General features: G+C 65.6%; 56 protein-coding genes and 1 pseudogene (1 of these 57 cut by a window edge). 46 read left to right on the forward strand and 11 right to left on the reverse strand.

The genetic code is table 11. From position 1 onward, the window contains the following. Positions 1-21: 21 nt before the first annotated feature. Entirely contained in the window at positions 22-2,601 is a 2,580-nt protein-coding gene (locus tag BM449_RS01765) for a ligase-associated DNA damage response DEXH box helicase (protein ID WP_071799823.1), read from the forward strand. A gap of 179 nt (positions 2,602-2,780) precedes the next feature. Here BM449_RS01765 and BM449_RS01770 read toward each other — a convergent pair whose 3' ends face one another. Next, positions 2,781-3,029, reverse strand: a complete 249-nt coding sequence (locus BM449_RS01770; protein ID WP_071799824.1) for a hypothetical protein — start codon at positions 3,027-3,029, stop codon at positions 2,781-2,783. Positions 3,030-3,120: 91 nt separating this feature from the next. Further along, positions 3,121-5,265 (reverse strand): 4Fe-4S binding protein, encoded by a 2,145-nt coding sequence (locus BM449_RS01775; protein WP_071799825.1) that lies wholly within the window; start codon positions 5,263-5,265, stop codon positions 3,121-3,123. 95 nt (positions 5,266-5,360) lie between these two features. Here BM449_RS01775 and BM449_RS01780 point away from each other — a divergent pair, with 95 nt between their 5' ends. Continuing rightward, a complete protein-coding gene (locus BM449_RS01780) occupies positions 5,361-5,945 on the forward strand; it encodes a glutathione S-transferase family protein (protein WP_071799826.1) in 585 nt (194 codons plus the stop codon). 7 nt (positions 5,946-5,952) lie between these two features. Next, complete coding sequence (pdeM, locus tag BM449_RS01785) at positions 5,953-6,603, forward strand: ligase-associated DNA damage response endonuclease PdeM (protein ID WP_071799827.1); 651 nt, start codon at positions 5,953-5,955, stop codon at positions 6,601-6,603. Here pdeM and BM449_RS01790 read toward each other — a convergent pair. Continuing rightward, positions 6,600-7,034, reverse strand: coding sequence for a CBS domain-containing protein (locus BM449_RS01790; protein WP_071801851.1), 435 nt, complete (start codon positions 7,032-7,034; stop codon positions 6,600-6,602). The genes pdeM and BM449_RS01790 overlap by 4 nt on opposite strands. A gap of 194 nt (positions 7,035-7,228) precedes the next feature. On the opposite strand from BM449_RS01790, the gene BM449_RS01795 reads away from it, so the two are divergent. Next, the gene (locus tag BM449_RS01795) at positions 7,229-7,786 is read left to right on the forward strand and encodes a CDP-alcohol phosphatidyltransferase family protein (protein WP_071799828.1); all 558 of its coding nucleotides are present in this window, start codon (positions 7,229-7,231) and stop codon (positions 7,784-7,786) included. On the opposite strand, the gene BM449_RS01800 is transcribed toward BM449_RS01795, so the two are convergent. Beyond that, entirely contained in the window at positions 7,758-8,675 is a 918-nt protein-coding gene (locus BM449_RS01800; RefSeq protein ID WP_071801852.1) for an NAD-dependent epimerase/dehydratase family protein, read from the reverse strand. The genes BM449_RS01795 and BM449_RS01800 overlap by 29 nt on opposite strands. Positions 8,676-8,758: 83 nt before the next feature. Here BM449_RS01800 and hisA point away from each other — a divergent pair, with 83 nt between their 5' ends. The 6 genes from hisA (at position 8,759) to BM449_RS01830 (ending at position 14,679) form a co-directional block, all read left to right on the forward strand. After that, complete coding sequence (hisA, locus tag BM449_RS01805; protein WP_071799829.1) at positions 8,759-9,520, forward strand: 1-(5-phosphoribosyl)-5-[(5-phosphoribosylamino)methylideneamino]imidazole-4-carboxamide isomerase; 762 nt, start codon at positions 8,759-8,761, stop codon at positions 9,518-9,520. Positions 9,521-9,753: 233 nt separating this feature from the next. Then, positions 9,754-10,116 (forward strand): transcriptional repressor, encoded by a 363-nt coding sequence (locus BM449_RS01810; protein WP_083544595.1) that lies wholly within the window; start codon positions 9,754-9,756, stop codon positions 10,114-10,116. Further along, complete coding sequence (locus BM449_RS01815; protein ID WP_233830948.1) at positions 10,113-11,909, forward strand: DUF3685 domain-containing protein; 1,797 nt, start codon at positions 10,113-10,115, stop codon at positions 11,907-11,909. Before BM449_RS01810 ends, BM449_RS01815 begins: the two co-directional genes overlap by 4 nt. A 155-nt stretch (positions 11,910-12,064) precedes the next feature. After that, positions 12,065-12,607: a thylakoid membrane photosystem I accumulation factor gene (locus tag BM449_RS01820; RefSeq protein ID WP_071801854.1), complete on the forward strand. Its 543-nt coding sequence runs from the start codon at positions 12,065-12,067 to the stop codon at positions 12,605-12,607. Next, complete coding sequence (gene fumC, locus BM449_RS01825) at positions 12,607-14,037, forward strand: class II fumarate hydratase (RefSeq protein WP_071799831.1); 1,431 nt, start codon at positions 12,607-12,609, stop codon at positions 14,035-14,037. The genes BM449_RS01820 and fumC overlap by 1 nt, the downstream gene beginning before the upstream one ends. Before the next feature lie 135 nt (positions 14,038-14,172). Further along, positions 14,173-14,679, forward strand: coding sequence for a hypothetical protein (locus BM449_RS01830; RefSeq protein WP_083544334.1), 507 nt, complete (start codon positions 14,173-14,175; stop codon positions 14,677-14,679). 30 nt (positions 14,680-14,709) lie between these two features. On the opposite strand, the gene BM449_RS14885 is transcribed toward BM449_RS01830, so the two are convergent. Next, positions 14,710-15,027 (reverse strand): hypothetical protein, encoded by a 318-nt coding sequence (locus tag BM449_RS14885; RefSeq protein ID WP_162922829.1) that lies wholly within the window; start codon positions 15,025-15,027, stop codon positions 14,710-14,712. Here BM449_RS14885 and BM449_RS01835 point away from each other — a divergent pair. The 7 genes from BM449_RS01835 (at position 15,014) to proB (ending at position 20,793) form a co-directional block, all read left to right on the forward strand. Next, on the forward strand, positions 15,014-15,646 hold the full coding sequence (locus tag BM449_RS01835; protein WP_071799832.1) for a hypothetical protein: 633 nt from the start codon (positions 15,014-15,016) through the stop codon (positions 15,644-15,646). The two genes, BM449_RS14885 and BM449_RS01835, sit on opposite strands and share 14 nt — an antisense overlap. 120 nt (positions 15,647-15,766) lie before the next feature. Beyond that, a complete protein-coding gene (locus tag BM449_RS01840; RefSeq protein ID WP_233830952.1) occupies positions 15,767-16,936 on the forward strand; it encodes a F420-0:Gamma-glutamyl ligase in 1,170 nt (389 codons plus the stop codon). A 126-nt stretch (positions 16,937-17,062) separates the two neighbouring features. After that, the gene (locus BM449_RS01845) at positions 17,063-18,109 is read left to right on the forward strand and encodes a hypothetical protein (protein WP_233830955.1); all 1,047 of its coding nucleotides are present in this window, start codon (positions 17,063-17,065) and stop codon (positions 18,107-18,109) included. Positions 18,110-18,138: 29 nt separating this feature from the next. Next, positions 18,139-18,618, forward strand: a complete 480-nt coding sequence (gene ruvX / locus BM449_RS01850; RefSeq protein WP_071799833.1) for a Holliday junction resolvase RuvX — start codon at positions 18,139-18,141, stop codon at positions 18,616-18,618. Beyond that, positions 18,615-19,172, forward strand: coding sequence for a DUF3727 domain-containing protein (locus BM449_RS01855; RefSeq protein WP_071799834.1), 558 nt, complete (start codon positions 18,615-18,617; stop codon positions 19,170-19,172). The genes ruvX and BM449_RS01855 overlap by 4 nt, the downstream gene beginning before the upstream one ends. Further along, positions 19,169-19,684 (forward strand): YqeG family HAD IIIA-type phosphatase, encoded by a 516-nt coding sequence (locus tag BM449_RS01860; protein WP_071799835.1) that lies wholly within the window; start codon positions 19,169-19,171, stop codon positions 19,682-19,684. The genes BM449_RS01855 and BM449_RS01860 overlap by 4 nt, the downstream gene beginning before the upstream one ends. Next, complete coding sequence (proB, locus tag BM449_RS01865; protein WP_071799836.1) at positions 19,681-20,793, forward strand: glutamate 5-kinase; 1,113 nt, start codon at positions 19,681-19,683, stop codon at positions 20,791-20,793. The genes BM449_RS01860 and proB overlap by 4 nt, the downstream gene beginning before the upstream one ends. Positions 20,794-20,818: 25 nt before the next feature. On the opposite strand, the gene BM449_RS01870 is transcribed toward proB, so the two are convergent. Then, positions 20,819-22,954 carry a mechanosensitive ion channel family protein gene (locus tag BM449_RS01870; protein ID WP_162922830.1) on the reverse strand — a complete coding sequence of 712 codons (2,136 nt, stop codon included), beginning with the start codon at positions 22,952-22,954 and terminating at the stop codon, positions 20,819-20,821. 385 nt (positions 22,955-23,339) lie between these two features. Here BM449_RS01870 and BM449_RS01875 point away from each other — a divergent pair, with 385 nt between their 5' ends. From BM449_RS01875 to fba, 10 genes are all read left to right on the forward strand, one after another. After that, entirely contained in the window at positions 23,340-24,125 is a 786-nt protein-coding gene (locus tag BM449_RS01875) for a chitin deacetylase family protein (RefSeq protein ID WP_071799838.1), read from the forward strand. Then, entirely contained in the window at positions 24,085-25,140 is a 1,056-nt protein-coding gene (gene lpxD, locus BM449_RS01880) for a UDP-3-O-(3-hydroxymyristoyl)glucosamine N-acyltransferase (RefSeq protein ID WP_071799839.1), read from the forward strand. Before BM449_RS01875 ends, lpxD begins: the two co-directional genes overlap by 41 nt. A gap of 65 nt (positions 25,141-25,205) precedes the next feature. Continuing rightward, entirely contained in the window at positions 25,206-26,279 is a 1,074-nt protein-coding gene (gene leuB, locus BM449_RS01885) for a 3-isopropylmalate dehydrogenase (RefSeq protein WP_071799840.1), read from the forward strand. Positions 26,280-26,323: 44 nt separating this feature from the next. After that, complete coding sequence (locus tag BM449_RS01890; protein WP_071799841.1) at positions 26,324-27,226, forward strand: phosphoribulokinase; 903 nt, start codon at positions 26,324-26,326, stop codon at positions 27,224-27,226. A 33-nt stretch (positions 27,227-27,259) separates the two neighbouring features. After that, complete coding sequence (locus BM449_RS01895) at positions 27,260-27,595, forward strand: hypothetical protein (protein WP_233830958.1); 336 nt, start codon at positions 27,260-27,262, stop codon at positions 27,593-27,595. A gap of 23 nt (positions 27,596-27,618) precedes the next feature. Beyond that, positions 27,619-28,455 (forward strand): prepilin peptidase, encoded by an 837-nt coding sequence (locus BM449_RS01900; RefSeq protein WP_311134184.1) that lies wholly within the window; start codon positions 27,619-27,621, stop codon positions 28,453-28,455. Positions 28,456-28,487: 32 nt separating this feature from the next. Beyond that, the gene (gene accD / locus BM449_RS01905) at positions 28,488-29,369 is read left to right on the forward strand and encodes an acetyl-CoA carboxylase, carboxyltransferase subunit beta (RefSeq protein ID WP_071799843.1); all 882 of its coding nucleotides are present in this window, start codon (positions 28,488-28,490) and stop codon (positions 29,367-29,369) included. A gap of 80 nt (positions 29,370-29,449) precedes the next feature. Continuing rightward, positions 29,450-29,827, forward strand: coding sequence for a hypothetical protein (locus BM449_RS01910; protein WP_233830962.1), 378 nt, complete (start codon positions 29,450-29,452; stop codon positions 29,825-29,827). Next, positions 29,824-30,927: a Gfo/Idh/MocA family oxidoreductase gene (locus BM449_RS01915; RefSeq protein ID WP_071799844.1), complete on the forward strand. Its 1,104-nt coding sequence runs from the start codon at positions 29,824-29,826 to the stop codon at positions 30,925-30,927. The genes BM449_RS01910 and BM449_RS01915 overlap by 4 nt, the downstream gene beginning before the upstream one ends. Positions 30,928-31,022: 95 nt before the next feature. Then, complete coding sequence (fba, locus tag BM449_RS01920) at positions 31,023-32,096, forward strand: class II fructose-bisphosphate aldolase (protein ID WP_071799845.1); 1,074 nt, start codon at positions 31,023-31,025, stop codon at positions 32,094-32,096. Between the two features lie 215 nt (positions 32,097-32,311). Here fba and BM449_RS01925 read toward each other — a convergent pair whose 3' ends face one another. Continuing rightward, positions 32,312-35,236, reverse strand: a complete 2,925-nt coding sequence (locus BM449_RS01925) for a UPF0182 family protein (protein WP_071799846.1) — start codon at positions 35,234-35,236, stop codon at positions 32,312-32,314. Between the two features lie 153 nt (positions 35,237-35,389). On the opposite strand from BM449_RS01925, the gene thrC reads away from it, so the two are divergent. The 3 genes from thrC (at position 35,390) to BM449_RS01940 (ending at position 38,163) form a co-directional block, all read left to right on the forward strand. Continuing rightward, positions 35,390-36,676: a threonine synthase gene (thrC, locus tag BM449_RS01930; RefSeq protein ID WP_071799847.1), complete on the forward strand. Its 1,287-nt coding sequence runs from the start codon at positions 35,390-35,392 to the stop codon at positions 36,674-36,676. Positions 36,677-36,784: 108 nt separating this feature from the next. Next, entirely contained in the window at positions 36,785-37,060 is a 276-nt protein-coding gene (locus BM449_RS01935) for a MoaD/ThiS family protein (protein ID WP_071799848.1), read from the forward strand. Positions 37,061-37,170: 110 nt separating this feature from the next. Further along, a complete protein-coding gene (locus tag BM449_RS01940) occupies positions 37,171-38,163 on the forward strand; it encodes a cupin (RefSeq protein ID WP_233830965.1) in 993 nt (330 codons plus the stop codon). On the opposite strand, the gene ftsH is transcribed toward BM449_RS01940, so the two are convergent. After that, complete coding sequence (ftsH, locus tag BM449_RS01945; RefSeq protein ID WP_083544338.1) at positions 38,154-40,109, reverse strand: ATP-dependent zinc metalloprotease FtsH; 1,956 nt, start codon at positions 40,107-40,109, stop codon at positions 38,154-38,156. The two genes, BM449_RS01940 and ftsH, sit on opposite strands and share 10 nt — an antisense overlap. Positions 40,110-40,181: 72 nt before the next feature. On the opposite strand from ftsH, the gene rpmF reads away from it, so the two are divergent. After that, entirely contained in the window at positions 40,182-40,361 is a 180-nt protein-coding gene (gene rpmF / locus BM449_RS01950) for a 50S ribosomal protein L32 (protein WP_071799849.1), read from the forward strand. 41 nt (positions 40,362-40,402) lie between these two features. On the opposite strand, the gene BM449_RS01955 is transcribed toward rpmF, so the two are convergent. After that, complete coding sequence (locus tag BM449_RS01955; protein WP_071799850.1) at positions 40,403-40,747, reverse strand: DUF565 domain-containing protein; 345 nt, start codon at positions 40,745-40,747, stop codon at positions 40,403-40,405. 76 nt (positions 40,748-40,823) lie between these two features. Here BM449_RS01955 and recJ point away from each other — a divergent pair, with 76 nt between their 5' ends. Then, positions 40,824-42,761: a single-stranded-DNA-specific exonuclease RecJ gene (gene recJ, locus BM449_RS01960; RefSeq protein ID WP_083544339.1), complete on the forward strand. Its 1,938-nt coding sequence runs from the start codon at positions 40,824-40,826 to the stop codon at positions 42,759-42,761. A gap of 3 nt (positions 42,762-42,764) precedes the next feature. On the opposite strand, the gene BM449_RS01965 is transcribed toward recJ, so the two are convergent. Continuing rightward, a complete protein-coding gene (locus BM449_RS01965) occupies positions 42,765-42,872 on the reverse strand; it encodes a photosystem II reaction center protein Ycf12 (RefSeq protein WP_071799851.1) in 108 nt (35 codons plus the stop codon). A 117-nt stretch (positions 42,873-42,989) separates the two neighbouring features. Between BM449_RS01965 and BM449_RS01970 the strand changes: the two genes are divergently transcribed. The 14 genes and pseudogenes from BM449_RS01970 to BM449_RS15285 all read left to right on the forward strand — a co-directional run bounded on the left by BM449_RS01970 (position 42,990) and on the right by BM449_RS15285 (position 55,131). Then, complete coding sequence (locus BM449_RS01970; protein WP_071801863.1) at positions 42,990-43,346, forward strand: YkgJ family cysteine cluster protein; 357 nt, start codon at positions 42,990-42,992, stop codon at positions 43,344-43,346. Further along, positions 43,343-43,690: a TMEM165/GDT1 family protein gene (locus BM449_RS01975; RefSeq protein WP_071799852.1), complete on the forward strand. Its 348-nt coding sequence runs from the start codon at positions 43,343-43,345 to the stop codon at positions 43,688-43,690. The genes BM449_RS01970 and BM449_RS01975 overlap by 4 nt, the downstream gene beginning before the upstream one ends. Before the next feature lie 18 nt (positions 43,691-43,708). Then, on the forward strand, positions 43,709-43,993 hold the full coding sequence (locus tag BM449_RS01980; protein ID WP_071799853.1) for a TMEM165/GDT1 family protein: 285 nt from the start codon (positions 43,709-43,711) through the stop codon (positions 43,991-43,993). Positions 43,994-44,082: 89 nt separating this feature from the next. Continuing rightward, positions 44,083-46,386, forward strand: a complete 2,304-nt coding sequence (locus tag BM449_RS01985; protein ID WP_071799854.1) for an RNB domain-containing ribonuclease — start codon at positions 44,083-44,085, stop codon at positions 46,384-46,386. 3 nt (positions 46,387-46,389) lie between these two features. Then, complete coding sequence (locus BM449_RS01990; RefSeq protein ID WP_071799855.1) at positions 46,390-47,025, forward strand: flavin prenyltransferase UbiX; 636 nt, start codon at positions 46,390-46,392, stop codon at positions 47,023-47,025. Positions 47,026-47,098: 73 nt separating this feature from the next. Continuing rightward, on the forward strand, positions 47,099-47,608 hold the full coding sequence (locus BM449_RS01995) for a hypothetical protein (RefSeq protein ID WP_071801864.1): 510 nt from the start codon (positions 47,099-47,101) through the stop codon (positions 47,606-47,608). Positions 47,609-47,654: 46 nt separating this feature from the next. Further along, on the forward strand, positions 47,655-48,095 hold the full coding sequence (locus tag BM449_RS02000; protein WP_071799857.1) for a DUF2996 domain-containing protein: 441 nt from the start codon (positions 47,655-47,657) through the stop codon (positions 48,093-48,095). A 92-nt stretch (positions 48,096-48,187) separates the two neighbouring features. Then, positions 48,188-49,270, forward strand: coding sequence for a magnesium-protoporphyrin IX monomethyl ester (oxidative) cyclase (acsF, locus tag BM449_RS02005; RefSeq protein ID WP_071799859.1), 1,083 nt, complete (start codon positions 48,188-48,190; stop codon positions 49,268-49,270). A gap of 71 nt (positions 49,271-49,341) precedes the next feature. Beyond that, entirely contained in the window at positions 49,342-50,778 is a 1,437-nt protein-coding gene (locus BM449_RS02010; RefSeq protein WP_186437648.1) for a TldD/PmbA family protein, read from the forward strand. Next, complete coding sequence (locus tag BM449_RS02015; RefSeq protein ID WP_233830968.1) at positions 50,775-52,178, forward strand: TldD/PmbA family protein; 1,404 nt, start codon at positions 50,775-50,777, stop codon at positions 52,176-52,178. The genes BM449_RS02010 and BM449_RS02015 overlap by 4 nt, the downstream gene beginning before the upstream one ends. 51 nt (positions 52,179-52,229) lie before the next feature. Beyond that, complete coding sequence (gene fmt, locus BM449_RS02020; RefSeq protein WP_071799863.1) at positions 52,230-53,258, forward strand: methionyl-tRNA formyltransferase; 1,029 nt, start codon at positions 52,230-52,232, stop codon at positions 53,256-53,258. 62 nt (positions 53,259-53,320) lie between these two features. Continuing rightward, entirely contained in the window at positions 53,321-53,590 is a 270-nt protein-coding gene (locus BM449_RS02025; protein ID WP_071799865.1) for a DUF2164 domain-containing protein, read from the forward strand. Positions 53,591-53,614: 24 nt separating this feature from the next. Then, positions 53,615-53,839, forward strand: coding sequence for a hypothetical protein (locus BM449_RS14890; RefSeq protein ID WP_145537052.1), 225 nt, complete (start codon positions 53,615-53,617; stop codon positions 53,837-53,839). 153 nt (positions 53,840-53,992) lie between these two features. Further along, positions 53,993-55,131 (forward strand): annotated as a pseudogene (locus tag BM449_RS15285) (ISAs1 family transposase). Positions 55,132-55,139: 8 nt separating this feature from the next. Here the strand turns inward: BM449_RS15285 and BM449_RS02040 are convergent. After that, positions 55,140-55,231, reverse strand: partial view of a DUF262 domain-containing protein gene (locus BM449_RS02040; RefSeq protein ID WP_343232327.1) — the 3' portion only. 556 nt of this gene lie beyond the right edge of the window; only the last 92 of its 648 coding nucleotides appear in the window; its start codon lies beyond the right edge, outside the window — the gene reads right to left on this strand; its stop codon occupies positions 55,140-55,142.

Raw genomic sequence — 55,231 nt, forward strand, 5'->3', positions numbered from 1 at the left:
AATCTGGCCGCTCAACAATCTGTGCCCAGAGCCTCACTCACCCCGATCGAAGCCTGGTTCGAGCAGCAGGGCTGGCGGCCCCAGCCGTTCCAGCGGCGTTGCTGGCGGGAGTTTCTGGGCGGCCGCAGCGGGCTGATCCAGGTGCCCACCGGCGCCGGCAAAACCTATGCCGCCGTGATGGGGCCGATCGCAGCGATGCTCGCCGAGGCGAAGCGCAACGGCGGAGCAACGCCCACGGGCCTGCGCCTGCTCTATCTCACCCCGCTGCGGGCCCTCAGCCGTGACCTGGCCCTGGCGATCCGCCTGCCTATCGAGGCTATGGGCTGGCCGTTGCGTGTGGGCATCCGCAACGGCGACACCCCCAGCGCCGAGCGGGCACGCCAACTCAAGAATCCGCCGCAGATCCTGATCACCACCCCCGAATCGCTCTCGGTGCTGCTGGCCGGCAAGGCCGCCAGCGCGCTGTTCGGCGCCCTTGACGCCGTGGTGCTCGATGAATGGCACGAGCTGATGGGCAGCAAGCGCGGCAGCCAGAGCGAGCTTTGCTTGAGCTGGTTGCGCCAGCGCCGACCCGAGCTGCGCACCTGGGCGATCAGCGCCACGATCGGCAACCTGCAGGATGCTGCCCGCGCAGCGGTGGGTGCCGCAGGCCAAGAACCAGGCACCGAGCCCCTGATCATCACCGCCAAGCTTCGGCGTGCCACCGAGATCCGCAGCTTGCTGCCCGAGACCATCGACGGCTTTCCCTGGGCCGGCCACCTCGGCCTGCGCATGTACGAGGAGCTGGTGGCAGCCCTGGATCCGGCCGTCTCCACGCTGCTGTTCACCAACACCCGCAACCAGGCCGAGCGCTGGCATCAGTGCCTCCGCTACGCCTGCCCGGAGATGGAGGACGGCCTGGCCCTGCACCACAGCTCCATCGACCGCGGGGAGCGCGAAGCGATCGAAGCGGGCGTCAAGAACGGGATGATCCGCTGGGTGGTCTGTACCAGTTCCCTGGATCTGGGGGTGGACTTCCAGCCGGTGGAGCGGGTGGTGCAGATCGGCTCCGCCAAGAACCTGGCGCGGCTGCTGCAGCGGGCCGGCCGCTCCGCCCACAGCCCCGGGGGCACCTCCCAGGTGCTGTTCATGCCCACCAACGCCCTGGAGCTGCTGGAGCTGAGCGCCCTGCGGCGGGGGCTGGACGCAGGGCTGGTGGAAACGCGGCGTCCGCCTGTGGCCCCGCTCGATGTGTTGCTGCAGCACCTCACCAGCCTGGCCTGTGGTCCGGGGTTCGAGCCCGAGCAGGAGCTGAGGGCGGTGCGCAGCGCCTGGAGCTTCCGCCACCTCGATGACGCCAGCTGGCAGTGGTGCCTGCGTTTCCTCGAGCAGGGCGGCGACTGCCTCGGGGCCTATCCCCGCTACCGCAAGCTCGAGCGCGAGCCGATCGATCCACCTGCTGCCGTTATTCCCAGCGTCATTCCCACCGCCGCGGCCAGCACCCCAGGCGAGCCCCCCTTCCGCTACAAGGTCGGCGACAACGCCATCGCCCGCCTGCACCGGCTCAACATCGGCACGATCACGGCCGATCGTTCGGTCACGGTGAAAGTGGTGCGCGGCGCCAGCCTCGGCCATGTGGAGGAGTCGTTCGTGGCCCGGCTCAAGCCGGGGAATGTCTTTTTCTTCGCCGGCCGCCAGCTGGAGTTCGTGCGCCTGCGTGAGATGACCGCGCTGGTGAAGGCCAGCAGCAAAAAAAGCCAGACGGTGCCGGCCTGGGCAGGCGGGCAGCTGGCGCTCTCCGATCTGCTCGCCAGCCACCTGCGCAGCGAGGTGCACCGTTGCGCCGCGGCCATGGAACAGGAGGATCCGGCCAACTCAGGCCTCGACAGCGCCGAGTTACGGGCCCTCGAACCGCTGCTGCGCCGCCAGGCCGACCTCTCCCGCCTTCCCCGCCAGGATCAGTTCCTGGTCGAAACCTGCCGCAGCCGCGATGGCAGCCACCTGTTCGCCTTTCCCTTCGAAGGGCGCTTCGTGCACGAAGGGCTGGGCTTTCTCTGGGCTGGCCGCTTGACGCGCCATCAGGCCGGAACAATCACCGTGTCGGTGAACGACTACGGCTTCGAGCTGCTGGCACCCCGCGGCTACCCCTTCGCGGAGTTGGTGGAGTGCCACAGCGAGGAGCTGCTCGATGGCGCCAGCCTGCAGGCGGATCTGGAAGCCTCGATCAATCTCTCCGAACTCTGTCGCCGTCGCTTCCGCGTCATCGCCCAGGTGGCGGGCCTGGTGGTGAACGGCTTTCCTGGCCAAAGCAAGAGCGGCGGCCAACTGCAGATCAGCGCCGCCCTGCTCTTTGACGTGTTCGAGCGTCACGAACCGGGCAACCGTTTGCTGGAGCAGGCCAGGCGCGAGGTGATCGAGGAGCAGCTGGAACTGGGTCGCCTGCACCTGGCCCTGGAACGGTTACGGGCCAGCAGCTTGCTGCTGGAGGAAACAGCCCGGCCCGGCCCGCTCGCCTTTCCGCTGCTGGTGGAGCGGCTGAACAACAACCGGATGAGCAGCGAATCGGTGCTGGAGCGACTCGAGCGCCTGGTGGCCGAAGCCCGCCGGGCTGAAGAACGCTGACCGCGATTAAGCCTTACAGAAAGCGGGTCACGTCCTGCTCAACCATGACCAACGACTGATCCGTCTCAGGCTTTCTCCAGGCGCTTGACGATCACGGTCATGAGCACCAACGAGCCAACCAGAACGGCAAGCAGAAAGGCATTGATGATCATGGCTTCAGGTCAATCAGAACGCCATTATCACTGAGGTGATCGTCCCTGCTCGGGAAGGGGTGGTTGGACATGCAGGCAGCGGTCACGCAGCAGGCGGGCGACCGGGAGGTTGAAGCAGGGAGGATCGCTGTCGATCTGGAGCAACCACTCCGCCATCTCCATGCGCAGGGCGTAGGCATCTTCGAAGCGCTCGGCGCGTTCAAGGCCGAGCAGGCGCTGCTCGATCCACTGACGGGTTTCGCTGGGTAACTGGCGTTGGATTCGGCGTCGGCTCATCGGAAACACTCCGGCTGACGCCTGAATCCTGATCGATCAGCGGGCCCTTTGGGTAGCAAGACGAACACATTGGGGCCAACACCTCCAGCGTTCAGATCGGCGCCGCCACCAACCAGCGACCGCCAGCCCCCAGGGCCAGGGCCAACAACCAGGCCAGCCACACCAGCCGGGGGCTGGGCAGCAGCAGGCGCCGCAGCAGCAGCAAGCTGCCGGCTGCGCCGATCAGCAGCACCAGGCTCTGGCAGAAGGCGATCACGTGGGGATCGGCGCTCCAGCTGGGCCAGGGGCCTGGCCACACCCCAGCCAGGCTCACCGGCAACACCATCCCCGCCTCCGCCATGCCGAGCGGAAGATGGCGGGCCAGCAACAGGGCCCAGAGCAGGGGCAACAAGCCATAGAGCCCCAGCCGCAGCCGGCTGGCGTAAAGCGAAGAAGCCGGCAGCGAGGAGGCCAGCAGCCGCAGCGCCAGGAACAACAACGACGGCAGGGCCAGGGCCAGGCAGCCAAAGGCCAGCCGCGGCAACAACGGTCCGAGCTGCAGGCTAGCTGGAGCCAGCGCCCAGCCCCCCAACAGCCGCTCCCAGAACTTCAGGCAGACGCCCCCCGCCAGCACCAGGATCAGCCCGGCTTCCCCCGCCGGTGGCACCATCTCGCGCTGCAGATCGGCGGCGGGAGGCCTCAGGCTCAGTTGCACGGAGCGATGCGGGCAGGCCTGGGCGCAGGTGAGGCAGAGCACGCAGTTGCGGTTGTCCTCGAGGTGAGCCGGGTGGGTGCCAAGCGGGCAGCCCGCCGTGGCCAGGCCCTCCCCATCGGCGGGGCCACCTTTGAAGCAGGCATAGGTGCTGCAGCTGCCGCTGCAGGTGCCCTGCTCGGCGCGCAACTCCAGGATCGAGAGCTTGGCGAACAGGCCGTTCATCCCCCCCACCGGGCAGAGATAGCGGCACCAGAAGCGCTTCTCGAAGCGCAGCGAGCCGATCACAGCTCCCGCCGTGATCAGCAACAGCAGGCAACTGCTCAGCCAGGCGGTGTGCTCCAGATCGGCCAGTTCCTCCCAGAGCAGGATCGCCGCAAAACCAGCCGCGAGGGCCGGTGCGGCCCAGGCATCGGTGTTGCCCCGGGGCCAGGCGGCCGGCTGCCAGCCAAACAGCCGCGCCAGCCGCTGAACGATCTCGCCCCAGACCATGAACGGGCAGAACGAGCACCACAGCCGGCCCACCAGGGGATAACTGAGCAGGATCAAGGGCCACCACCAGGCCCAGAACAGATTGAGGCCACCATTGCTGGCCCGGTCCTGGGGACCCAGCCACAGCCAGAGGTTCACCAGCACGAACACCCAGCTCACCAAGCCGAACAGCAGGCCGTTCCAGAGCCGGGGCGAGCGCATCCACTGGCGCAGTGGCGGCCGCCAGCGCCAGAGATCGAAGCGCAGCCGTTGGGGCCGCGGCGTCAGCCAGAACACCTCTTCCGGCAGGGCCACGGGCTCAAGCGACGCCAGGGCCGAAGCCGGCATCTGGCGCAGGGCCCGGTCCACCAGCCCTTCGAGCTCGCGCACGTTGCCGGGGAAATCATGGATCTGCAGGCGGCGGATCACCTCCTCTCCCACCACCGGCGACACCGCCCAGCCCAGCTTTCGGCTGTACAGCCGCAGCAAATAACGCAGCCACTCGCCCAGGTCCTGGCGTCGCACCCGCAGCGGCGGCACCCGGATCAGGGTGCAGCAGCGATCGAAGCCGGGCAGGGCCGTTTCGGTGGTGAAAAACAGGCGGCCAGCGAAGTTGCGGGGCGTCGAGCCTGGTCCTGGGGCCTGCCAGTCGCCGCTGCGGGCCAGCGTCAACAGGGCCGGCAGCAGGGCGGGATCGACCCGATCGAGCTGGTTGATCAGCAGGCTGCCGTCACCGATGTCATCGAGCAGGGCACCGGCGCCATCGCTGCTGGCACTGCCGAACAGCTCCGCCCCATTACTGCGCAGCAGGGCTCCATCGAGCTGCACCATCAGCTGGCGGCGGGTGGCGGAGCCGAAGTGGATCAGGGCGGCCGCATCGTCCTTCTCCAGGCCGGGCTCACCGGCCATCAGCACCGGTCGCCGCTCAGGGTCGCCAGCCGCCTGGCGGACCCGATCCCTCAGCTTGACGGCGTAGCGGCTGCTGCCGACGATTCCCCGCCGCGCCCGGCCCACCAGGTAGGGAGCCAGGCGGCTGTACCGCTCGGAAACGGGCAGCTGGCCGGCTTCAGGCATGGACAACATCTCCCCCGAACAGCAGGCACCGCCATAGCGACCGAGCTTGCTCCAGCGATCACCCGATTCTGGAGCCTGTTGCCGATGATGGGGCCATGACCCTCACCCTTTATGGCGGAGCCCGCAGCCGGGCCTCGATGCCCCGCTGGTATCTGGCCGAGAAACAGATCCCCTACACCTGGATTCAGCTCGACATGGCCGCCGGCGAACACCGCCAGGAACCCTTCCTCTCGCTCAACCCCTTCGCCAAGGTGCCCCTGCTGGTCGACGAGGGCGCCAGCTCGGCAGATAGCGGCAGCCTGCGCCTGTTCGAAAGCGGCGCCATCCTGCTGTACCTGGCCGACCGCTACGGCCATGAGTTCAGCAGCCCGGCCCAGCGGGCCGAAGCGGAGCAATGGGTGCTGTTTGCCAATGCCACCCTGGCCACCGCCCTGTTCGTCGAAGCCGCGCGCGAGAAGGAGTTCCCACGGCTGATGGCGGCCCTCAACACCCGGCTGGAGGGCGGAGCCCCCTTGTTAGGTGAGGCCTGGGGGGTGGCGGACTGCGCTGTACAGGCCCATCTGGCCTACCTGCCGATCTTCTTCCCCCAGCTCGATCTAGGCGCCTACCCACACGTGCAGGCCAGCATCGAGGCCACCCAGGGGCGTGTCGCCTACCAGGCGGCGATGGCCACGGGCTAATTCGCTGATGGCCAGCCACCATCCCTTCGACTGGCGGGGCCACCGCCTGGAGCTGCTCGGCGCCAAGGCCGTCTGGGATCCGGCCCAGCGGCTGCTGCTGCTTGCCGATCTGCATCTCGGCAAGGCCGAAACCTTCCAGGCCCACGGCATCCCCCTGCCCAGCGACGGCGATCGGGGCACCCTCAATGCCCTTCTGGATCTGGCCCACCACTGGCGCCCCCGGGAGGTGGTGGTCCTCGGCGACCTGATCCACAGCCGCCTCGGCCTCACCGCCGAGCTGCGCCAGAAGCTGGCGGCCCTGCCGGCCTTGCTGGGCTGCCCGCTCAGCCTGATCGGCGGCAACCATGAACGGGGCAGCTGGTTGGCGGGCCTGAGCCAGCAAGCCAGCCTCCAACGCGGTCCGCTCTGGTTGAGCCACATCCCGGAGCAGGCACCGGCAGGGGCCGACGAGCGGCTCAATCTCTGCGGCCATCTCCACCCGGTGGCGCTGGTGGGCTCCGGCAACGACCGGCTGCGGCTGCCCTGCTTCAGCTTCGATGCCAGCGCGCCACGGCTGCTGCTGCCCTCCTTCGGCCAGCTCACCGGCGGCCATCCCTGCGACCCTCGCCTGCCCTGCTGGCTGGTGGCCGACGGTTCCGTTGTGGCCTGGCCGGCTTAAAGCGTGCGGGCCATCGAACGCACCACATCACCGCGGGTGAGCACCCCGGCGAGCTTGCCGGCTTCGAGCACAAACAGGCGCTGGGTGCTGCGGTCGTGCAGCAGCCGGGCCGCCTCGGCGAGGGAGAGCGTGGCCTCGCAGCTGTGGGGATGGTCCCGCATCAGTTCTCCCACCGTGCTGCCCAGCACCTGGTGCACCTGCCTGTCCCAGTCGAGGGGGTTGCGCAGATAGATCACCGCATCGAGCAGCATCACGTAGGGGCCGGCATCGAAGCCGCCCTCCTTCACCATCAGCTCCTGCTCGCTGAGCTCACCGATCAGAACGCCACTGTCATCCACCACCGGCAGACCACTGATGTGGTGATCGCTGAGCAGTTGCACCGCCTCCTGCAGGGGCGTGCTCGCTTTGACGCTCAACACCGGGGAGGTCATCGCCTCTGCCACCTGAATGCTGGACGGGGTGTCGGAAGTCATCGGGGCGGCGCGGCTGCAAGGGTTCTAGGCCAGCGGGAAATCCTGCGGTGCTCGGATACGTCCAGACTGGACGCCCCAACAGCTGATCGGGCGTGTCGCTCCCATCAGATCCAGCAGAACCAGCAGCAAGTCCAGCAGATCCAGCAGCCGGCATGACGGCAGGTGCCCGCCGCTGCCGCGCCCTCGCCGACGGGCTCACCGTGGCCCGTGCCCTGATCGGCCTGCCCCTGCTGCTCGCCCTTCTCGCCGGCCAGGGCGGATTGGCCTGGATCCTGCTGCTGCTCGGCGGCCTCTCCGACTGGGCCGATGGCGCCCTGGCCCGCCGGGCCGGCGGCGGCTCGGCCTGGGGGGCCCGGCTCGATCCCCTCACCGACAAGATCCTGATCAGTGCGCCGTTGCTGTGGCTAGGCGCCAGCGGTGGCCTGCCGCTCTGGGCGGTGTGGCTGTTGCTGGCGCGCGAGCTGTTGGTCTCCGGCTGGCGGGCCGGCCAGGGGGATGGCGGCCCCGCGTCGCGCGCGGGCAAGGCCAAGACGGTGCTGCAATTCAGCGCCCTGCTGCTGCTGCTCTGGCCCACTGGCTGGGGCCCCACTGGCGGCGGCCTGGCCGCGGCCCTTCAGGCCCTGGGCTGGTGGCTGTTCTGGCCCTCGCTTCTGCTGGCGCTGAGTTCGGCGCTGGGCTACCTCAGGCCAGCAAGGCCGCGTCAGCACTGAAATCCGGTGTGCCAGCTGCGCGCAAGGCGTAGTCGTTGGCGTAGCTGTCGGCCAGGGCGCCCTCGGCATCGAACACCGGCGACCAGGCCAGCTCCCGCTCCAGCCGGTGCACATCCACGAGGAAGTGGTTCAGGCGCAGGGGGAAGGCCTTGCGGGCCTTGGGGTCAAGCCCGGCTGGATCGAAGGAGCGGATCTCCACCGCCGCCGGATCCTGGCCGCAGGCGCGGGCCGCCGCGGCCACCAGGCCGCGAAAACTGATCCCTTGGCGGGCCGTGCAGTTGTAGATCCGGTTGGTGGCCGCTTCCACCTCCAGGCAACGGGCCATGGCGATGGCGAGATCGCTCACGTGGCCGAGCTGGGTGATCGTGCTGCCATCGCCTGGCAACGGCACGGGGCGACCGTGCACGATCCGATCAAAGAACCAGCTCTCCACCGGGTTGTAGTTGCCCGGACCGATGATGTAGGTGGGCCGGAAGCTGGTGAAGGGAATCCGCTCGCTGCGCAGCCAATCCTCGGTTTCGAGCTTGCCGGCATGGCGGCTGGCCGGGTCGGTGGGGCTGTTCTCGCTGAGGGGCCAGAGCTCACTGTCGGCGTAAACACCGGCCGAGCTCACATACACAAAGCGGTGCTTCGGCTCGCCGGTTCTCTCGAGCACGGCGCGGCTGTCAGCAAGGGAGCGGCCGCTGCTGTCGATGATCACGTCGAAGCTTCGCCCCTGCAGCGGCGCCAGGGCCTCGGCGTCGCCGCGATCGCCCGCCAGATGCTCCACCCCGGCCGGGACGGGATTCCTGCCGCGGGTGAACAGGGTGAGCTCGTGGCCGAAGGCGAGCAACTGGGCCACCAACGGCTTGCCGATGAAGCGGGTGCCACCCATCACCAGGATCTTCACGGCAGTGGCAGTCGAACGGGGCGCCATTCAAGCGCCGGGGAGGATGGAGTCACCGTTCCATGCGCCTCCCCGCCGCCCGCCCGATGCAAGTCATTCCCGCCATCGACCTGCTCCATGGCCACTGCGTCCGCCTCCACCAGGGCGACTACGACCAGGTCACCCGCTTCAACGACGACCCGGTGGCCCAGGCGCTGCAGTGGCAAGAGCAGGGTGCCGAGCGCCTGCATCTGGTCGATCTCGATGGCGCCAGAGAGGGCGTGCCGGCCAATGACGCGATCATTGGGGCCATCACCAACGCCCTGGCCATCCCGGTGCAGCTGGGCGGCGGCGTGCGCACGGCCGAGCGGGCCGAGGCCCTGCTGAGCTGCGGCCTCGATCGGGTCATCCTCGGCACCGTGGCGATCGAGGAGCCCCAGCTGGTGCGCCACCTGGCGGCCCTCCACCCCGGCCGGATCGTGGTGGGAATCGACGCCAGAGACGGCAAGGTGGCCACCCGCGGCTGGCTGGAGGAGAGCACGATCGAGGCCACCGCTTTGGCCGCCAGCCTCGAAGGCAGTGGTGTGGCCGCGATCATCAGCACCGACATCGCCACCGATGGCACCCTGGCTGGCCCCAACCTGGAGGCGCTGCGCCAGATGGCCGCCGCCAGTTCAATCCCGGTGATCGCCTCCGGTGGGGTGGGATCGCTCACCGACCTGCTTTCTCTGCTGGCGCTTGAACCCCTGGGCGTCAGCGGCGTGATCGTCGGCCGCGCGATCTACGACGGCAGCGTCGATCTCGCCGAGGCGCTGCAGGCGGTGGGCCCCGGCCGTTGGCAGGACCCCCTCTCGCTCAGCGTGGGCTGAAGGTTCAAAATGGCTCAAAGACAGGCTCATGACTCAGCTGAGGAGAGGCCTTCCTAGGGGCCAGAAGGGTTCTGACAAAAGGATTGGGGCGCCGATACAATGATGATCTGGTAGTCATCCATTCCTCTCCGACTTGTTCATTCGTGCCTGCATCGCCACCAGCCACTGTCCTTGAGGACAACATCCAATCAGGCGATGTGAACGAAGCCTTTGGTCGTTGCCGGGATCTGGGCATGCGGCTGAGTCGCCAGCGGCGCATGGTGCTCGAGTTGTTGTGGACGGAGAAGAGTCACCTCAGCGCCCGGGATATTTTCGAGCAGCTCAACAGCCAGGGCCGCAACATCGGCCATACCTCCGTTTATCAGAATCTCGAAGCGCTTCAGTCAGCTGGAGTGATCGAATGCCTCGACAAAGCCAGTGGCCGGCTCTACGGCTACCGCAGCGATCCCCACAGCCATCTCACCTGTCTGGAATCCGGCGCCATCCACGACCTTGACGTCGTGCTCCCGAACGAATTGGTCAGCCAGATCGAAGCGCTCACCGGCTTCGAGATCGAGTCGTACACCTTGCAGCTCAGTGGCCGCCGCCGGGCTTGACACCCCGTCCGCAGCGCCCCTGCCCTGGCGAGGGGCTGGAGAAAACCGCCCAGGCTGGTTACCTTGACGGCATTGGCCTGCCCAGGAGCGTGATCGAAGCCCCAGAGCCCGCCAGTCCAGGCCCCGGCGGTGGCCCCCAGCTGCTCCTCTTCGCCGAACCCCTCCAGCGCGAGGGCCTGCTTCGTCTGCTGGGGGCCGAGGCCAGCTCGTTCCGTCTGGCCATCAGCCCCTCCGAGCTCGCGGGCGCTCCCCAGCTGGTGCTCTGGAGCCTGGCTGCACCGCTTGAGCCCGCCACCCTGTTGCGGGAACTGGAACAACTCGAGCAGCGCTGGCATCCGGCCCCCCTGCTTCTGCTCCTGCCGGCCATGCCGGCCTGCAGCCGCGACTGGTTGCTGCAATTGCCCGTGGCGGGTCTGTTGCAGCAACCCGACCCCGACCAGGTGGGCGCCGCCGTGGCCACGCTCCTGGCCGGTGGCCGGGTGCTCGACCTGCGCGGCGGCGGCAACAGCGAAGCCACCCCTGGAACCTCTGCCAAGGCAATGGGCGCGATCGGAGCGGGCCAGGGGCTGGGCCAGTCGTTGCTGCAGAGCGGCCTGCAGCAGATCGAGGCCGAGCTGCGGCTTTGCCGCCGTTGGCTCAGCCCACCACCGGAGAACCTGCTGCTGGCGGCCTTGCTGGAAGGCCGGCTGCGGGAACTGGCGGCCGCCCGTGCCTTCCTGCTCTGGCTCTGGGGACCCCTCAGCCTGGCCTGGGGGGCACCGGAGCCGGGCGAGGTGGGGTTGCCGCAACCGCCTGCGAGTGGCAGCACGGCGATCACCCTGCGCCAGCGCACCGCCGAGGGGGTCTGGCAGGCGATCCAGGGCCGGCTGGCCAGCGCCAGCGGCTGTGATCAGGAGGGCGGCAGTGCCCTCACATCCCAGGCCGATGGCGCCCTGTTTGCCCTGCAGGGGCTCAGCCCCGAGCGCCGCCGCGATTTGCTGATGGCCTTGCTGGGCCAACTCGATCACCTGTTGCAGCGCCTGCGCCAGGAGCGGCTGCGTGGCGACGAGCTGCAGGGTCGCTGGCTGCAACTCCAGCCCGAGCTGCGCCGCCACGCCCTGCGCCAGATGGCTGGGCCCTACGTGCAGCTGCCCCAGCAAGGGGCCTTGCTGCCGGTCGCCGACACCCTCAGCGGCCAGAGCGATCTGCTGCTCAACGATCCCGAGCTTCCCCCCTGCCTGCCGATGCTCGCGGCCCTGCTCAACGCCCAGCCCCTGCTGGTGGAGGGACGGCTGCTTGCCCCGGACGAGCCCCAGGCCCTGCTCCACCTAGAAGCTCTCGTGAGCAACTGGCTGGTGCGAACCGCCGAGCTGATCAGTGCCCAGGTGCTGGCCTGCTGCGGCGACTGGCCGGAACTGCGCCGCTACCTGCTTGTGCAGGAGCTGCTGGCCACCCGCAGCCTGGAGCGGCTGCGCAACCAGCTCAATGCCCGTCAACGCTGGAGCGAGTGGTTCGAGCGACCGATCCAGCTCTACGAAAGCCGCCGGCTCATCTACCGCCTGGAAGGGGGATCGATCAAGCCCTTGCTGCTGACCGAACCCCGCGACCAGGAATTGCGCCAACTGGGCTGGCTGCAGCAGGCCGTCACCCTGGCGCTCGAAAGCCGCGATGCCCTCGCCCCCCAGCTCCAGGCCCTGCTGCGCCGCCTCGGCGATCTGCTTGTGGTGGTGCTCACCCAGGTGGTGGGCCGGGCGATCGGCCTGGTGGGCCGCGGCATTCTGCAGGGCATGGGCCGCGGCATCAGCAAGCCCTGAATGATCCAGGCCCTGGCTTCTGGCCGGGCTTCGCCGGGCCTTCTGGCGGAGAGGCGCCGGCCGGGCGTCACAATGGCTCCCATTCCCCTCTGGTTGCCCGGTTGCGCGTGCCCCCTGGTCTTGTCTCCTTCTCCAGCCAGCGGCTTGGCCAGCTGATGGCCCGGCTCTCGGGCCTGCTGCTGCTGCTGCTCCTGCTGGCGGCTGCGCCGCAGGCGGCCGAGGCCGCACTCGAGACCAACAGCTACGACGGCAACATCTACGCCCTCTATGCCGGCAACGGCTCCCTGGTGCCGCCCCGCAGCAGCCTGGAGCAGGCGCTGGCTGATCACCGCGCCGCCGTGGTGGTCTATTACCTCGATGACAGCGCGGACAGCAAGCGCTTCTCGCCGGTGCTCAACGAGCTGCAGCGGCTCTGGGGGCGCAGCGTCGAGCTGATCCCCCTCACCACCGATGCGCTTCAGAACCGTCAGGAGACGGGCCGCACCGATCCCGCCCACTACTGGAAAGGGGACATCCCCCAGGTGGTGGTGTTTGACCCCACCGGTGATGTGGTCTTCGATGACAGCGGCCAGGTTGACATCGACGCCATCAACACAGCCCTGCGCGAGGCCACCGGCCTCGATCCGATGGCCGGCGCCGGCCTTAGCACCACCCGCAGCTTCAACGAACTCAACAGCGAAGTGGTTCCCGCCGGCTGATGGGTAGCGCCAGCCCGCAGCAGCGGATCGAAACCGACAGCCTCGGGGCGATCGAGGTGCCAGCCAGCCACTACTGGGGCGCAGAGACCCAGCGCTCCATCCATTTCTTTGGCTATGGCGAGCGGATGCCGGCGGCGATCGTGCGGGCGTTCGGCCAGCTCAAGGCGGCCTGCGCCGAGGTGAATGCAGCCATGGGTCTGCTCGCCCCTGAGCAAACCGCAGCCATCGTCGCCGCGGCCGAGGAAGTGGCCAGTGGCGCCCTCGATGGCGAATTCCCCTTGCGCGTCTGGCAGACCGGCTCCGGCACCCAGACCAACATGAACGTGAATGAGGTGATCGCCAACCGGGCGATCGAGGCGATGGGCGGCGTTCTGGGCAGCAAGACCCCGGTGCACCCCAACGACCACGTCAACCTCAGCCAGTCGAGCAACGACACCTTTCCCACCGCCCTTCATATGGCCGTGGCCGTCGAGATCGACCAAGGCCTGATCCCCGCGATCGGCGCCCTGATCGAGGCGCTGCGGCAGAAGGAAAGGGCCTTTGCCGAGGTGATCAAGGTGGGCCGCACCCATCTCCAGGACGCGGTTCCCCTCAGCCTCGGCCAGGAATTCTCCGGCTACCGGGCCCAGCTGGAGCAAGGCCTGGAGGCCGTTCAGCTGTCCCTGCCCAGGCTGCGGGAGCTGGCGATCGGCGGCACGGCGGTGGGCACGGGCCTCAACGCCCCCGCCGGCTTCGGTGAGGCGGTGGCGGAGCGGCTGAGCCAGCGGCTGGGGCTCCCTTTTGGCAGTGCTCCGAACAAATTCCAGGCCCTCGCCGGCCACGAACCGCTGGCCGTCACCCACGGCGCCTTCACGGTGCTGGCCGGCTCGCTCCTGAAGATCGCCAACGACATCCGTTGGCTGGGCAGCGGCCCGCGCTGCGGCCTCGGCGAACTGGTGTTGCCGGAGAACGAACCGGGCTCCAGCATCATGCCGGGCAAGGTCAATCCCACCCAGTGCGAAAGCCTCACCATGGTGGCCATTCAGGTGATGGGCAACAACACAGCGGTGCAATTCGCCGCCAGCCAGGGAAACTTCGAACTCAACGTTTTCAAGCCCCTGCTGGCCCACAACCTGCTGGAGAGCTGCGCCCTGCTCTGCGGGGCCTGCAACGGCTTCCGCCGCTTCTGCATTGAGGGGCTTGTGGCCAACACCGCCCGCATCGAGACGCTTCTTGATCAGAGCCTGATGCTGGTCACGGCCCTGACACCGGCGATCGGCTACGACCGGGCCTGCCAGATCGCCAACCATGCCCACCAGAACGGGCTCAGCCTGCGGGAGTCCGCCCTGTTGATCGGCCAGATCAGCGCCGAGCAGTTCGACCACTGGGTGCAGCCCAAGCAGATGGTGATCAGCGCACCCACCCGGCTCACAAGCCAGGAGGGCCACTGACCCAAAGCCAGGCCCCTGGCAGCGGCCTGACAGGGACAGGAGTTGGGGCTGGTGGTTCCATCACCCATGACAGAATCCGTTCGGTCGATTCGTCTTCACCCTTTCATGTCGATTTGCCCGGTGCCTCGCCTTCGCATGGGCCTGCTCGCAGGGGCAGCCCTGATCGCCGTTGCCTTGCCAGCGGACGGGGTCGCCCAGACCCCGACAATGCAGGCACCGGCTGAGAAGACCGCAGAAACGCTCATTTACAAGCTCGAGACCACCTGCAGCCTCAAAGGTGCCGAGCCGGTCGACTGCACCGTCGATGCGATCGACACTGGAGACGCCACGGTGTATCGCCATCAGATCGGCTCGCGCTCGGAAACGATCCGCATCAGCGAAGAACCGATCCGGATGTCCCGCTGGATGCCCGCTGGCAAGCAGTGGGTTTCGCTCGAGCAGGCCGGTGCCCGACTCTCCACCAACACGATCTGCTTCAACGGCCTCGATCTCTGTGTGGTGAACCCCAACTACCTCAACAGCATCACCGAAGACAATCCCACCGCCATGGACGGCAGGGATCTGGTGCGGGTCTTCTTCGCTGAGGATGGGCGCATCAACACCACCTGCTACGACGAAGGCTGCGAGCGGATCAAGAAATGAAGCTATTCAATGGACTGGGCAGCGTGATGCTCAGCGGTCTTCTGCTCGTCCCGGCCGGGGCAGGCCTGGCCGTTGATCGATCGTCCCACCTGAGCCTGCCAGGGGTGGCCAGTGACAGGCCTGAAACGGCTGAATCCAGCAGCTCCAGCACCACCTGATCGCCAGGGGCGGTGGCGGCCGGGGAGGCGGTGGACGGGGCGGCAGCCGAGGTAGCCGGGGCGGAAGCGGCGGCCGGTCCAGGGGATCCGGGAGTGGCTCCCGCACGGGATTCCACCAGGCCAGCGGATCGCTCAACCGCGGATCCTCCAGGCCCAGCGGCGGCTGGAACAACAAAGTGAGCAGCGGCAATCGCGGCAGCAGTGGCAACCGGCCCAGCCTCAATCGCCCCAGTGGCAACAACCGCCCCAGCACCGGTAGCCGCAACTCCAACCGTCAGGGCAATCGCGGGCAGAACGCCAACTTGAACCGGAATGTCAACCGGAATGTGAGTCGGAACGTCAACCGCAACGTCAACCGCAACAACAACTGGAACGGTCGACGGGTGAACGTCAACAACGTCAACGTGCGGCCAGGCTGGGCCAGGCCGGGTTGGGGCGTTGCCCGGCCCTGGAACCACGGCTGGTATGGCGGCTGGTCCACCCCGTCTTGGGGCTGGTGGGGTGCAAGGGCGGCTACGTGGGGGGTCGGGACCCTGGCCACCGCAGCGATCATCAACAATGCCGTCGATAACGCCGTCTCCAGCAACCAGACCTACATCGTTGTGCCCAACAGCGATTACCAGTTGCTTTATGGCAGCGTGCAGCCCTCCGGCACCGATGTGGTCAGCTTCGCGGTAAATGAAAACGGTGAGACCTACCAACTCTCAGCCGATTGCAATGCCGGATTGATCGACGGCCAGGAGCCGCAGAGTGCCGATGAAGCCGAACTGCTCAATGCCGCCTGTCAGGTGGCCTTCGGCTCGGCCTGATTGAAATCCTGATCCGGGGCCAGAGGCTCTGCCCTGGATCGGGCCAACGCTTACGCTCCCGCTGATTCCGGTTGCGCCAGTTCCGCTTTGCCCTTCCTGTCTTCACTGTTCTCGGTCGCCTTGATCAGCGCCGGCTTCTTCGGCCTTGCCCTCCTCTGGCTGGAGTTGCGACACCGGTTGCGGCCCGCCTCTCCCTTGCGTCTCTCCGTCGCCGACTGGTCCGTGACCACGGGCGCCAGCGAAGCGCTGGTGGAGGGGCTGGTGAGGATCCATAACCCCCATGCCCGCATGGAAGTGATGGTGCCGGAGCTGCTGCTCAAGCCCACCCTGCTGGGACGCGCCAACCTCGCCGGGCTGCAGCTCTCCACCGAGGTTCTGGCCGAGCATCCCGATGAAAAGGCCCGCCCGGACGGCTATTGGGCCGCCTACATCGTCAAAGGAAAAAAAACCACCCAGGCCAGGCTGCGCCTCCACATCAAGGCGCCAGCCGGAGCCAATGCAGCCGGAACCAATCTCGCGGCCCTGCTCGACACCCTCTGGCTGGAGATCCTCTGGATCAACTACGGCCCCTTCGGCCGCCTGCAACGCCGCGATGGTGTGCTGGTCCCGCTGCGCAAGCCCGAACCGCTCGATCCCGGCACCGCCCCCTGGCGGCAGGGGGAAGGCTGCTCGGTGTTGCCGGTGCCCACCCACTTGCTCGGGGTGCTCGACGATCCAGCCGAGGTCTTGCGCCGTTATGCCGGCGGAGTGCTCCGGGCCGGGGACATCCTCACCATCGGTGAAACGCCCCTGGCGGTGATGCAGGGCCGTTACAACCATCCCGCCATGGTCGAGCCCTCCGGCCTGGCCCGGCTGCTCTGCCGCGCCTTCCATCCCACCAGCAGCCTGGCTACAGCCTGCGGACTGCAGACCCTGATCGACGACGTCGGTCCAGCCCAGGTGCTCGTGGCCTGGCTGGCCGGGCTGGTGCTGAAGATTCTGGGTAGCAAAGGCTGGTTCTACCGCCTGGCCGGGGAGCAGGCCCGGCTGATCGATGACATCACGGGCACCACGCCCCCCTACGACCAGACGATCGTGCTGGGCCCCAGCCAGCCCGAACAAACCTGCCGCGAACTCGCCGCCGCCCTCGGGGTGCCGGTGGCGGTGGTTGATGTCAACGACCTCGGCCGGGTCAAGGTGCTCGCCTCCAGTGAGGGCTGCGATGAAGGGCTGCTGCTGCGAGCCCTTCGGCCCAATCCGGCCGGCAACGCCAACGAGCGCACGCCGCTGGTGGTGGTGCGGCCGGCCTGAGCTGCGGCAAGCAGGGGGCTGCCGATACAGTTCAAGTAGTGGACGTATTTTGTGCATCACCCATCCCCCCATGGAACTTCGGGAGGTGATTCACCCGCCCAGTCTTCGGATCTCAGGATTGAGCCGTTGCAGGGCTGGACTCTGCCCCTGCTCCAGTCCGCCGCATTTGTCGATCTGCAGCCGCTGCTGCAGCGGTCGCTGCTGCTGAAGCAACCGGAGCGCCTGCTCAGTGCCCTGGTCAGCCGGCCTCCGCTGGCCCCTGAGATTCTCCTGGCCTTCCTGAACCCCCAGAAGATTCTGGGTCTCGTCGTCGTGCGCCGCCTCAATCGCAGCGGCAGCTGCTGGGGGATCGAGCAGTTGAGGGTCTGCGAGCAGGCCCTCGAGGAGCCAGGCAATCCCAGCGAGCGGCAGGTGGAAGCCGCCATGCTCAAGGAAGCCCTGCATGGTCGTTTGGGAGCGACCAGCTGGATGGCTTCCGCCGGCACCTGCCAGCTCGATCGCCTCGCCCTGCTGCGGGAACAGGGGTTTCAACCGCTGCGCCAACAGACCATCTGGACGTGGCGAGCGGCTCGGCTGCAGGCAGGGGCCGATGGCCTTCCCGCCGACCTCCAGCTCAGCTCCTTGAACAGGCGCACCGCTCCCCTGCTCTGGCATCTGGAGCAGGCGGCCTGCCCGGCCCAGCTGCGCCAACTTCTGGATCGTCGCTGCGAAGACCTGCTGGATCAGACCCAGGGCACTGGCCTGCTCTGGGTCGACCCCACACGTCAACAGGCAGTGGCTGGCGTTCGCCGTCTCCGCCGGCATGGTCAGGCCCCGCACGAGCTGGAAGTGACCCTCCATCCCGGCTGGTCCCATCTGCTGGGAGCGCCCCTGGCTCGCATGCTGGCCCAGGTGGCAGCAGGGGCCCATCAGGTGCGGCTGCGCAGTGACACCAACGACAGCGACCGGGGCCGCTGGCTGCAGGACCTCGGCGCCGTTGCCGAGGGTGAGGAATTGTTGATGGGCCGCAGCGTCTGGCGGCGCCAGGAGCATCTGGAGCGAACCGCCGCCTCCCGCTGGCGGTTCGACACCGTGCTCGAACCGTTCAAGCCCCGCCGCAGGCCAGTCCCGACGCCGTTGTTGCCCAACCATGGACTTCGCCGTGAATCCGCCGTGCTCAGCTCCAGCCGTTGAGCCCTGCTCAGCCCCCCCGGCCCCGTTCCATGCTCGCCTTTGATGTAGGGCGCCGGCGCATCGGTCTGGCCGGCTGTGATCCCCTGGGGCTGTGTGTCAGCCGTTTGCCCCCCCTGCTGCGGGGCCCCTTCAACCGCGACCTGCTGGTGCTGCGGCCCCTGATTCAGCAACGCCAGGTCAGCGCCCTGGTTGTGGGACTCCCCCTCGATGAGCGCCAGCAGACAACAGCCCAGGCCGTGCACTGCCGCCGCTATGGCCTGGCGTTAGCCCAGGCACTGAGCCTGCCCCTGGCCTGGGTGAACGAACACAGCAGCAGCTGGGCAGCCGGCGAGCGCCACGGCCTGCATGGCGATCGCAGTGGACGTTTAGATTCAGCCGTAGCGGCTTTGCTGCTTGAGCAGTGGCTACTGGAAGGTCCTGAACCCCAGACACAAGGCCTCTCCACCGGGCTCAAGAGCCAGCCGGCCGATGCTGAGACATCCTTAAGGGGTCTGCCCCATCCACCATGACTGCCGAAGGACCGACGATCACAGAATCCGGGGACGTCCCCACCGTGAACGTCCGCGACAGCCATGACCGCCAACTGCTCTGCTTTCTGGAGCAGCTGATCCCCCTGGACGGTCAGGATTACGCCCTGCTCACCCCGGTGGACACCCCGGTCTGCCTGTTCAGGATGCAGGGGGATGAGGAGCCCGAGCTGATCGACACGATCGATGCCAGCGAGCCGATCCTGTCGGTGGCCGATGTGGTGCTGCAGGAACATGACCTGGTCCTGGTGCGCTCCGCCGTCACCCTCACCGTCAGTGGCGAACTGGAAGAGCCCGACCCCGATGATCTCGACGACGAGGATGGGGAAAGCGAAGACGACACCGACACCTACGAACTCCTGGTGAGTTTCATGGTCGATAACGGTGAATACGGCCTCTACATTCCCCTTGATCCGTTCTTCGTGGTCGCCAAGATGCAGGGCAGTGGCGAAGGAATCGTGGTTGAAGGTGAAGAATTCGAGCGAATTCAGCCGCGCATCGAGAACGAGCTCGATGAACGGGAGCTGGCGGGGTGAGACTCCAGCGCCTGCTCCAACCCAGCTGGATGCTCGATACCAGCCTGGCAGAACTGCCACTGGAGCGCCTGTTCCAGGGGAGGATCAAGGCGCTGATCCTGGATGTTGACCGCACCCTGCTGCCCCGCCACAAAGCTGAACTGCCGCCGCTGATGGAGCAGTGGCTGCGCCGGGCCCAGCAGACCATGCGTCTGCACCTGTTCAGCAACAACCCCTCAAAGCGCCGCATCGGTGCGGTGGCTGAACGTCTTGATCTGCCCTTCACCACATCAGCTGGCAAGCCGCGTCGCCGCGCCCTGCGCAAGGTGCTGGCCGAGCTGGGCCTTCCTCCCAACCAAGTGGCCATGGTGGGCGACCGGTTGTTCACCGACGTGCTGGCCGGCAACCGACTCGGCCTGTTCACCGTGCTGGTGAAGCCCGTTGACCCCCAGGGCCAACCCTGCCAGCGCGACCACCTGCAACGGGCGGAGTTGCGCCTGGCCCGCTGGATCAGCACCCGCCTGGACCGATGAGCATGCGGCGCGTTGTCAAGGTGGGAACGAGCCTGCTGCGGGGCTCGGCGTCACGCAGCACCGATGCCGTGATCGCCGCTCTGGCCTCCAGCCTCAGCCAGCAACAGCGCCAGGGTGATGCCATCACGCTGGTAACCAGTGGGGCCGTCGGGCTGGGCTGCCGCGCCCTGGAGCTGGCCCAGAGGCCTGGCGAGGTGGTGGCTCTACAGGCCGCCGCAGCCATTGGCCAGGGCCGGCTGATGGGGCTCTACGAGGCTGCTTTCGCACGCCACGGGGCCTTGGTGGCCCAGGTGCTGCTGACCCGCGGTGATCTGGCCTCCCGGCGCCGCTATCAGAACGCCTGCCGCACCCTGGAGCAGCTGCTGAGCTGGGGGGTGGTGCCAATCGTCAACGAAAACGACACCCTGGCCACCGATGAGTTGCGCTTCGGCGACAACGACACACTCTCGGCGCTGGTAGCCGTGGCGATCGGCGCCGATGAGCTGGTGCTGCTCACCGATGTGGACCGGCTGTATTCCGGCAATCCCCGCACCGATGCCCAGGCCCGGCCAATCGAGGAGGTGCAGGATCTGGCCGAACTGGCACGCCTCAGCCATGTGGCTGAAGGCGGCGGCCAGTGGGGCACCGGCGGCATGACCACCAAGCTGACGGCGGCCCGAATCGCCACCTCCAGCGGAATCCGGGTGCGCCTGGCCGATGGCCGTGATCCGGCGGTGCTCGACGCCCTCTTCGCCGGCGAAAAGCTGGGCACGGTGTTCCAGCCCAGCACCACACCCCTGACCGATCGCAAGAGCTGGCTGGCCCATGCCCTCTTGGTGAAGGGCAGCCTGCGCATTGATGCGGGCGCTGAGCGCGCCCTGCTGCGCCAGGGCGCCTCCCTATTGGCGGTGGGCATCCGCGCCGTTGAGGGTGAATTTTCGCGGCGCGAGGCTGTGCGCCTACTGGCCAGCGACGGGCGGGAACTGGGCCAGGGCCTGTGCACCCTGAGCAGCGAGGAATTGCGCCAGATCATGGGCCTCAGCAGCGATGAGGTGCGCCGCCAACTGGGGGCTGTAGGTGATGCGGTGGTGCACCGCGATCAGCTGGTGCTCACCTGCCTAGCCGGTTAAACAACATGGGCGCCAATCAACGCGCTCAGTTGGACCCAGAGCTTGTCTCACTCGTTCGATTCTGATGCATTTCAATCTGCCTGTGGGGGACACCGAGGCTGATGCCATGCAGGTGGAACGCCTCATTGATCCGCAGCCTGAACTCTCTGCCGACGACCCACTGTTTCAGCGGTGATGTGGTGATCCAAGCCCGTAGCAAATGACCAGAGTGCTTGATTGCGTCGACTCCCAAGATCTCCACGGGATGAAGGATCAGTGCCTGCCACTCTGGATCGGCTTCCATATCATCAGCAACCTGCCTGATCACTGCAAGGGCTTGGCGCAGATCGGCATCGGCAGACACCTCCACTTCAAAGTCCACCCGTGACCAATCTTTGGAAAGATTTGAAACCGTGCGTATTTCACTGTTGGGAATGGTGATCAGCTCACCCCCAGCGGATCGTAGTTGGGTGGTGGCCAGATTCATATTTTCAACGAATCCACCAGAGGCGTCCACATTGATGATATCGCCGATCGCGAATCGATCCGTTGAGAGGATCATAATTCCATTCACGATGTCTTCCAGCAAACTCCTGGAGAGAAAGCCAATGGCAATGGCCACCACCCCCGCTCCCGCGAGGACGGCTGGGTCAATTCCAACGATTAACATCGTGGCATAGATTCCAAAAAGAATGCATGTCAACCTACCGATCCCTTTAAGCACTTTTGCATAGGTGGTTGCACGCATCTGATAGCGATTAGAACCTGGATGCTGGAGGATTGAATCACGAACCCAATTATTGATCGTGTGATCAATCATCAAAACAATCACCAGCTGAGCAAGGGAAGCCAACAACCAGATCAATGGAACAAGAATAGCTTGCTGGGCAAGGGCCAACGTGGTCGTACGGCTACTTGGCCAGATCAATAAAACAGAAATAACCCCAGCCACAATCGTACTCAGCAGCAGAAGATCGACGAGCTGAAGTGCAATATTCCAGAGACTTTTGATCCGCTGAAGGGACCTGTAGTCCTCAGACCCGATCCCAGAGGCCTTCTGAGGTGGCTTGTGACCCATCTGCTGGACTGTCCTGCCGAACCGTCGCAGGGCTCTGGCAAAGACATTCCGTTTGTGACGCAGCGGAACTGAAAGTTTGAAGCGCCTCGAAACATTCGACGCCATTGAGGAGTGCTCGGTCTTCGCGAGCGGATCGGCGCCTCCTTGGGGAGGTCCATCAGGATTCATGGCCGCTTGTTTTGCCGCTGATTCCAGTTGATTCAGACTGGATTGAATGGCACGAATCCGGTCTCGGAGCAGCCTGCTCAGGCTCGAGAGGAGCACAAAGGCAGTAAAGGCAACAGCCGTGAATCCAGCGGCAAGGATTGGGCGACCCAGGGGATACCGGGCATCAAAGGCGACTCCCCAAACCGCACCGTTGAGAGAGGCCCGAAGATCCTCCTTCCATTTCTCAGCCAATTCTTGCGTTGTTGTGCCGGCATTGTCAGCATCAACATCAGTGATTGTGGCAATAATTTGCTGAGATAGATCAATGTCTCGATCAGCCACCGCAAAGACAACCGTGGCATTGTTCTGTTTGCCAATTTCTATGCTTGGGGTGGCTTTGTTGACCGGCTTAGGCGTCGTTACCAACCAGAAAACGGGCGCCTTGCCTTCCACCGGGCTCTGATCAACGCCATGTCGATCCCCGGGTTCTGCCCATTGTTTTGTTGAACGCCTCAGCTGCGCCACGACAGCGCTGAAACTTTGTTCAATCGTGTCCGACCGTCGCTCCACGGTCTCAATGACTTCATCCTCTGTTGTATTAGGCTCCAGCTGAACAGCGACGATCAATCGTGCATCAGTTCTTTCGCTTGAAATATACGGAATGACCACTCGACTACACCACCTGCGCCCACAGCGTTGGGCCTGGCGTGGATCCCACCATTGCTTGGCAGACGTTGTTGTAACAGAACTCTCCCCACCGGAGAGCGGTAGTTGCGCATGGGCATGAGAGAAGGAAGCCAGGACAATCGCCAGGATGCCAGCCAGCAGAAACAAAGGCCACTGCTTCTTGACTGCCTTCTCTTTTGCCAACATCAACAGGGACCCTTGATCGCATGATTGACAACTGTATCGCTCACCCAAGTGCCGATGCTGTCCCAAAAGAAGCTGACGGATCAACGGCAGTGAGCGCAAGCCATTCAGGCCAAGTCAGCGAAAGATTGAAGGCTGCTGTCCTTTCGATTGTCTTGACAACCCAAAGGCAACATAAGCAGTCTTGAAGACACTCATGCGGGGCCAGCGTCAGCTCATCAGGGCACACCTTTCGAATAAGGTTCCCTTAAGTGCTGATGACCCTGGGAAGACTGGAGTTCAAAAGGCACATACTTGGTGGCCGCCTTCAACACAAGCCTGCTTCCACTCACGTTGGCTTCCAACGAAGTCAACTTCAGCTCAAGTTGTTTTCGCTCAGATCCAGACTCCGCTCACGCCACACCAAACCGCCCACACCAAAATGCTCACGCCGCACACTTGCCATTAACAGGCGCTTCCGATGAGCCCGCCCATGGCTGTCCTAATCCTGAGTTTGCTGTTGCTGGGGCTGGCGCTGCTGGTCCTGCTGTTTCCTTCTCTGGTGATCCGTGTCCTGCTGGTTGCCCTGAACCCCTGGATGATCTTTGTGGGGCCGGACCGAGAGAAGCGGCTGGCCCTCACCATCGATGACGGACCGAGCGGCGCCGGCTCAGGCGCCATTCTCGAACTGCTTCAGGAGTTAGGGGTGCCGGCCACCTTCTTCCTGATCGGCTCCCATCTGCAGCGCGACGAGCCCTTCCCCCGCCGGGCGCTGGCGCAGGGCCACGAACTCGGCAACCATCTCTGGCGTGACGAACGGGCGATCGCCCTGTCCAGGCCAGCCTTCGAAGACCAGCTGCGCCGGACCGAGCAGGCCATCGAGCGTGCCGTTGCCCCAGCCCAGCCCAGCTGGCGCTGGTTCCGCCCCGGCGGCGGCTGGTTTCACAGGGAGATGGATGACTGGCTCGCCGGCGGCCCCTATCGCCTGGTGCTCGGCTCGATCTTCCCCTGGGACACCCTGCGGCCACCCCTGTGGTTCATGCGCCTGTTCATCTGGATCAATGCCCACCCCGGTGGAATCCTGGTGCTGCACGACACCCCAGAGCTCAGCGCCCGCACCGCCTTGATCCTTCGCCGGATCGTTCCCGACCTCCGCCGCCGGGGCTACCGGTTTGTACCGCTGCACGAGCTGCTCGCGGAGGTGGGGCCTACGATCCGGGCCGTCCGCCCGAAGGGAAATGCGCTTCAGCAGCCTGCTCGATCGGATCAGCGCCGTTGAGGAGAGCAGCCCCAGGCACCTGGCGGCCGATCCTGAGCTCAGCGGCGCTGAAGCCCTCGATCGCGCCGGGGCCGGCCAGCTGGCCTTCCTCGAATCCGGCAACGCCCTGGCGGCCGCCCTTTCAGCCAGCGCCGCCGCCGCCCTGCTGCTGCCCCTCGACGCCGACCTGCAGCGCCTGGCCACCGAGCGGGGGCTGGCCTGGGTGGCACTCAAGGATCCGCGCCTGGGCTTCGCCGAGGCCCTTGCCGCCCTCCACCCCCAGGCCACCAAGCCAGCGGGGATTCACCCCAGCGCCGTGGTGGATCCAGCCGCCAGCCTGGCCGCCGAGGTGCACGTGGGTGCCCGCGCCGTGATCGGTGCCGGCTGCGCGGTAAGCCGCGGTTGCACCCTCCATCCCGGCGTAGTGCTCTACGACAACGTGCAGCTGGCTGAAGGCTGCGAGATCCATGCCAATGCGGTGCTCCATCCCGGCAGCCAGCTCGGGGCTGGCTGTGTCATCCAGTCGAACGCGGTGATCGGTGCCGAGGGCTTTGGTTTCGTACCCACCGCCTCCGGCTGGGTGAAGATGCCCCAGACCGGCCGGGTGGTGCTGGAGGAGGGGGTGGAAGTGGGCTGCGGCTCCACCATCGATCGCCCCACGGTGGGCGAGACCCGCATCGGTGCCGGCACCAAAATTGACAACCTGGTGCATGTGGGCCATGGCGTGATCACCGGCCGGGGCTGTGCCCTGGCGGCCCAGGTGGGGATCGCCGGTGGCGCCGTGCTTGGCAACGGTGTGATCCTGGCGGGCCAGGTGGGCGTGGCCAACCGTGCCGTGATCGGCGATCGGGCCATTGCCTCCTCCAAATCCGGAATCCATGGTGAAATCGCCGCCGGCGAGGTGGTCAGTGGCTACCCGGCGATCCCGAACCGGCTGTGGTTGCGTTGCTCCGCCGTCTTCAACAAACTTCCGGAGCTGGCCCGCAGCGTGCGCCAGCTGAGGGCCAGCTCCGGGCCAGCTCCGGAGGAACCCTGACGGCACAAGGGGGGCAGGGCAACCCGGCCGGTAATCTCGCTGATTGATCAAGACCGGCCACCTGCATGACCAGTTACCGGATCACCCTTCTGCCCGGCGATGGCATCGGCCCGGAGATCACGGCGGTGGCCCGGGGGCTGCTGGATGCGCTGAGCGCCAGGCACGGTTTTGCCCTGGAATACGACAGCCAGCCGATCGGTGGCGCCGCGATCGACGCCTGCGGGGAGCCATTGCCGGCCAGCACACTTGAGGCCTGCCGCCAGAGCGACGCCGTGCTGCTCGCGGCGATCGGCGGCCCTCGCTACGACAGCCTGCCCAGGGCGCAGCGCCCCGAAAGCGGCCTTCTCGGCCTGCGCGCTGGCCTGGAGCTGTTCGCCAATCTGCGGCCGGTGAAGATCATCCCGGCTCTGGCCGGCGCCAGCAGCCTCAAGGCCGAAGTGATCGAGGGGGTGGATCTGCTGGTGGTGCGTGAGCTCACCGGTGGCATCTACTTCGGCACACCCAAGGGCCGAATCGAGGCCGATGGCCAGGTGAGGGCCTTCAACACGATGGCCTACAGCGATTTCGAAATCGACCGGATCGCCAGGGTTGGTTTCCAGTTGGCGAGCGAGCGCGGCGGCAGGCTCTGCAGTGTTGACAAGGCCAACGTGCTCGATGTCAGCCAGCTCTGGCGTGACCGGGTCGAGCAGATCGCGCTCGAATTCCCATCAGTGGAGCTCAGCCACCTCTATGTGGATAACGCCGCGATGCAACTGGTGCGGGCCCCGAAGCAATTCGATGTGCTGCTCACCGGCAACCTGTTCGGCGACATCCTCAGCGATGAAGCCGCCATGCTCACCGGCAGCATCGGCATGCTGCCGTCAGCGTCGCTCGGCGCCAGCGGGCCGGGAGTTTTTGAGCCGGTGCATGGTTCAGCCCCGGACATCGCCGGCCTCGATCGGGCCAACCCCCTGGCCATGGCACTCTCAGCCGCCATGTTGCTGCGCGTCGGCCTGAAGCAAGGCGAAGCCGCCGACCAGCTGGAGCGGGCTGTCGACGCCGTGTTGGCCGCTGGCCATCGCACCGGCGATCTGGCCGGCAGCGGCGAGGCCGCCGTGGGCTGTCAGCGCATGGGTGAGCTGGTGCTGGCGGCCCTCTAACCGGCGACCTGCGAAACTCAGATCCCCCTTCCTCGCGCTCGCCGATGTCCAAGCGTCACCCGATCGTGGCTGTCACCGGTTCTTCCGGCGCCGGGACCAGCACTGTCAAACGCGCCTTCGAGCACATCTTCGATCGCGAAGGAATCGTGCCGGCCGTGGTGGAAGGTGACAGCTATCACCGTTTCGAGCGGGCTCCGATGAAGGCGGAGATGGCCAAGGCCCAAGAAGCGGGCGTGAATTTCTCGCACTTCGGACCGGAGGCCAACGTCTTCGACAAGCTCGAAGAGTTGTTCCGCACCTACGGCAAAACCGGCAACGGCGAGAAGCGCTACTACCTGCACAGCCCCGAGGAAGCCGCCGAGCACAACGGCCGGCTTGGCACCAGCCTGGATCCCGGTCAGTTCACCCCCTGGGAGCCGATCTCCCCAGACACCGATGTGCTGTTCTACGAAGGCCTGCACGGTGGCGTGGTGGGCGAGGGCTATGACGTGGCCGCGCTGGTCGATCTGCTGATCGGCGTGGTGCCGATCGCCAATCTGGAGTGGATCCAGAAGATCAGCCGTGACAACGCCGAGCGTGGCTATTCGGCCGAGGCGATCGTCGATACGATCCTGCGCCGCATGCCTGACTACATCAATCACATCTGTCCCCAATTCAGCCGCACCGATATCAACTTCCAGCGGGTGCCCACGGTGGACACCTCCAACCCGTTCATCTGCCGCAACATCCCCTCCCCGGATGAAAGCTTCGTGATCATTCACTTCCGCAAGGGAGCCCGCGAGAAGTGGGGGATCGATTTTTCCTATCTGCTGCGCATGATCCACGACTCCTTCATGTCGAGCCCGACCAGCATTGTGGTCAATGGCGGCAAAATGGGCTTCGCGATGGAGATCATCCTGACGCCGATCATCGGCCGGATGATCAAGGACAAATCCAACCACGCCTGAGCGATTAGGCTGGCGCCATTACGTTCAGCATTGGTGAGGCCGATTTCCTTCGCCACACCTCCAGGTTCCGATCCGTCGTCCCCGCTGCCGTCCTTCGTGATCCGAGGGGCCGGCGCCCCGGGAACGGCTCCCCTGCGCTGGGATCAGATCAACAGTGGTGAGGTGCTGCGCAGGGCGCGCCAGATTTATTTCCACTATTTCGAACATTGCCCGGGGGGAACCGCCCCGATCGGCATCGTCCTGCACAGCCGCAACGGCCAGGGGCGCGTGGTATTTGAAGTGCCGGTGCTGCTCCCCGACGAACAGTTCGTGCCCCTGGATCTGATCCGCAGTCGCGGTGGCCGTCCCCGCGGCTTTCGCGGGCTATGACCCTCCAGACAGCTGCCCCCGCCTTGTCGATCACCCCTGGCCTGGCCATTCTTGTCGCCCTGCTTGGCGCCTGTGTCGGCAGTTTTCTCAACGTGGTGATCCACAGGGTTCCGCGGCGCGAATCGATCCTGTACCCCCCCAGCCATTGCCCACGTTGCGGCACCAGCTTGCGCTGGCAGCACAACCTGCCGCTGATCAGCTGGCTGCTGCTGCGCGGTTGCTGCGCCGATTGCCAGCGGCCGATCGCCATTCGCTATCCACTGATCGAGCTGCTCAGCGCCGGCCTTTGGATCGCCATGCTGTTCGCCAGGCCAGGCGCGATGGCAACGCCGCCGACCTGGATGCTGCTGTCCGCCGGCTGGCTGCTGGTCAGCTGGTTGCTGCCCCTGGCCCTGATCGACTGCGACCATCTCTGGCTGCCCGAACCCCTCTGCCGCTGGGGCCTGGTGCTGGGTCTGGCCGTCACCGCCCTGCTCGGGCTGAGCCAGTCGGCCGCGACGGCCCGCGAGCTGCTGGCCGACCATCTCCTGGCTGCCACCGCTGGCCTGCTGGCCTTTGAAGGGCTCAGCGCCCTGGCCGAACGGTTGATCGGCCGGCCGGCCTTGGGGCTGGGCGACGCCAAGCTCGCTGCCCTGCTCGGCGCCTGGCTGGGCTGGCAAGGCCTTTGGGTGGCGGTGATGCTGGCCGTCCTTACCGGAGCCCTGCTCGGTGGCGCCGCCAGGCTGGGCGGCTTGCTCGGGCCCAGGGAGCCCTTTCCATTCGGTCCATTCCTGGCCTTCGGCGGCATCGCCACCTGGGTGGCCGGCGAAAGCTGGTGGCTGAGCCAGCTCCAGATCCTCAGCGGCGGCGCCAGCCTTTAATGGACTCCTCGCTTCGAGCTTGCTGATAGCCCATGTCGCTGTTCGACTGGTTCGCCGATCGACGCAAGACCACTCCGGTCGTCCGTGCCGCCCAGGAGGTGGAAGAAGGGGATGGCCTCTGGAGCAAGTGCCCGGAATGTGGCCTGGTCGTCTACCGCAAAGACCTGATCACCAACGCCAGCGTCTGCATCGGCTGCGGCCACCACCACAACATCGACAGCGGCGCCCGGATTCGGCTGATGGCCGATGAGGGGAGCTTCATGCCGGTGGACCGTGATCTGGCACCGACGGACCCGCTGGCCTTCAAAGACCGACGCAGCTATGCCGATCGGATCCTCGACAGCCAGGGCAGCACCGGCCTGAGAGATGCGGTTGTCTGTGGATTTTGCCGGCTGGATGACAGGCCCCTGGCACTGGGGGTGATGGATTTCCGCTTCATGGGCGGCTCGATGGGATCGGTGGTGGGCGAGAAGCTGACCCGGCTGATTGAGACGGCCACAGATCGCGGCCTGCCGGTGGTGATTGTCTGCGCCTCCGGCGGTGCCCGCATGCAGGAGGGAATGCTGAGCCTGATGCAAATGGCGAAGATTTCTGGTGCGCTGCAGCGGCACCGCCAGGCCGAACTGCTCTACATCCCCCTGCTCACCCACCCCACCACCGGCGGCGTAACCGCCAGCTTCGCCATGCTCGGCGACCTGATCCTGGCCGAACCCAAGGCCCTGATTGGCTTCGCCGGCCGCCGGGTGATCGAGCAGACCCTGCGTGAAAAACTCCCGGAGGGTTTCCAGACCGCCGAATATCTGCTCGAGCACGGCTTCGTCGACCAGATTGTTCCGCGCACCCAGCTGAAAAGCACCCTCTCCAGCCTGCTCAGGCTGCATGGTTGCCGCACCGCCGTGGCAGCAGGAGCATGAGATCACTCCCCCGGTCACGCTGGCGCACCAACCTGCTGAGCAAGGTCCTTTTGAGCAAGGTCCTTTTGAACAAAGTCCTGGTGAGTCTTGTCCTGGTTCTTGGGCTTGGCCTGCCACTTGGCTTGGCCTGGGCGCCGGCCGCCATTGCCGCGCCGGTGAGCTGGAAGGAAGTGAGCGCCAGTGAGGAGGGGCAGCAGTGGTGGGACGAAGGCAGCCTGCGGCGCAGCCGCGAGGGCTACCTCTCGGTGTTGAGCCGCTTCAAGCCAGAAGACAGCAGCCAGCAGGGCAGCCTCTACGTGATGGAGATCAACTGCAGCGAGCAACGCTTCCGTGACGTTTCGGTGAATGGCCTGCCGCGCTTCAAGGCCCCCTGGCAAAGCGCCGCAGGCGACACCTTGATCAGCGAGGTGATCGAGGAGGCCTGCGCGGCCGGTGCTCCCTTGCTCGCCGCCGCATGACTACAACTGCGTCGCCGCTCAAGGTCGCGGTGGCCGGCCTGGGTTTTGGCGAAAAGGTTCACCTGCCTGCCCTGCGGGCCTGCCCGGGCACCGAACCGGTGGCCCTCTGGCATCCGCGCACCGCTCGCCTTGAAGCCGCCTGCCGCAGCGCCGAGTTACCCGGATTCAGTGATTTCGAAGCCCTGCTCGCCGATCCCGGCATCGAGGCTGTGGTGATCGCGACCCCACCGGCGCCGCGCTTTGAGCTGGCCTGCGCCGCCTTGAAGGCGGGCAAGCACCTGCTGCTGGAAAAACCGGTCTGCCTGGAGGCCGAGCAGGTGCTTGAACTGCAACGGCTGGCCATCAGCGCCGGACTGAGCGTGGCGGTCGACTTCGAATATCGGGCCGTACCGCTGTTCCAGCAGCTCGAAGCCCTGCTCAGAGCCGGGGCCATCGGCGATCCCTGGCTGGTGACCATGGACTGGCTGATGGGCAGCCGCGCCGATGCCTCCAGACCCTGGAGCTGGTATTCACAGCGCAGCGAAGGTGGCGGCGTGCTGGGGGCCCTCGGCACCCACGCCTTCGACATCCTGCAGTGGTTGGTGGGTCCGTGCACCGCCCTGAGCGCTTCGCTCGCCACGGCGATTCCCGAGCGCCCCCTGCCCGATGGCAGCGGCCGGCAAGGCCGGGTGGATGCCGACGACAGCGCCCTGCTCGGCCTGGAGCTGGAAGGGGAGCGCGGCCAACGGATCCCCGCCCAGCTCGCCCTTTCCTCGGTGACGCGCCAGGGCCGGGGCTGCTGGCTGGAGCTGCATGGCAGCGAGGGGGCCCTGGTGCTGGGCAGCGACAACCGTTCGGATTACGTCCACGGTTTCCAGTTGTGGCAGGCCAGTGGCAGCGGCCCGTTGCAGCTGCTGGCTCCGGATCCAAACCTCGCCTTCGCCCAAACCTGGGTGGATGGCCGGATTGCGCCGGTGGCTCGCCTCCACCAGGCCTGGAGCGACAGTGTGCGGGAGGGACGGCCGATGCTGCCGGGCCTGGCCGAGGGCTACCGCAGCCAACGCTGTTGTGATCGCGCCCTGCTGGCTGCTGAAACAGGAGAACGACAGAACATCACCTAAGGTGAGCCTAATTCCGTCTTGGCCTTTGATCACCGGCGTTCCGGTTTCCAGGCCCCAATACGGTTCCTTCACCACTTCCATCAGAGGTTTTCACCATGGCCCTCGTTCCGCTTCGGCTGCTGCTCGACCACGCTGCTGAGAACGGCTATGGCATTCCGGCCTTCAACGTCAACAATCTGGAACAGGTGCAGTCGATCATGGAGGCGGCCTACGAAACCGACAGCCCCGTCATCCTGCAGGCCTCCCGCGGCGCCCGTCAGTACGCCGGCGAGAACTTTCTTCGCCACCTGATTCTGGCAGCCGTGGAAACCTATCCCGGCATCCCGGTGGTGATGCACCAGGACCACGGCAACAGCCCCGCCACCTGCTTCGGTGCTGCCGCCAACGGCTTCACCTCGGTGATGATGGACGGCTCGCTGGAAGCCGACGCCAAAACTCCGGCCAGCTACGACTACAACGTGGCCGTCACCAAGGAAGTGGTGGATGTGGCCCATGCCATCGGCGTGAGCGTGGAAGGCGAACTGGGTTGCCTTGGCTCTCTTGAAACCGGCAAGGGCGAGGCTGAAGACGGCCACGGCTTTGATGGCGCCCTCTCCCGCGACCAGCTGCTCACCGATCCCGCCGAAGCCGCCGATTTCGTTGCCAAAACCAAGGTCGACGCCCTGGCGATCGCGATCGGCACCAGCCACGGCGCCTACAAATTCACCCGCAAGCCCACCGGCGAAGTGCTGGCCATCTCCCGGATCGCCGAGATTCACAAGGCCATCCCCAACACCCACCTGGTGATGCACGGCTCCAGCTCGGTTCCCAAGGAATGGCTGGACATGATCAACCAGTTCGGTGGCGCCATCCCCGAAACCTATGGCGTGCCCGTGGAGGAAATCCAGAACGGCATCCGCAACGGTGTGCGCAAGATCAACATCGACACCGACAACCGCCTGGCCTTCACCGCCGCCGTCCGTGAGGCTGCCGCCAAGGATCCGGCCAACTTCGACCCCCGCCACTTCAACAAGCCGGCCCGGGCCTACATGAAGAAGGTCTGCCTTGATCGTTACCAGCAGTTCTGGTGCGCCGGCCAAGCCAGCAAGATCAAGCAGCAGAACATCAACTACTACGCCGAGCTCTACGCCAAGGGCGTGCTTGAACCCAAGACCGCCGTTGCGGTCTGAGTGAAACAGGTCTGAGTTAGCCGGCTTTTGGTAAAACGGCGTGAGCTCAACGGCTTACGACTCCAGCCCCCGACTCAACCTTCCGCTTCCAGACCAAGACCACCATTCCATCAGGGAGCTTCGGCTCCCTTTTTTGTCGGCCAGGTACGGCCTGAATGAACACGCTCAAGTGCAGATGCCTGGGTAGGCCTCTCTGACTGGAGACAGGGACCGGGTCAGGGGGTGGGCAGCAGGTTGGGGGTCAAGTTGGGGGCTGGTGGTTCAGCCGGGGATGCCGGATCGAGAATCTGCGGGAGGAACCCGTTGGGGTTCGTCGGGGAAACGGAGGCAGGGGCCGTCCCGGAAACCAGCTTCGCGAGGGCCGTGTCGAGATCGCGCTCCATCACGAACCTGGTGCCATCGGTGACCACGACCCGCACCAGGGTGGGCAAGGCATTGTTCTTCGACTGCAGATAGATCGGCTCGACGTAGAGCAAGCCATTCCCCACCGGCAGCACCAACAGGTTGCCGCGCAACAGCTGGGAGCCCGTGCGGTTCCAGAGTCCGAACTGGAAACTGATCTGAGGGTCCTGCTCGATCAGGGCCGTGATCTGCTGGGGGCCCAGCAGCAAGCGCTGCTGCGGAAAGCGCACCAGCTGAAGTTCGCCGTAATTGGGAACGTCGTTGCGGGCTGCCAGCCAACCCACCATGTTGGAGCGCCGTACCGGCGAGAACGGCAGCAGCAAAACGAATTCGGGCCTGTCAGTGTCTTTTCCGGGGAGCTGCACATTGGCGTAATACGGCTCGACAGGAGAGATGCGCGAGCCGTAGATCTCCAGTGGCACCGACCATTCATCCTCCCCGTTGTAAAACGTGCGCACGTCGGTGACGTGGTACTTCAGCAATCGCTCCGATTGGATCTTGAACTGACTGATCGGTACCCGGATGTGCTCAAGCAGGGGCTTCGGCATCGCCGCCAGCGGTTGGAACAACTCAGGAAAAGCCCGTTGCCATGTGCGCAGGATTGGGTCGCTCGGATCACTCACATAGAGCCAGAGCCGGCCGTCGTGGGCATCGACCACGGCCTTGACGGGGTTGCGGAAATAGCGGATGCCATTGGCATTGGCTTCGCTGTAGGGATAGCTGCGGCTCGTTGTGAACCCATCCAACATCCAGTATTGATGTTGCTCGGAGCGAAAGCCTGGACTGTCCCCCACCGCAACGGTGACTAGGTAGGGCTCACTCTCAAAACCCAGGAAAGGAGCGAGCGCCTCAAGCCGGTCCTTCACCGGGCGACGCAGCAGCAACAGCGAGCGGGGGGTGAAGGAGCCGCTGAACAACACCCGCGGCTCCTTCAGGTACACCGCCGCCTTGAACCGTTGCCAGCCATTGCCGAGCGAGATGCCCAGTTGGCCATCGAAGTGGGTCCAGAAATTCAGCTCCCCGTCGGGGAAGTCGAACTCCTCCACAGTGGTTGGAGCGATCACGTAGGGAGCAGACTCGGAGCCGTAATAGAGGCGGGGCCGGCCCACAGGGAAAGCTCCGAGGGCGCTGGCATCACTGATTCCAAGGGCCTCATTTCCCTGCACACGCCCGCTGCGGCCCAGATCCTTGACAAAAAACGACGGCAAGCCGTCGGGGCCGAACGTGTTGACCGGCGAGACGGTGAAGCCATAGCCATGGGTGAAGACCAGATGGCGGTTCAACCAGGTGCGTGAGCCCTCCGGCAGGGCGCCGCTATCGATTTCCCGGGCCGCGATCAGCACCTGCTGGGATCCCCCCGTGCGCGATTCATCGCCGAGCGCGTAGCGATCGACCGCCACCGACGGGAAGGTGTAATACAGCCGCAGCTGCTGCAGCTGGCGGTTGGCGGCCAGCAGCGGTTTGCTGTCCCAGAGACGGATGTTGGCCAGGGTGCCCGGTGCCGCCTTGATGTCGGCGGGGGTCAGGAGCTGGCGGGGCTCGAGGACGAGATCCTGGACACTCTCAAGGCCGAAGGCATTGCGGGTGGCGCGAATGCTGCGCTCCAGATAGGGGGTTTCAACCACCAGCTCCCGCGGTTCCACCCAGAGGTTCTGGACCTGCGGTGCCACCAGGAACTCGGCGATCGGCAGCACCAGCACGGTGGCCACCAAGGGCAACAGGGTGAAGCGCCGCAGCCAGTTGCGCCGGATCGGCAACACCAGCTGCAGAGCGGTGATCAGCAGCAGCGCGGAGAGCAACAGCCGAATCGGCAGGCGCACATGCAGGTCGACAAAGCCGGCGCCGGAGGCGACCCCGCTGCCGTCCACCATCAGAGCGAAGGGGGAGAGCGCCGCGCTGCAGGAGGCCACCACCGCCAGCACAGCGATCTGAGGCTTGAGCACCCGCTTCTGAGCCTGGCTGAGGCCGGCGAAGCGCAGATCACTCAGGGCGCTGCCTTCGCTGAAGGTGAGCCAAAGGCAGCCTGCCAGACCGACCGTCACCTGGGCGAAGAGCACACTGAGCAACAGCCTCAGGGCCGGCAGCTGCAAGACCGTGAAGCGGAGATCAAAGCCGGTCAGCGGGTCCCCCTCCCCGAACGGCACCGCCAGCAGGGCCGGCAGCCACAGGCTCCAGCCCCGGGCCAGGGCGGTGGCCGATCCCGCCAGGGCCGCCGTCATCACCACCCGCAAGGTGGTCAGGGGCCAGAGCAGTAAGGGGCAGAGCAGGCCAAGACCCAGGCCGATGAACAGCAACGGGGGCAGATCGGCGAACACGGGAAAACCGCTGATCACCTCACCGCTGAATGGCGAAGCAATCAGCCCCCGGGCCTGAACGGCCAGGTAGGTGAGTCCGCCGGCCAGCAGCAGCAGCAGAGCAGCCAAAACGGCAACCAGAGAGGCTGGCCCCAGTTGAAGCTGATAAGAACGCGACAGGGATTTGACCCCACCTTGATGACGGAGGCTCCAACAACGCTGGAGCTGCTTGAGCTGGAGGGCGATCCCCAGACCCATCACCACCGCAAAGGTCGTCAGCTGCAACAGCCAGCGGCGCAGCAGCACGGACTGGAAGCCAAATTGCGCGAACCACTCCCACTCGATCCCCAGACGGGACACCGTGACCACCAGCACCATGGCCGCGAACGCAGCCAGAAGCGCTCTTGCGGCCAGCGACAGCAGCCGGTGGGAGGGGGTAGGCACAGCTTGAGGTTAGAGAGAGGTGCGGAAAAGAGAATCATGATCCGCCGCTTCCCGACCACCAACAGCCTCCCGCTGAATCCCGACCTCGAGTGTCGGGATTCAGCGGGAGACTAGAAGCGCGCTGCTAGTTTTCTTAGTTGTTGCTGCAAGGCCGTGACAGCCACCCTTTCCCGCGCCACGTTCACGGGCCTGCGCTGCAAGGAATGCGGACACCCCTACGAGGCCACGGCCCGCCACGTCTGTGAAGACGTCTGCTTTGGCCCCCTTGAGGTCGTCTACGACTACGACGCCATTCGCGCCCGGGTGAGTCGGGCTTCGATCGAGGCCGGTCCGGCGTCGATCTGGCGCTATCGCGAGTTCCTGCCGATCGCCGGCGACCCGATCGATGTGGGCACCGGCTTCACGCCGCTGGTGAAAGCCAACCGCCTGGCCCGGCGTCTGGGCCTGAAAAATCTTTACATCAAGAACGATGGGGTGAACATGCCCACCCTTTCCTTCAAGGATCGGGTGGTGTCAGTCGCCCTCACCCGCGCCCGCGAGCTGGGGTTCACCACGGTGAGCTGCGCGTCCACCGGCAACCTGGCCAACTCCACCGCCGCCATCGCCGCCCACGCCGGCCTGGAATGCTGCGTGTTCATTCCCAGCGATCTGGAGCTGGGCAAGGTGCTCGGCACCTTGATCTACAACCCCACCTTGATGGCGGTGAAGGGCAACTATGACCAGGTCAACCGGCTCTGCTCGGAGGTGGCGAACACCTACGGCTGGGGCTTCGTGAACATCAACCTGCGCCCCTACTACTCCGAAGGCTCGAAAACTCTCGGCTACGAAGTGATCGAGCAACTCGGCTGGCAACTGCCCGATCACATCGTGGCTCCCCTGGCCTCCGGTTCCCTGTTCGGCAAGATCCGCAAGGGATTCGATGAATTCATCAAAGTGGGGCTGGTCGACGAAAAGCCGGTGCGCTTCAGCGGTGCCCAGGCTGAAGGCTGCTCACCGATCGCCCAGGCGTTTGCCGAGGGCCGTGACTACATCACTCCTGTGAAACCGAACACGATCGCCAAGTCGATTGCGATCGGCAATCCCGCCGATGGCCCCTATGCCCTTGATATCGCCCGCCGCAGCAACGGCTCGATCGCCGCGGTCAGCGATGACGAGATCGTGGCCGGCATCCAGCTGCTGGCTGAAACCGAAGGGGTGTTCACCGAAACCGCCGGCGGCACCACAATCGCGGTGCTCAAGAAGCTGGTGGAGCAGGGCAAGATCGATCCCAGCGAAACCACCGTCGCCTACATCACCGGCAACGGCCTCAAGACCCTCGAAGCGATCAGCCCGGTGGTGGGAGAGCCGTACACCATCGAGCCCCAGCTGGCCAGCTTCAACGCGGCCTGGGAGCGGGCCCAGTCGTTGCAGCGAGCCAGCTGGGAGCCCATGGGCGTCTGAGCCAAAGCCGAAAGGGCGTTTCAGCCGGCACCAACCCAGCCCTTTTCAAGCCATGTCCCAACCCCCCAGCGCCCCTCCATTGGGCCGTTGTTCCTCCCCCCACCTCCCATGACCATCCAGGTTCTGATCCCCACCCCCCTGCAGAAATTCACCGCCGATCAAGCCAGTGTCGACGTGGACGCCAGCACGGTGGATGAGCTGCTCACCGCCCTCGAAAGCCACTTTCCCGGCATCCTGGCCCGCCTCACCGACGAGAACGGCAAGCTGCGCCGCTTCCTCAACGTCTATGTCAACAGCGAGGACATTCGCTTTCTCGATCACCAGGCCACGGCCCTGAGTGATGGTGATGAAGTGAGCATTGTGCCGGCGGTGGCCGGAGGCTGAATCCTGCAGGTTCAGTGGCGAATCGAATCTCCCAGGGTCAGTGGACCTGAACTGGTAACGCCAACGGTGCCCTTCCGTCCATAGGCTTGATTGCCATTGTGGCCGGACGCATGACCCAGACAGCCAGCCCCCCTACCAATACAGCCACTCCAGGCTTCACGGATGTGGAGCCAGGGGCCAAAGCCGTTCTGTTCGATTACCGCCAGGCCGCCAATCCGGTTCGCCACGGGCTGACCGAGCCGATCCCTGAAGGGCGCTGGGGCCCTGAACTGCATGCCACAGGGCCCTCAGCCATCCTGCCGCTCGACCTCAGCGACAAACTGGGCTGCCAGGGCCCTGCCACCAGCCCGGCCCTGTCGGCCAACTTCGTGCGCATCCTGGCTGGGGACACCATTGAGGTGGCCGCCAAGGCCACCAGTGCACTGTTTTATGTGTTCAGGGGTCAGGGGCATTGCCGGCGCGAGGCCAGCCGCCACGGCGCCGCCCATGACCAGGCCTGGAGCACAGGAGACCTGTTCGTGCTGCCCAGCGGTCCGGCTCCCCAGCTCGAAGCGGAGCAGGAAAGCGTTCTCTACTGGGTGCATGACGCCCCCTTGCTCTCCTTCCTTGGCGTCAGCCCCGAGGAGCCCCGCTTCGAGGCCACCCACTACCCGGGCCCCTGGATGCGCCAGGAACTGGCAGCCTTGGCCGCCGATCCCAGCAGTGCCCGCAGCAACAGGCTCAGCCTGCTGATGGCCAACGCGGATCTGCCCCGCAGTCGCACGGTGACCCACACGCTCTGGGCCATGCTCGGCCTGGTGCCGGCCGGCGCGATCCAGCCGCCCCATCGCCACCAATCGGTGGCCCTCGATCTGGTGATCGACTGCCAGCCCGGCTGCGTCACGATCTCCGGCCCTGAGCTCAATGCCGATGGCACGATCCGTGATCCGCTGAGCATGGCCTGGGAGCCCGGTGCGGCGTTTGTGACCCCACCGGGACACTGGCATTCCCACGTGAACCAGAGCGGCCACCCGGCCATGCTGCTACCGATTCAAGATGCCGGGCTGCACACCTATCTGCGCAGCCTGGATATCCGCTTCAGCAGCGGCATGCCTCAGGAGTGAGCCAGAACCCCGCCGGCGGCCTCGGACCGCCGATTCGCTGCCGCCGGCTGGGAGGCTTCAAAGCGCTCCACCAAGTGGCGGAAGGTCTCGCCATCGAGGGTTTCCTGTTCGATCAACTCCTCCACCAACTGGTCGAGCAGGTCACGGCGGGGACGCAGCAGGTTCACCGCCTGATCCAGGGCTTGCTGGGCCAACTGACGCACCTGCGAATCAATCTGCCGGCCGGTTGACTCGGCATAGCTGGGCCGGGTGTGGATCAGGTCGCGGCCGAGGAACACCTCGGAGGCATCGCCCTCCAGGGCCACTGGCCCAAGGCTGGAGAAGCCATAGCGGGTGACCATCTCCCTGCAGATCCGGGTGGCCATCTGGAAATCGCCGGAAGCCCCCTGGGTGATCTCGCTGGGGCCGAACACCACCAGTTCCGCCGCCCGTCCCCCCATCACCACCACCAGGCGGTCGCGCAGATAGGCGCGGCTGATCAGGCCGGAATCGAGGATGTCCTCGTCGGGAGTGGTGCGGGCAAAGCCGCCGACCCCTCCGGAACGGGGCAGCAGGGTCACCTTGTCCAGAGCGTCGGCCTTGGGCAGCAGGGTGGTGATCAGGGCGTGGCCCACTTCGTGGTAAGCGATCAGCCGCTTTTTGGCGCTGTCTTGAAGGGGGGCCACCGTCAGCCCCATCGTGATGCGCTCCAGAGCATCATTGAGGGCGAGATCATCGATGCTGGTTTCATGCCGGCGGGCCGTGAGGATTGCCGCTTCGTTGAGCAGGTTGGAGAGATCAGCTCCTGAAAAACCTGGCGTGCGGGCAGCCCAGGCCGCTAGCGACACGGCCTCAGACAGAGGCCGGCTGCGGGCATGGACGGCAAGGATCGCTTCGCGCCCGCGGCGATCGGGGAGATCAACGGTGATCTGGCGATCAAAACGGCCCGGCCGGGTCAGGGCGACATCGAGCACGTCTGGACGGTTGGTGGCCGCCAGCAGAATCACCCCGGAGTTCTCCTCAAAGCCATCCATCTCCGTGAGCAGCTGGTTGAGGGTCTGCTCACGCTCATCGTTGCCGCCGCCGATCCCGGCGCCGCGCTGACGGCCAACCGCATCGACCTCATCAATGAAAATGATGCAAGGGGCTTTTTCCTTGGCGCGCTTGAACAGATCGCGCACGCGGCTGGCGCCCACACCCACGAACATCTCGACGAACTCCGAAGCCGCCATCGAGAAGAAGGGCACCCCCGCCTCGCCAGCAATCGCCTTGGCCAGCAGCGTTTTGCCGGTACCTGGCGGGCCTACCAGCAGCACGCCTTTGGGGATCTTGGCGCCGATGGCGGTGAATCGCTCCGGTTGCCTCAAAAAGGTGACCACCTCCTGCAGTTCCTCCTTGGCCTCGTTGATGCCCGCCACATCCTCGAAGCGCACGCTGGCGGTGCCCTCCTCCTGAACACGGGGCTGACTGCGACCAAAACCGATCGCTTTGTTCGCCACCTGGGAGGAGCGGCGGATCAGCAAGGTGAGCCCGCCAACCAACAGCACCACCAGCAGGATGTTGATCACCAGACCTGCGGAGGCCTCCTGGTCGCGGTTATCGCTGACGCTGAGGGGAACCCTGGCCTGCTGGGCTGTTTGCAGCAACAGTGAATCGTTGGCGAACACCGGCACATCCGTGCGGGTGCCGTCGTTCAGCACCACCGCCACCTCCCGTTGGTGGGGGGATAGGTCCAGCTCCTTGACCTTGCCGTCGCGGATGAGCTGCAACAGCTCGCTGTAGGAGGGCGGCGGCGTGGTCTGCAGGCCCAGAGCCCGGAAGGGATTGGTGCGCGCTGGCTCAGGAGCCGGAGTGGGCGCGGCCTGGGCCAGGAAGGAGCCAGCCGGGACAGTGCCTGCCAGAAGAGTGCCAGGTGCGACGGACCAGAGCGGGAACACTGGAGGTGGAGTGCTCACAGGGTTCTGCATGGCCTGTCAGTTTAGCGATTTGACGAAAGGCAAGACCAGAGCGGATGATCATTGTTTGGTTGATCAATAGGGATGGCTGCTCCCAAGAAGAAAACATCGAAAGGGAAGCGCAATCAGCGTCATGCCCATTGGAAAGCCCAGGCCACCGTCGCAGCCAGGAAGGCGTTGTCGCTCGGCAAGGCGGTCTTGAGCGGACGGGCCCAGGGCTTTGTCTATCCCGTCGATGAAACCGCCGAAGACGAAGCCAGCTGAGATCGGGCCGCACAAGACAACGGGTTGGCCTGACCAGGGAATCAGGAGCCGAGCTTGAAGCCCTCAAGCACCACGGCGTAGACAATTCCGATCCGGAAGTTGTCACAGATCACCCAGCCCAGCCCTGGCTCTCCTTTGAGAAAGCGGCTGCGTAGCCTGATCACCAGCTCCACGAGCACCACCATCCCCAGCACCGCCAGGGGGCGCTGGCCGATGCGGAATAGGAAGAAAGACGTGAGATTGTTACCGGCATAGAGACCGATCAACAGCGCCAGTAGGGCCGCGCTGCCTCTGCGCCAGCTCCCCCTGAGCCAATCGAGCAGGAGTCTGCTGACTTCGGCTTGGAGGCGCTGGAAGCGGGTGGCCTGGAATGGCTGGCGGGTCATCGCTGTATCGAGGCCGCTGGCTGCTGGGAACTCTGGGGAGAACGTGCCTGCATGGACGCAGGTTAGGGGGGCATCGATGGGAAGCAACAGCGCAGAATGCGGCCATCTCCGTGGGGACCCCTTGCTCACCCGCCTGCCCCAGCAGCGCTGGCAGCTGCCAGCTCCCCTCCCGGAGATAGATGATGGAGCCGAGGCCATCGTCGCGCTGGGCCTTGAGCCCGAGATTCTGGCTGTTCTGCGCCGGCGGGGCTACGGCACGGCAGAGGCGATCGGCCATGTGCTCGAACCGGCGCCGGCCCCGGATCCCCATCAGCACTTCAGCGATCTGAGCCGGGCCGTCCAGCGGCTGTCTCAGGCCTGCGCCAAGGCCGAAGCCGTAGCGATCTGCGGTGACTACGACGCCGATGGCATGACCAGCACCGCCCTGCTGGTGGGAGTGCTGCAGCGGCTCGGGGCCAGGCCGGTGGCGGCGATCCCCAGCCGGCTCGACGATGGCTACGGCCTCAATGCCGCCATGGTCGAACGGCTGGCCGAGGAGGGCATCGCCCTGCTGGTCACCGTCGACAACGGCATTGCCGCCGTTGAGGCCCTTGAGCGGGCCCAGGCCCTGCAGGTGGAGGTGATCCTCACCGACCACCACACCCTGCCACCGCAGCATCCCCCCTACCTGGCCCTGCTGCATCCGGCCTGCACTCCTGAGGGTTCGCCCTACCGAGGTCTGGCCGGCGTCGGGCTGGCCTACGTGCTGGCCGTTGCCCTCGCCGGCAGCCTGGGCCGGAGCGACGCCACCGCCATGGCGCTCGATCTGTTCTGTATCGGCACGATCGCCGACATGGCTCCCTTGTTGGGGGTGAACCGTCGCTGGCTGCGCGACGGGCTGCCGCGCCTGCATTGCTCCGGCCTGGCGGGCCTGCAGGCGCTGCAACGCCTGGCTGGCGTGGGGGACACCCCCCTCGATGCAACGGCTGTGGCTTTTCAACTGGCGCCTCGGATCAATGCGGTGGGCCGGCTGGGGGACCCCCAGCTGGTGGTGGAGTTGCTCACCACCGCAGACGACGAACGGGCCATGGAGCTGGCCCAGGAGTGCGAAGCGCTCAACCGGCAACGCCGCGAGCTCTGTGATGCGATCGAGGCCGAAGCGGTGGCCTTGGTGGAAGCGGACGGCCCGGAGCGGACCCCGTTTCTGCTGCTGGCCCAGAGCCATTGGCACCATGGCGTGATCGGGGTGGTGGCCGCCCGGCTGGTGGAACGGTTCGGCCTGCCGGTGGCTCTGCTGGCAGGCGAGGGCAACGGACGCTTGCGCTCCTCGGTGCGGGCGCCGCGGGGCTTTGCTGTGGATCAGGCCCTGAGCCATTGCCAGGCGCTGCTGGAGCGCCATGGCGGTCACCCGGCGGCCGGTGGCTTCACCGTGCGGGCCGAGAACGTGGCGGCGTTGCATCAGGCCCTCAATGGGCTGGCAGGTGATTGGTTGAAGGGACGCAGCAGCGGTGCCCCGGTGGAGCCAGAAGCCAGGCTCTCCCTGGATCGGGTCACTCCCAATTTCTGGCGGAACCTGCAGCGGCTCGAACCGCTCGGTGCCGGCCTGGCGGTGCCGGTGTTCTGGTCTGCCGGTTGCAAGGTCATCGAACAGCGCCTGCTGCGTGGCGGCCATCTGCAACTCAACCTTGAGCAAGGGGAGTGCCGTCAGCGGGCGATTGCCTGGCGTTGGCAGGGTGAAGGTCCCGTTCCCATCCAGGTGGATGTGGCCTTCCGCTTGCGCATCAATCGCTGGCAGGGCGAGGAACGCCTGCAACTCGAACTGGTGGGCCTGCGCCCCAGTGGCGGCGGAGAAGTGGTGTTGCAACGGCGCGAACGCACCTACTGGTGCCGCCGCGATGGGGACGACCTGTTGATCCGCAATGAGGCCGGGGAGGAATTGCGCTCGCCAGCTTCAGCAGCAGCCAGCAGCAAGACCCACCCCTATTTGCAGGGACTGTTCAACGAGGCGGCTCTGGCACTCGGCTTGGCAGCCTGACGCTCAGAGCGCGCCGCGCCGATAGAAGAGAATGAAGATCACGGCTGGCCCTGCCAGGGTGATCAACGCCAGGGCCATGAAGTTGGCAATGAGATGGATGTCGATACCCATGAATCCCTGGCCCGCTACGAAGACGTTCTGTGGCTCAGGTTACGGGAGAACGGAGCCCTGCAAACGGATCGGACCGTGCCACTGTGACCGCTTGTCACAGCAACCGGGGTGGAGTTGATGGGCTGCGGAAGCCACTGGAGCTGCATCGGCGGGTGTGGCGCCTGCTGCCGGCTGGATCCGGAGCGGCGGAGCGAGGCCCTCGAAGCCCTGAGCCCGATGCAGCGCAGCCAGTACCTGGACATGGTGGGCGCCGATGGTTGGTGCCGCCACTACGACACCGGTGGACGCGCTTGCCGCATCTACGCAGACCGTCCTGATTTTTGCCGGGTTAGCAACCTTCCTGCCCTGTTCGGGGTGCCGAGCGAGCAGAGCGACGCCTTCGCGATTGCCTGTTGCCGCCAGCAGATCCGCGAGGAGTACGGCGGACGCAGCTCGGTGCTGCGGCGCTTTGAGCGGGGCACGCGTCAGCCATGAGCAACAGCCCTGAGCCCGATGACACACCGGCTGAGGCGAAGCCAGCGGACACAACCGTGTGGGCGCTTATCTTCACCACCTTCACCACGGTGTTCCTCGCCGAGCTGGGCGACAAGACCCAACTGGCCGCCCTGTTGCTGGCCGCTGAATCCGGCCGGCCCCTGCTGGTTTTCGCCGGGGCTGCCCTCGCCTTGATCTGCTCCAGCCTGGTGGGCGTGCTGTTGGGGCGCTGGTTGGCCTCCGTGCTGCCGCCCCAGCGGCTGGAGCGGATTTCCGGACTGCTGATGGTGTCCCTCGGCCTCTGGCTGGGCTCCCAGGCCAGCCTCGGACTGCTCAGCCCGTAACTCCGAAACCTTGATTCGATGCAACTTCCGCTCCTGGCCTCCACCTTTCTGACTGTGTTTCTCGCCGAGCTGGGTGACAAGACCCAGCTGACGATCGTGACGATCAGCGGCACCACCAGCAATCCGATCGCGGTGTTTGTCGGCAGCTCGGGGGCCTTGGTGCTCGCCAGCTTGCTGGGTGCCTACGCCGGGGGTTCCCTTTCCACTTTGATTCCTGCCGATGCCCTCCAACTCGCCGCTTCGCTCGGCTTCCTTTTGATCGGCACCCGGCTGATCATTCGAGCCGGAACAGAAGATTCGTAGAGTGTGGCTTCATAACAACCGCTTTCCTGGGCATCGCTGCGCGCCCAGGGCTTCCAAGCCTTGCCTGCTTTCCTTTGACTCTCCCCCCGATGAAGTTCACGGTCGCCGGTCTGCTCGACCAGCTCCCTGCCTCCGACGCCCTGCCACTCGCCAAGTTGGAGAAGGCTCTCGGTCTGAGCCAGAAGACCGACAAGGCGATGCTGCGGATCGCGCTTGAGGGCTTGGGCCGCGTTGGGCTTCTTGAGGAAGGCGAAGCCGGCGTGCAGCGTTGCCACGACGAGAGCCTGATCGAGGCGCGCCTGCGCTGCTCCAGCAAGGGCTTCTGTTTCGCCCTGCGCGAAGACGGCAACGAAGACATCTATATCCGCGACCACCAGCTCAACCACGCCTGGAACGGTGACCGGGTGCTGGTGCGCATCACCCGTGAAGGCGGCCGCCGCCGATCCCCAGAGGGTGGGGTGCAATGCATCCTTGAACGCGCCACCACCAACCTGCTGGCCCAGGTGGAACGGCATGAGGATCGCCTCGTCGCCGTGCCGCTCGACGACCGACTGCTCACCAGCGTGGCGCTTCCAGCCAGCGATGACACCTACCTCGATCCTGACAAGCAGTCGGTGGTGGAGGTGCTGCTGGACCGTTACCCCGTGGCCCAGTTTCCCGCCCAGGGTCACGTCGCCCGGCTGCTGCCGATCAATGGCGGTGAGGAGGCCGACCTCGATCTGCTGCTCACCAAACACGGTCTGCGCAACCCTGTCGCTCCACCGCGCAGCACCCTGCGCAACCCGAACCCCAAGGGCCGCCTCGACCTCACCGCACTTCCCACCTTTTTGCTGAACGGCTGGAGCGGTGGCGAGGCGCCAATCTTGCCGGCGGTGTCACTCGAAGAGGTGTCACTCGAAGAAGGGGAAACGGGCGTCACCCTCTGGGTCCACTCCCCGGCCGTGGCTGAGCGGCTGACCGCTGGCGGCAGTCTTGACCTCTGGTTGCGTGAGCGGGCCGAGGCCCTCTGCCTGGGCAGGCGCTGGATTCCGCTGCTCAACCCTGCCCTGAGCAAGGCGGCCGGCTTTGTCACAGGCCAGGAGGCTGCCGCCGTTTCAGTCGGCCTGCAATTCAATGCTGAGGGGCAGCTGGAGCACTATCGCTTTGCCCTCACCACGATCAAGACCGACGCCAGCATCGATGCCGCCTGCCTGCAGGCCCTCGCCGAGCGGAAACCCAAGGCACGCACCGTACCGGCAGCGCTGAAATCCCTCAAGGATCTGCTGCCGGTGCTTGAAAAATTGCTGGAACTGGCGGCTGTGCTGCGCCAGCGCCGGCTGGCCAATGGATCGATCGATCTCGATCTTCCCCTGCCTGACCTCGAATCCCTCGGTGACCTGCCTCTGCCAGAGCCGGGCGAAAGCCGCCAGGGCTGGCTTGTGGCGTTACCGCCACAGCATCCCTTCGCCCTGCTGAGGGAACTGGTGCTACCGGCCGGTCAGGCCCTGGGCAAGCACCTGGCAGCCCTTGATCTGCCTGGAATCTTTGCCGTCAATCCGGGGGCGGATCCGGCCCAGGTCAACGAGGTGGCCAAGGCCGCCCTTGCCTTGGAGATTCCCCTGGAGCTGGCCGATGACGGCAACGCCCCGGTGGCTTCTGAGCTGGCTGCCGCCTTCGCCGCCACCGACCGCAGCCGGGTGCTGCAGCGCCAACTCAGTGAGGTGCTGCCCGAAGTGCAGTTCAGCCCGAGCCCTGGATCCCACAGCCTGGCGGGCGAGACAGAAGCCTTTGCTCCTTGGTGCCTGCCATCGCTGCACTACGCCGATCTCTGGAATCAGCATGTGCTGGTGCTGCTGCTCACCGAGGGCAAGGATCGGCCCAGCGTGCGCCACAAGGTCAGGGTCGACCTGGCTTCTGATGTTTGCCACGGCACCATCGACTGGCCCCTGCTGCCCCCCAGTCAGCGCACCGAACTGGAGCAATCCCGCAGCACCTCCTTGATCCAGCGCCTCAACAATCGCGCCCGCTTCGTACTTGAGCTCAAGACCGATCTGGTAGTGATGGCGCAGGCCCGCGCCGCCGAACCAATGGTCGGTCAGACCATTTCCGGTGTGATCAGCGGTGTTCAGAGTTACGGCTTCTTCGTCGAAATTCCGCCATCACGGGTGGAGGGCTTGGTGCATGTCAGCTCGCTCAAGGACGACTGGTACGAGTACCGCTCCCGCCAAAACCGGCTGGTCGGTCGCAAGAACCGCCGCACCTACAGGCTCGGAGATGTGGTGGACGTGGAGATTCAGAAGGTGGATGTGCTGCGCCATCAGATCGATCTGATCGTCGTCGAAACCGAGGGAGACCCAGACGGCGAAGCCGTCAGCCAGGCGAACGATCAGGAAGCAGCCACCGGGGAGGACTGAGCCGTGGCGCCGGTGGTGTTGGCCGTCTCGGGCGCTTCGGCCATGCCCCTGGCGGAACGGAGCCTTCAGCTCTTGCTTGAAGCTGGCGAGGAGGTTGAACTGATCGCCAGCCGTGGCGCCATCGGCGTCTGGCTGGCCGAACAGGGTGTGCGCATTCCCTCTGAACCTGAGCTGCAGACGCTGTTCTGGCGCGAGCGCACCGGTGTGAGCTCCGGTCAGTTGCGCTGCCACCGCTGGAATGATCAGGCCGCTGCGATCGCCAGCGGCAGCTTTCCCACCCGGGGCATGGTGATCTTGCCGGCGAGCATGGGAACAGTCGGTCGGATTGCCAGCGGTGTGGCCACCGACTTAGTCGAGAGGGTGGCCGATGTCCACCTCAAGGAAGGCCGGCCGCTGGTGATTGCGCCGCGAGAGATGCCGTGGAACCTGATTCATCTGCGCAATCTGACCGCCCTGGCTGAAGCGGGGGCCCGGATCGCCCCACCGATTCCCGCCTGGTATCACCGCCCCACCACCCTTGAAGAGATGGTGGATTTTCTGGTCATCCGGGTGTTCGATTCTTTGGGTTATGAGCTTGGGGCGCTGAAGCGCTGGGAAGGACCGGTCGACCTCGCGCCCACCGCCAGAACCACGGCCTGAATCACGGCGGAAACTCTTCCTGAATCACTGCTGAACCGCTCAATCACCTGCCCGTTTGCTGGCGCCGGACCCCGTGCTCTCCCGTCTTCTGCTTCTGCCCCTGCTCGCTCCCCTGCTGGCGGTCCTGCTGGTCGCGGCGATCAACCCCCGGCCGACGACTTCGCTGCGGCTGTTGATCTGGAGCTTGCCGGCCTTGCCGCTGGGTGCCTGGATCGGTCTGGCTGGCGCTGGCGGTGCAGCCCTCAGTGCCGGCTTCACCGCCCTGGCCCTGAAGCAGGGCGCGATTCCAGCGCCAGCGAACCCCAGGCAAGAGCCAGCACAGGCGCAACGGCGAAGCAGCCGTCGCAACGACGAGGATCCAGGTCGCCAGAAACCGGAGAGAGCCAGCCGCAGCCAGCCGTTCACGCCGCCGGCCTGGTCTGGCCCCGAGCGGGCCCCCCAGGATCCGCTGCCCACCGTCTCTGTCCCCTTTCGGGTGATTCGGCGGGGCCCAGCGACAGTTGCTGGGCCAGTGGAGCAGGCGCGGGCCACCGCCATGACGCCTGAAGAGGGCTGGGACGCTCCCTTGGCGGAGGATTGGTGAGACGCCCCTAAAGTTGCGCGAAGGTTCCCTATCGAGGTCTGTGCCCGTGAGCGATTCAGCCAGCCCCGCCCCCAAGACTGAAGCCAAAGCCAAGCCGGCAGCGGCGGCAGTCAAAGCCAAGCCGCCCGCTCCGGAAGACAAGCCATTTGCGGAGTTCATCCCCCAGCTCTTCCTGCCGGCCCTGACCAAGGAGATCAAGTCCTATGGAGGTCCGGATGTGGAGCTGAGCTTCCTGGAAGCCCCCATGCCGGTGGTGGGCTTTTCCTGTTGGCAGGTGCTCGGCGTTCTCCCGGGTGGCCGGCGCTTCTGGCTGTGCTTCACCGCCGCCCAGATCGGCTCCGCCAAGACCATCGCCCTGGCCGAATCAGGCAGTGAACCCAGCCTGCTGGAGCCCTTCTTGATTGATGAGCGCAAGACCACCCTGGCCCTGCTGCTCTCCCGGGTGGTCTCCCGGCTCAATGGCCAGAAATGGCTCGGCCCGAACTGAGCAACCACGCAGATCGCTGCCGCTCTTCACATCGCGGCATCCAGGCGCTGAAGCCTCCTACGATGGGGGCACCATTTTGCTGAAGCGCACGCATGGTGCCTCCGATCGCCGCCCCCAGCGCCCCTGCCGGCTCGCAGGCCCAGGCGTTCAAAGAACCCGTCAAGGACACAATCCTGACGCCGCGGTTCTACACCACCGATTTCGACGCCATGGCGGCGATGGATCTGCGGCCCAACGAGGTGGAGCTCGAAGCCATCTGCGAAGAGTTCCGCAAGGATTACAACCGCCATCACTTCGTTCGCAACGCCGAATTCGATGGCGCCGCCGACAAGCTCGATCCCGCAACCCGCAAGGTGTTTGTGGAGTTCCTGGAGCAGAGCTGCACGTCGGAATTCTCCGGTTTCCTGCTCTACAAGGAACTCAGCCGCCGCATCAAAGAGAAAAACCCCTTGTTGGCGGAATGCTTTGCGCACATGGCCCGCGATGAAGCGCGCCACGCCGGCTTCCTCAACAAGTCGATGGGTGATTTCGGTCTGCAGCTCGACCTGGGCTTCCTGACCGCCAATAAGGCGTACACCTTCTTCCAGCCGAAGTTCATCTTCTACGCCACCTACCTCTCTGAGAAGATCGGCTACTGGCGCTACATCGCCATCTATCGCCACCTGCAGCAGCATCCAGAGAGCAAGATTTTCCCGATCTTCAACTTCTTCGAGAACTGGTGCCAGGACGAAAATCGCCACGGCGACTTCTTCGATGCCCTGATGAAAGCCCAGCCAGACACCGTGCGCGGTCTTCAGGCCCGTTTGTGGTGCCGCTTCTTCCTACTGGCCGTGTTCGCCACCATGTATGTGCGCGACGTGGCCCGCAAGGAGTTCTACGAGGCCCTCGGCCTAGATGCCCGCAGCTACGACAAGATGGTGATCGAGAAAACCAACGAAACCTCCGCCAAGGTGTTTCCCGTGGTGCTCAATGTCGCCCACCCCAAGTTCTACGAGCGGCTTGAGCGGATCGTCACCAACAACAGCGCCCTGAGCGCTGCTGATCAGTCCGGTGGCTTCGCCCCGATCCGCATCCTGCGCAAACTGCCCTTCTGGGCGGCCAATGGCCTGGAGATGGCCAAGCTCTTCTTGATGGCTCCGATCCGCAGCGAAGACTTCCAACCTGCGGTGCGCTGAACCCAAGGTTTCGCGTCAAAGGTTTCGCATCAAAGGCCCCACAACACGTTCCACCACCCCACCCAAACCTCTTGGTTGCTTCCCCTCCCCTGGCCCTGGTTCAGCTCGATCCCTTCGACCTGAGCTGGCGATCGAGGCTGGAGCTGGTGCTGGCCTCAGGCCGCGCCGCCGGAGCCAGCCTGGTGGAAGTGTTTCTCGAGAGCACCGACCACATCGGTCTGCTGGCCGAGCAGGACAGCATCACCAATGTCAGCCCGGCGTTTGGCAAGGGCGCTGGCATCCGGGTGTTCCGCGAGGAGCGCGATGGCTTCGTCTCCACCAACGACCTCAGCGAGCGCGGGCTGATGGCGGCCCTGGAGCAGGCCCTCGGCATGCTTGGCCTGGAGCGCGGCAGCAGCGACTCCAGCCGCTTCGACGGCCTCTCAGGCCTGCGCGATTACGGCCAGAGCAAACAGGCCTGGTTGGATCATTGCCCCGGCTTGGGCGAGGCCACCAGCCGGCTTCTGGAGGGCACCGCCCTGCTCGAGCGCCACGGCCAGCACCTGCAGGCCCGCCGCGGCAGCTATGCCCGCGACTGGCAGGAGGTGATGGTGGCCGCCAGTGATGGCACCTTCGCCCGCGACATCCGGCTGCACCAGTCGGTGGGGCTCAATGCCCTGGCCGCCGATGGGGAGCACCGGGCCAGCCAGGGGCGGCGCTATGGCAGCAGCGATCGCCCCGATGACCTGCGCCAGTGGGACCCAGACGCTTCGGCCGCAGAGATCTGCGCCAGCGCCCAGGCCATGCTCCGCGCCGATTACGTCGAAGCCGGCAGCTACCCGGTGGTGCTGGCCAACCGCTTCGGCGGTGTGATCTTCCACGAAGCCTGCGGCCACCTGCTCGAAACCACCCAGGTGGAGCGGGGCACCACCCCCTTCGCTGAGCAGGTGGGCAGCCCGATCGCCCATGCGGCGGTCACGGCGATCGATGAGGGCCTCAGCAGCGGCGCCTTCGGCAGCCTTTCGATGGACGACGAAGGCATGGAGCCTGAGCGCACCGTGCTGATCGAGAACGGCGTGCTCAAGCGCTTTCTCTCCGACCGGGCCGGCGAACTGCGCACTGGGCACGCCCGCACCGGCAGCGGCCGACGCCAGAGCCATTCCTTCGCCGCCGCCAGCCGCATGCGCAACACCTTCATCGCCGCTGGCCCCCACAGCCCCGCTGACCTGATCGCCTCGATCGAGACCGGGCTGTATTGCAAGTCGATGGGTGGCGGCAGCGTCGGCCCCACCGGCCAGTTCAATTTTGCCGTCGAGGAGGGCTACCTGATCGAGAACGGAGAACTGGGAAAGCCGGTGAAGGGAGCCACCCTGATCGGTGAAGCCAAGGAGGTGATGCCACGCATCTCGATGTGTGCCAACGATCTGGAACTGGCCGCTGGCTTTTGTGGCTCGGTGAGCGGCAGCATCTTCGTGACGGTCGGCCAGCCCCACATCAAGGTCGACAGCATCACGGTGGGGGGGCGATGAGCATGGGCACCTCACTGAGCGCCACGACCCCAGCCGCTGCCAAGGCTCCTGGCCTCGATGCCGTCCAACTGGGCCAACAACTGGAACGCCTCGCCGGCGATCTGGGCATCGAGCGATGGGATCTCGGGGCCGCCTGCAGCACCGACACGTCCGTGCAGGTCGACCGGGGTGAAGCCAAGCAGCTCAAGGGCGCCCAACGCAGCTCGATCACCGTGCGGGTCTGGAACGGCGATGGCCTGGTGGGCATCACCAGCACCTCCGATCTCTCCAAGGCGGGCCTGGCGCGCGCCCTCGCCGGCGCCAAGGAAGCCAGCGCCTATGGCAACGCCAACGACACACCGGCCTTTTCACCCCTGGCGGGCGCTCCCCTGGAGCCCCTCGATCAACCGATCCAAGACCCCCAGGCCATTCTCAGCCTGCTGACCACGCTCAAAGAGGCCGAGCGCGACCTGCTTGGTCGCCACGCAGCGATCACGACAGTTCCGTACAACGGCCTGGCCCAGCGCGCCAGCGAGCGGATCTACCTCAACAGCGCCGGCGCCTGCCGCCAACAGCAACTCAGCACCGCCAGCCTCTACCTCTACGCCAGGGCCGAGGAAGCCGGCCGCAAGCCACGCAGCAGCGGTGCCGTGCGCCTGGCCTATGGCGCCAGCGAACTCGACATCGCCGGCTGCATTGATGAAGCCGCAGAGCTCACCATCTCCCACCTCGACTACGCCCCGATTGCCACGGGTTACTACACCTGTGTGTTCAGCCCCGAAGCGTTTCTCGACCTGGTCGGTGCCTTCAGCAATCTGTTCAACGCCCGGGCCGTGCTGGATGGCGTCAGCCTCAGCCATCGGGAGTCGCTGGGCGACAGCTTGGCCGTTCCCTTCCTCTCCATCCATGACAACGGCCTGCACCCGGGCAACATCGGTGCCTCCAGCTTTGATGGCGAAGGCACGCCGGTGAGCCGCCTGGGTCTGATCGAAGATGGCGTTCTCAGCCACTTCATGCACTCGGAGGCCACCGCCCGTGCCTTCGGCGTCGCCCCCACCGGCCATGCCGGCCTGGGGGCCAAGGTGTCGGTGGGTGCGAACTGGTTTGAAGTCGGCTCCGGCAGCAGCGCTGGCGGCGCCCAGGGGCTGGATCGTCACAGCGCCGACGGCGTGGTCTGGATTGATTCCCTCTCAGCGCTGCATGCCGGCGTCAAAGCCAGCCAGGGTTCGTTTTCGCTGCCCTTTGATGGCTGGTTGATCCAGGGCGGTGAAACCCGCTCGATCGAGGCGGCCACCGTGGCCGGCGACATCCGCCAGGTGCTCAAGGCTTTGGTGGGCTTTGAAGGAGAGGCCAAGGTCACCCCCGATGGCCTCTGCCCTCACGTGTGGGTGGAAGGCTTGTCGATCACCGGCGACGCCTGATCCGATGCGCCTGGTCGCCAGCCTCTCGGCTGCGGGGAAGAAGAAAGCGTCTTGAGGATCTTGTTCTGGGGCACCCCCGCTTACGCGGTGCCCAGCCTCGATGCCCTGGTGGCCGCCGGCCACGAACTGGTGGCTGTAGTGAGCCAGCCCGACCGCCGCCGGGGGCGAGGCTCCGCCTTTCTTCCATCAGCTGTCAAAGCACGCGCCCTGGAGCTCGGCCTGCCGGTGTTCACCCCCCAGCGCATCCGCAGGGAGGCAGAGCTGCAGGTTCAACTGGCTGCCCTTGGCGCCGATATCTCCGTGGTGGTGGCCTTCGGCCAGATTCTGCCTCCAGCCGTGCTCAACGAGCCGCCCCTGGGCTGCTGGAACGGCCACGGCTCGCTGCTGCCGCGCTGGCGCGGGGCCGCGCCGATTCAGTGGAGCCTGCTGGAAGGCGACGCCGAAACAGGCGTTGGCATCATGGCCATGGAAGAGGGCTTAGACACCGGGCCGGTGTTACTGGAGAAGCGGCTGACGATCGGCCTGCTCGAGAACGCCCAGCAACTGGCACTTCGCCTCAGCAAGCTCACCGCCGAGCTGCTGGTTGCGGCCATGCCCTTGATCGAGAAGGCAGGAGCTGGCCCGGAAGCCGAACGGCTGGCGCGGCTTGAGGTGCGGCCCCAGCCCAGCGCCAACGAGTGCTATGCCCGCCTGCTGGCCAAGAAGGATTTCCGCATCAACTGGAGCGCCTCAGCCCTGACACTCCATCGCCAGGTGATGGGGCTGTATCCCGGAGCGCACAGCATCTGGGGGGAGAAGCGGCTGAAGCTGCTGGTCAGCGAGCCCCTGGTGGCCAGGCTGGTGGACCAACTCAGCAGCCAGGCCGCCCAGCTGGCTCAGGCCTGGAACAACCGGGACTCCAGCTCGCGCCCGACTGAGCAACCCGGCACGGTGCTGGAGGTGGTGCCATCCCTGGGACTGGTGGTCTCCACCGGCGGCTGCCCGCTGTTGATTCGCGAAGCCCAGCTAGAAGGAAAGGCCCCCGCCCGAGGCCAGGCCCTACTCCAACAGCTGGGGGCCAAGGCGGGAGATCGGCTGTAAATCTGCGGCACAACTGGCTATTCTCACCGCCACAAACAACCCACGCGGCTGCCGACCGATCCATGGCCATCCAACTCCCCAAGCAGGCACGCAAGGAGGCCGTGGCTTCGATTATCAATTACTTCCACGACTCCAGGGAAGAAGAGATCGGAACCATTGCTGCCGGGGGGCTGCTGGAGCTGTTCTTGACTGAAATCGCCCCGAGCATCTATAACAAAGCCGTGTCAGACGTTCTGGGCAGAATCAGAAATCACATCGCCGAACTAGACATTGACCTGAACGAAGAAGAATTTCCCGCATCGGCAAGCAGGCAGGGGCGTGCTGATCTCTAACCTTTACCCAGCAGAGTCCAAGCAATGGGCATAAAATCAAAAGAACCATTCCTTAGTGGAATTGCCCTGCTGCTTTTAAGCAGCGCATTGGTGGCCTGTGCTGGATCGTCTCCGAGCAACACCACGCCGTCTGCAGCCGAGCAGAAATCTCCACTGCTTGTGCCTCTCGATCAGGCCAGGGAAGCCGCCAAAGAACTGGAAGCCAAACAACTCGAACGGCAGAATGCTGCAGTTGAAGCGGTCCAATGAAGAGATACAGCGGGATTCCTGAAAAACAAAACCAAGGCACTCGCGCACAATGCAGGTGCTTCCCCGAAACACAGGGCTGATTGAAAGTCTGTCACAAGCGAGCTTGGCGTTGCTGCGAGCATTGGGTTTGGTCGGCGGGAATGGATCCCTTCTTTGCCAGAACCCTCTCCTGCTAATGCCTCTGCCGACCTGATCAGCTTTCTGCAGGCGATCCCAGAGGGACGGATGCGTCGTGGGGTGCGCTTCCCCCAGTGGTTTCTGCTCCTGGTGGCGGTCCTCGGGATCTTGAGTGGCTGCCAGAGCCTGCGGGATCTGGAGCGCTTTGCCCTCCGCCATCACGCTGCGCTGAACCAGGCGTTGGGTCTTGAGCTCAGGCGGCCACCCACTGATTCCACCTTCCGCTATCTGTTCCTGCAGGTTGATGTGGCCGAGATCTGCCGGCAGCTGCAGGGGTGGATGCTCGCCCAGATCCCAGGTGGTGCGATGGGTCTTGATCAGCTCGTGTGCGACGGCAAGACACTCCGCGGCTCGATTGTCCAGACCGACGGTGGCGGCGGTGCGTTCATTTCTCAGGTGACGCTCTACTCCAAGACCCTGGGTGTGGCCATTGCCCAGGCCACCTACGACACCCGTGAATCTCACGAGCGTGCCGTACTGCGGGAGCTGTTGGCCACGATGGATCTCGACGGCGTCTTGATCCAGGCCGACGCGCTTCATACCCAGAAACCGTTTTTCGGCAGCTCACGGAGCAGGGGGCCGACTTCCTCCTCACAGTGAAAGCAAACCAAAGGACCCTGCATCGCCAGATCGGCGAGCAGTTCCTCTACTCCCGCAAGATCCCTCTCACAGCAATGGTTTCTGAACGCAGCCATGGACGCGACACCACCTGGATACTCAGGGCCAAACAGGCTCCTGACTTCATCAACGAGGCCTGGCCCGGCAGTAGCTGGATTGTTGAACTTGTCGTCAGTGGCAAGCGTCATGGCAAGCCCTCCCTCCAGCGGCACCTTTTTCTCACCAGCCTGCGCACCACGCCAAAAGCCCTGCTGCAACTGGTGAGGGACCGCTGGTGCATTGAAAGCTGGCACTGGATCCGCGATACCCAGCTCCATGAAGATGAACACCGTTATGGCGGCCCCGGCGCTGCCGTGCTGGCCACGCTGAGGACCCTGGCCCTCAACCTGCTCGGGCTGCACGGCCACTACTCGGTGAGAGCTGGGCTGGCTGAGGTGGCCCACGACATCGCCAAGCTGCTCACAATGGCTGGGATCAGGCCAGGATGGGCGACTTGATCAGACTTTCAATCAGCCCTGATTGCAGCCGTAGGCCGCCAGTGGTGGCTGTACAGCTGCTCCTGGTGTTCAGGAGGTTGGCCCATGAGCACGAAGTTGC

This window comes from Synechococcus sp. SynAce01 (genome assembly GCF_001885215.1).
Lineage (GTDB): Bacteria > Cyanobacteriota > Cyanobacteriia > PCC-6307 > Cyanobiaceae > Regnicoccus > Regnicoccus frigidus.

Bases quoted from the DNA above. Each gene is read 5' to 3' on its own strand.
- BM449_RS01770 (WP_071799824.1), bottom strand. From the start codon at position 3,029: ATGAGCCGACGCCGAATCCAACGCCAGTTACCCAGCGAAACCCGTCAG.
- BM449_RS01775 (WP_071799825.1), bottom strand. From the start codon at position 5,265: ATGCCTGAAGCCGGCCAGCTGCCCGTTTCCGAGCGGTACAGCCGCCTG.
- BM449_RS01780 (WP_071799826.1), top strand. From the start codon at position 5,361: ATGACCCTCACCCTTTATGGCGGAGCCCGCAGCCGGGCCTCGATGCCC.
- pdeM (WP_071799827.1), top strand. From the start codon at position 5,953: ATGGCCAGCCACCATCCCTTCGACTGGCGGGGCCACCGCCTGGAGCTG.
- BM449_RS01790 (WP_071801851.1), bottom strand. From the start codon at position 7,034: ATGACCTCCCCGGTGTTGAGCGTCAAAGCGAGCACGCCCCTGCAGGAG.
- BM449_RS01795 (WP_071799828.1), top strand. From the start codon at position 7,229: ATGACGGCAGGTGCCCGCCGCTGCCGCGCCCTCGCCGACGGGCTCACC.
- hisA (WP_071799829.1), top strand. From the start codon at position 8,759: ATGCAAGTCATTCCCGCCATCGACCTGCTCCATGGCCACTGCGTCCGC.
- BM449_RS01810 (WP_083544595.1), top strand. From the start codon at position 9,754: ATGCGGCTGAGTCGCCAGCGGCGCATGGTGCTCGAGTTGTTGTGGACG.
- BM449_RS01820 (WP_071801854.1), top strand. From the start codon at position 12,065: ATGGCCCGGCTCTCGGGCCTGCTGCTGCTGCTGCTCCTGCTGGCGGCT.
- fumC (WP_071799831.1), top strand. From the start codon at position 12,607: ATGGGTAGCGCCAGCCCGCAGCAGCGGATCGAAACCGACAGCCTCGGG.
- BM449_RS01830 (WP_083544334.1), top strand. From the start codon at position 14,173: ATGGGCCTGCTCGCAGGGGCAGCCCTGATCGCCGTTGCCTTGCCAGCG.
- ruvX (WP_071799833.1), top strand. From the start codon at position 18,139: ATGCTCGCCTTTGATGTAGGGCGCCGGCGCATCGGTCTGGCCGGCTGT.
- BM449_RS01855 (WP_071799834.1), top strand. From the start codon at position 18,615: ATGACTGCCGAAGGACCGACGATCACAGAATCCGGGGACGTCCCCACC.
- proB (WP_071799836.1), top strand. From the start codon at position 19,681: ATGAGCATGCGGCGCGTTGTCAAGGTGGGAACGAGCCTGCTGCGGGGC.
- BM449_RS01875 (WP_071799838.1), top strand. From the start codon at position 23,340: ATGGCTGTCCTAATCCTGAGTTTGCTGTTGCTGGGGCTGGCGCTGCTG.
- lpxD (WP_071799839.1), top strand. From the start codon at position 24,085: ATGCGCTTCAGCAGCCTGCTCGATCGGATCAGCGCCGTTGAGGAGAGC.
- leuB (WP_071799840.1), top strand. From the start codon at position 25,206: ATGACCAGTTACCGGATCACCCTTCTGCCCGGCGATGGCATCGGCCCG.
- BM449_RS01890 (WP_071799841.1), top strand. From the start codon at position 26,324: ATGTCCAAGCGTCACCCGATCGTGGCTGTCACCGGTTCTTCCGGCGCC.
- accD (WP_071799843.1), top strand. From the start codon at position 28,488: ATGTCGCTGTTCGACTGGTTCGCCGATCGACGCAAGACCACTCCGGTC.
- BM449_RS01915 (WP_071799844.1), top strand. From the start codon at position 29,824: ATGACTACAACTGCGTCGCCGCTCAAGGTCGCGGTGGCCGGCCTGGGT.
- fba (WP_071799845.1), top strand. From the start codon at position 31,023: ATGGCCCTCGTTCCGCTTCGGCTGCTGCTCGACCACGCTGCTGAGAAC.
- BM449_RS01935 (WP_071799848.1), top strand. From the start codon at position 36,785: ATGACCATCCAGGTTCTGATCCCCACCCCCCTGCAGAAATTCACCGCC.
- BM449_RS01940 (WP_233830965.1), top strand. From the start codon at position 37,171: ATGACCCAGACAGCCAGCCCCCCTACCAATACAGCCACTCCAGGCTTC.
- ftsH (WP_083544338.1), bottom strand. From the start codon at position 40,109: ATGCAGAACCCTGTGAGCACTCCACCTCCAGTGTTCCCGCTCTGGTCC.
- rpmF (WP_071799849.1), top strand. From the start codon at position 40,182: ATGGCTGCTCCCAAGAAGAAAACATCGAAAGGGAAGCGCAATCAGCGT.
- BM449_RS01955 (WP_071799850.1), bottom strand. From the start codon at position 40,747: ATGACCCGCCAGCCATTCCAGGCCACCCGCTTCCAGCGCCTCCAAGCC.
- recJ (WP_083544339.1), top strand. From the start codon at position 40,824: ATGGGAAGCAACAGCGCAGAATGCGGCCATCTCCGTGGGGACCCCTTG.
- BM449_RS01965 (WP_071799851.1), bottom strand. From the start codon at position 42,872: ATGGGTATCGACATCCATCTCATTGCCAACTTCATGGCCCTGGCGTTG.
- BM449_RS01970 (WP_071801863.1), top strand. From the start codon at position 42,990: ATGGGCTGCGGAAGCCACTGGAGCTGCATCGGCGGGTGTGGCGCCTGC.
- BM449_RS01975 (WP_071799852.1), top strand. From the start codon at position 43,343: ATGAGCAACAGCCCTGAGCCCGATGACACACCGGCTGAGGCGAAGCCA.
- BM449_RS01980 (WP_071799853.1), top strand. From the start codon at position 43,709: ATGCAACTTCCGCTCCTGGCCTCCACCTTTCTGACTGTGTTTCTCGCC.
- BM449_RS01985 (WP_071799854.1), top strand. From the start codon at position 44,083: ATGAAGTTCACGGTCGCCGGTCTGCTCGACCAGCTCCCTGCCTCCGAC.
- acsF (WP_071799859.1), top strand. From the start codon at position 48,188: ATGGTGCCTCCGATCGCCGCCCCCAGCGCCCCTGCCGGCTCGCAGGCC.
- BM449_RS02015 (WP_233830968.1), top strand. From the start codon at position 50,775: ATGAGCATGGGCACCTCACTGAGCGCCACGACCCCAGCCGCTGCCAAG.
- BM449_RS02025 (WP_071799865.1), top strand. From the start codon at position 53,321: ATGGCCATCCAACTCCCCAAGCAGGCACGCAAGGAGGCCGTGGCTTCG.
- BM449_RS14890 (WP_145537052.1), top strand. From the start codon at position 53,615: ATGGGCATAAAATCAAAAGAACCATTCCTTAGTGGAATTGCCCTGCTG.